At 62.4% G+C, this 56,221-nt stretch carries 51 protein-coding genes, 2 tRNA genes and 1 pseudogene (1 of these 54 only partly in view); 29 read left to right on the top strand and 25 right to left on the bottom strand.

Annotation, left to right across the window (positions count from 1 at the left end):
• Window positions 1–257: 257 nt before the first annotated feature.
• Window positions 258–590, bottom strand: coding sequence for a YnfA family protein (locus IDM28_RS03605; protein ID WP_188035424.1), 333 nt, complete (start codon window positions 588–590; stop codon window positions 258–260).
• Between the two features lie 50 nt (window positions 591–640).
• Entirely contained in the window at window positions 641–1,447 is an 807-nt protein-coding gene (locus IDM28_RS03610; RefSeq protein WP_188035381.1) for an SDR family oxidoreductase, read from the bottom strand.
• A gap of 197 nt (window positions 1,448–1,644) precedes the next feature.
• Between IDM28_RS03610 and IDM28_RS03615 the strand changes: the two genes are divergently transcribed.
• Window positions 1,645–1,803, top strand: a complete 159-nt coding sequence (locus IDM28_RS03615; protein WP_178080836.1) for a DUF3309 family protein — start codon at window positions 1,645–1,647, stop codon at window positions 1,801–1,803.
• Between the two features lie 81 nt (window positions 1,804–1,884).
• Here IDM28_RS03615 and IDM28_RS03620 read toward each other — a convergent pair whose 3' ends face one another.
• From IDM28_RS03620 to IDM28_RS03630, 3 genes are all read right to left on the bottom strand, one after another.
• Window positions 1,885–3,549 (bottom strand): cation acetate symporter, encoded by a 1,665-nt coding sequence (locus tag IDM28_RS03620; protein ID WP_101321678.1) that lies wholly within the window; start codon window positions 3,547–3,549, stop codon window positions 1,885–1,887.
• A complete protein-coding gene (locus IDM28_RS03625) occupies window positions 3,546–3,857 on the bottom strand; it encodes a DUF485 domain-containing protein (protein ID WP_101321679.1) in 312 nt (103 codons plus the stop codon). Before IDM28_RS03625 ends, IDM28_RS03620 begins: the two co-directional genes overlap by 4 nt.
• A 215-nt stretch (window positions 3,858–4,072) precedes the next feature.
• Complete coding sequence (locus tag IDM28_RS03630; RefSeq protein WP_150572549.1) at window positions 4,073–4,921, bottom strand: glycine betaine ABC transporter substrate-binding protein; 849 nt, start codon at window positions 4,919–4,921, stop codon at window positions 4,073–4,075.
• 206 nt (window positions 4,922–5,127) lie between these two features.
• On the opposite strand from IDM28_RS03630, the gene IDM28_RS03635 reads away from it, so the two are divergent.
• Window positions 5,128–6,687, top strand: coding sequence for a beta (1-6) glucans synthase (locus tag IDM28_RS03635; RefSeq protein WP_188035382.1), 1,560 nt, complete (start codon window positions 5,128–5,130; stop codon window positions 6,685–6,687).
• Window positions 6,688–6,690: 3 nt separating this feature from the next.
• Here IDM28_RS03635 and IDM28_RS03640 read toward each other — a convergent pair whose 3' ends face one another.
• Entirely contained in the window at window positions 6,691–7,068 is a 378-nt protein-coding gene (locus IDM28_RS03640) for a hypothetical protein (protein WP_103438834.1), read from the bottom strand.
• Window positions 7,069–7,298: 230 nt separating this feature from the next.
• Between IDM28_RS03640 and IDM28_RS03645 the strand changes: the two genes are divergently transcribed.
• Both IDM28_RS03645 and IDM28_RS03650 read left to right on the top strand, forming a co-directional pair.
• Window positions 7,299–8,597, top strand: coding sequence for a serine/threonine protein kinase (locus tag IDM28_RS03645; protein ID WP_188035383.1), 1,299 nt, complete (start codon window positions 7,299–7,301; stop codon window positions 8,595–8,597).
• Window positions 8,590–9,405 (top strand): VacJ family lipoprotein, encoded by an 816-nt coding sequence (locus IDM28_RS03650; protein WP_101321683.1) that lies wholly within the window; start codon window positions 8,590–8,592, stop codon window positions 9,403–9,405. Before IDM28_RS03645 ends, IDM28_RS03650 begins: the two co-directional genes overlap by 8 nt.
• Window positions 9,406–9,440: 35 nt before the next feature.
• Here IDM28_RS03650 and IDM28_RS03655 read toward each other — a convergent pair whose 3' ends face one another.
• The gene (locus IDM28_RS03655) at window positions 9,441–10,583 is read right to left on the bottom strand and encodes a patatin-like phospholipase family protein (RefSeq protein ID WP_101321684.1); all 1,143 of its coding nucleotides are present in this window, start codon (window positions 10,581–10,583) and stop codon (window positions 9,441–9,443) included.
• Between the two features lie 25 nt (window positions 10,584–10,608).
• Window positions 10,609–11,544, bottom strand: coding sequence for a lipid A biosynthesis lauroyl acyltransferase (locus tag IDM28_RS03660; protein WP_101321685.1), 936 nt, complete (start codon window positions 11,542–11,544; stop codon window positions 10,609–10,611).
• A 111-nt stretch (window positions 11,545–11,655) separates the two neighbouring features.
• On the opposite strand from IDM28_RS03660, the gene minC reads away from it, so the two are divergent.
• From minC to IDM28_RS03695, 7 genes are all read left to right on the top strand, one after another.
• A complete protein-coding gene (gene minC / locus IDM28_RS03665) occupies window positions 11,656–12,414 on the top strand; it encodes a septum site-determining protein MinC (protein WP_150572547.1) in 759 nt (252 codons plus the stop codon).
• 100 nt (window positions 12,415–12,514) lie between these two features.
• Window positions 12,515–13,327, top strand: coding sequence for a septum site-determining protein MinD (gene minD / locus IDM28_RS03670; protein WP_101321687.1), 813 nt, complete (start codon window positions 12,515–12,517; stop codon window positions 13,325–13,327).
• 3 nt (window positions 13,328–13,330) lie between these two features.
• Window positions 13,331–13,585 carry a cell division topological specificity factor MinE gene (gene minE / locus IDM28_RS03675; protein ID WP_101321688.1) on the top strand — a complete coding sequence of 85 codons (255 nt, stop codon included), beginning with the start codon at window positions 13,331–13,333 and terminating at the stop codon, window positions 13,583–13,585.
• 138 nt (window positions 13,586–13,723) lie between these two features.
• The gene (locus IDM28_RS03680; RefSeq protein ID WP_101321689.1) at window positions 13,724–14,359 is read left to right on the top strand and encodes an RluA family pseudouridine synthase; all 636 of its coding nucleotides are present in this window, start codon (window positions 13,724–13,726) and stop codon (window positions 14,357–14,359) included.
• Between the two features lie 71 nt (window positions 14,360–14,430).
• Entirely contained in the window at window positions 14,431–15,720 is a 1,290-nt protein-coding gene (locus IDM28_RS03685) for a M18 family aminopeptidase (RefSeq protein WP_101321690.1), read from the top strand.
• A 95-nt stretch (window positions 15,721–15,815) separates the two neighbouring features.
• On the top strand, window positions 15,816–15,983 hold the full coding sequence (locus IDM28_RS03690; RefSeq protein WP_178080787.1) for a hypothetical protein: 168 nt from the start codon (window positions 15,816–15,818) through the stop codon (window positions 15,981–15,983).
• A gap of 44 nt (window positions 15,984–16,027) precedes the next feature.
• A complete protein-coding gene (locus IDM28_RS03695) occupies window positions 16,028–18,205 on the top strand; it encodes a mechanosensitive ion channel family protein (RefSeq protein WP_188035384.1) in 2,178 nt (725 codons plus the stop codon).
• A gap of 9 nt (window positions 18,206–18,214) precedes the next feature.
• On the opposite strand, the gene IDM28_RS03700 is transcribed toward IDM28_RS03695, so the two are convergent.
• The gene (locus tag IDM28_RS03700) at window positions 18,215–18,928 is read right to left on the bottom strand and encodes a UTRA domain-containing protein (RefSeq protein WP_101321692.1); all 714 of its coding nucleotides are present in this window, start codon (window positions 18,926–18,928) and stop codon (window positions 18,215–18,217) included.
• Window positions 18,929–19,257: 329 nt separating this feature from the next.
• On the opposite strand from IDM28_RS03700, the gene IDM28_RS03705 reads away from it, so the two are divergent.
• The 6 genes from IDM28_RS03705 (at window position 19,258) to IDM28_RS03730 (ending at window position 24,507) form a co-directional block, all read left to right on the top strand.
• Window positions 19,258–20,319: an ABC transporter substrate-binding protein gene (locus IDM28_RS03705; RefSeq protein ID WP_101321693.1), complete on the top strand. Its 1,062-nt coding sequence runs from the start codon at window positions 19,258–19,260 to the stop codon at window positions 20,317–20,319.
• Window positions 20,320–20,413: 94 nt separating this feature from the next.
• Window positions 20,414–21,220: an alkaline phosphatase family protein gene (locus tag IDM28_RS03710; RefSeq protein ID WP_101321694.1), complete on the top strand. Its 807-nt coding sequence runs from the start codon at window positions 20,414–20,416 to the stop codon at window positions 21,218–21,220.
• The gene (locus IDM28_RS03715) at window positions 21,220–22,056 is read left to right on the top strand and encodes an ABC transporter permease (protein WP_188035385.1); all 837 of its coding nucleotides are present in this window, start codon (window positions 21,220–21,222) and stop codon (window positions 22,054–22,056) included. The genes IDM28_RS03710 and IDM28_RS03715 overlap by 1 nt, the downstream gene beginning before the upstream one ends.
• Window positions 22,046–22,840: an ABC transporter permease gene (locus IDM28_RS03720; RefSeq protein WP_150570918.1), complete on the top strand. Its 795-nt coding sequence runs from the start codon at window positions 22,046–22,048 to the stop codon at window positions 22,838–22,840. The genes IDM28_RS03715 and IDM28_RS03720 overlap by 11 nt, the downstream gene beginning before the upstream one ends.
• Before the next feature lies 1 nt (window position 22,841).
• Complete coding sequence (locus tag IDM28_RS03725; RefSeq protein ID WP_188035386.1) at window positions 22,842–23,831, top strand: ABC transporter ATP-binding protein; 990 nt, start codon at window positions 22,842–22,844, stop codon at window positions 23,829–23,831.
• 22 nt (window positions 23,832–23,853) lie between these two features.
• The gene (locus IDM28_RS03730) at window positions 23,854–24,507 is read left to right on the top strand and encodes an HAD family hydrolase (RefSeq protein WP_188035387.1); all 654 of its coding nucleotides are present in this window, start codon (window positions 23,854–23,856) and stop codon (window positions 24,505–24,507) included.
• A 33-nt stretch (window positions 24,508–24,540) separates the two neighbouring features.
• Here the strand turns inward: IDM28_RS03730 and IDM28_RS03735 are convergent, their stop codons facing one another.
• On the bottom strand, window positions 24,541–25,503 hold the full coding sequence (locus IDM28_RS03735) for an NAD(P)H-quinone oxidoreductase (RefSeq protein ID WP_150572543.1): 963 nt from the start codon (window positions 25,501–25,503) through the stop codon (window positions 24,541–24,543).
• A gap of 141 nt (window positions 25,504–25,644) precedes the next feature.
• Between IDM28_RS03735 and IDM28_RS03740 the strand changes: the two genes are divergently transcribed.
• A complete protein-coding gene (locus tag IDM28_RS03740) occupies window positions 25,645–27,726 on the top strand; it encodes a carboxy terminal-processing peptidase (RefSeq protein WP_178080788.1) in 2,082 nt (693 codons plus the stop codon).
• Window positions 27,727–27,823: 97 nt separating this feature from the next.
• On the opposite strand, the gene IDM28_RS03745 is transcribed toward IDM28_RS03740, so the two are convergent.
• The 7 genes from IDM28_RS03745 to nirB all read right to left on the bottom strand — a co-directional run bounded on the left by IDM28_RS03745 (window position 27,824) and on the right by nirB (window position 34,213).
• Complete coding sequence (locus tag IDM28_RS03745; RefSeq protein WP_150572542.1) at window positions 27,824–28,192, bottom strand: hypothetical protein; 369 nt, start codon at window positions 28,190–28,192, stop codon at window positions 27,824–27,826.
• A complete protein-coding gene (locus tag IDM28_RS03750; protein WP_103438248.1) occupies window positions 28,189–28,539 on the bottom strand; it encodes a helix-turn-helix domain-containing protein in 351 nt (116 codons plus the stop codon). Before IDM28_RS03750 ends, IDM28_RS03745 begins: the two co-directional genes overlap by 4 nt.
• 100 nt (window positions 28,540–28,639) lie before the next feature.
• The gene (locus tag IDM28_RS03755; RefSeq protein ID WP_101321703.1) at window positions 28,640–29,080 is read right to left on the bottom strand and encodes a YkvA family protein; all 441 of its coding nucleotides are present in this window, start codon (window positions 29,078–29,080) and stop codon (window positions 28,640–28,642) included.
• Between the two features lie 272 nt (window positions 29,081–29,352).
• Window positions 29,353–30,093 carry an FKBP-type peptidyl-prolyl cis-trans isomerase gene (locus IDM28_RS03760; protein WP_101321704.1) on the bottom strand — a complete coding sequence of 247 codons (741 nt, stop codon included), beginning with the start codon at window positions 30,091–30,093 and terminating at the stop codon, window positions 29,353–29,355.
• A gap of 229 nt (window positions 30,094–30,322) precedes the next feature.
• The gene (pcaQ, locus tag IDM28_RS03765; protein ID WP_101321705.1) at window positions 30,323–31,255 is read right to left on the bottom strand and encodes a pca operon transcription factor PcaQ; all 933 of its coding nucleotides are present in this window, start codon (window positions 31,253–31,255) and stop codon (window positions 30,323–30,325) included.
• 43 nt (window positions 31,256–31,298) lie between these two features.
• The gene (nirD, locus tag IDM28_RS03770; RefSeq protein WP_188035388.1) at window positions 31,299–31,661 is read right to left on the bottom strand and encodes a nitrite reductase small subunit NirD; all 363 of its coding nucleotides are present in this window, start codon (window positions 31,659–31,661) and stop codon (window positions 31,299–31,301) included.
• Window positions 31,661–34,213, bottom strand: coding sequence for a nitrite reductase large subunit NirB (gene nirB / locus IDM28_RS03775; RefSeq protein WP_188035389.1), 2,553 nt, complete (start codon window positions 34,211–34,213; stop codon window positions 31,661–31,663). The genes nirD and nirB overlap by 1 nt, the downstream gene beginning before the upstream one ends.
• 427 nt (window positions 34,214–34,640) lie before the next feature.
• On the opposite strand from nirB, the gene map reads away from it, so the two are divergent.
• From map to IDM28_RS03790, 3 genes are all read left to right on the top strand, one after another.
• The gene (gene map, locus IDM28_RS03780) at window positions 34,641–35,432 is read left to right on the top strand and encodes a type I methionyl aminopeptidase (RefSeq protein WP_188035390.1); all 792 of its coding nucleotides are present in this window, start codon (window positions 34,641–34,643) and stop codon (window positions 35,430–35,432) included.
• Window positions 35,433–35,540: 108 nt separating this feature from the next.
• On the top strand, window positions 35,541–36,233 hold the full coding sequence (locus tag IDM28_RS03785; protein ID WP_101321708.1) for a DUF1266 domain-containing protein: 693 nt from the start codon (window positions 35,541–35,543) through the stop codon (window positions 36,231–36,233).
• Window positions 36,230–38,878 carry a J domain-containing protein gene (locus IDM28_RS03790; RefSeq protein WP_188035391.1) on the top strand — a complete coding sequence of 883 codons (2,649 nt, stop codon included), beginning with the start codon at window positions 36,230–36,232 and terminating at the stop codon, window positions 38,876–38,878. The genes IDM28_RS03785 and IDM28_RS03790 overlap by 4 nt, the downstream gene beginning before the upstream one ends.
• Before the next feature lie 48 nt (window positions 38,879–38,926).
• On the opposite strand, the gene IDM28_RS03795 is transcribed toward IDM28_RS03790, so the two are convergent.
• From IDM28_RS03795 to IDM28_RS03805, 3 genes are all read right to left on the bottom strand, one after another.
• Window positions 38,927–40,633 carry a molecular chaperone HscC gene (locus tag IDM28_RS03795; RefSeq protein WP_150572535.1) on the bottom strand — a complete coding sequence of 569 codons (1,707 nt, stop codon included), beginning with the start codon at window positions 40,631–40,633 and terminating at the stop codon, window positions 38,927–38,929.
• Between the two features lie 156 nt (window positions 40,634–40,789).
• Window positions 40,790–40,866 (bottom strand) — tRNA-Asp (locus tag IDM28_RS03800).
• 13 nt (window positions 40,867–40,879) lie between these two features.
• Window positions 40,880–40,955: transfer RNA gene (locus IDM28_RS03805), tRNA-Val, on the bottom strand.
• A 206-nt stretch (window positions 40,956–41,161) separates the two neighbouring features.
• Here IDM28_RS03805 and rdgC point away from each other — a divergent pair.
• The 3 genes from rdgC to sugE all read left to right on the top strand — a co-directional run bounded on the left by rdgC (window position 41,162) and on the right by sugE (window position 43,550).
• Window positions 41,162–42,079 carry a recombination-associated protein RdgC gene (gene rdgC / locus IDM28_RS03810; RefSeq protein WP_101321711.1) on the top strand — a complete coding sequence of 306 codons (918 nt, stop codon included), beginning with the start codon at window positions 41,162–41,164 and terminating at the stop codon, window positions 42,077–42,079.
• 73 nt (window positions 42,080–42,152) lie between these two features.
• Entirely contained in the window at window positions 42,153–43,118 is a 966-nt protein-coding gene (locus IDM28_RS03815) for a bile acid:sodium symporter family protein (protein WP_188035392.1), read from the top strand.
• 114 nt (window positions 43,119–43,232) lie between these two features.
• Window positions 43,233–43,550, top strand: a complete 318-nt coding sequence (gene sugE / locus IDM28_RS03820; protein ID WP_101321713.1) for a quaternary ammonium compound efflux SMR transporter SugE — start codon at window positions 43,233–43,235, stop codon at window positions 43,548–43,550.
• Window positions 43,551–44,046: 496 nt separating this feature from the next.
• Here the strand turns inward: sugE and IDM28_RS03825 are convergent, their stop codons facing one another.
• Window positions 44,047–45,921, bottom strand: a complete 1,875-nt coding sequence (locus IDM28_RS03825) for an MFS transporter (RefSeq protein ID WP_188035393.1) — start codon at window positions 45,919–45,921, stop codon at window positions 44,047–44,049.
• A 208-nt stretch (window positions 45,922–46,129) separates the two neighbouring features.
• On the opposite strand from IDM28_RS03825, the gene IDM28_RS03830 reads away from it, so the two are divergent.
• Window positions 46,130–49,606 (top strand): hybrid sensor histidine kinase/response regulator, encoded by a 3,477-nt coding sequence (locus tag IDM28_RS03830; protein ID WP_150570926.1) that lies wholly within the window; start codon window positions 46,130–46,132, stop codon window positions 49,604–49,606.
• Here IDM28_RS03830 and rmuC read toward each other — a convergent pair.
• Together rmuC and IDM28_RS03840 are read right to left on the bottom strand one after the other, a co-directional pair.
• Complete coding sequence (gene rmuC / locus IDM28_RS03835; RefSeq protein WP_188035425.1) at window positions 49,578–50,936, bottom strand: DNA recombination protein RmuC; 1,359 nt, start codon at window positions 50,934–50,936, stop codon at window positions 49,578–49,580. The two genes, IDM28_RS03830 and rmuC, sit on opposite strands and share 29 nt — an antisense overlap.
• 181 nt (window positions 50,937–51,117) lie before the next feature.
• Window positions 51,118–51,447 (bottom strand): annotated as a pseudogene (locus IDM28_RS03840) (sel1 repeat family protein); the annotation flags it as partial.
• A gap of 956 nt (window positions 51,448–52,403) precedes the next feature.
• Between IDM28_RS03840 and IDM28_RS03845 the strand changes: the two are divergent.
• The 3 genes from IDM28_RS03845 (at window position 52,404) to IDM28_RS03855 (ending at window position 54,783) form a co-directional block, all read left to right on the top strand.
• Window positions 52,404–52,628, top strand: a complete 225-nt coding sequence (locus IDM28_RS03845) for a hypothetical protein (protein ID WP_101321718.1) — start codon at window positions 52,404–52,406, stop codon at window positions 52,626–52,628.
• A gap of 248 nt (window positions 52,629–52,876) precedes the next feature.
• Window positions 52,877–53,359, top strand: coding sequence for a hypothetical protein (locus IDM28_RS03850; RefSeq protein WP_188035394.1), 483 nt, complete (start codon window positions 52,877–52,879; stop codon window positions 53,357–53,359).
• Between the two features lie 146 nt (window positions 53,360–53,505).
• Window positions 53,506–54,783: an OmpP1/FadL family transporter gene (locus tag IDM28_RS03855; RefSeq protein WP_101321720.1), complete on the top strand. Its 1,278-nt coding sequence runs from the start codon at window positions 53,506–53,508 to the stop codon at window positions 54,781–54,783.
• Window positions 54,784–54,818: 35 nt separating this feature from the next.
• Here IDM28_RS03855 and IDM28_RS03860 read toward each other — a convergent pair whose 3' ends face one another.
• Complete coding sequence (locus IDM28_RS03860; RefSeq protein ID WP_101321721.1) at window positions 54,819–55,748, bottom strand: LysR family transcriptional regulator; 930 nt, start codon at window positions 55,746–55,748, stop codon at window positions 54,819–54,821.
• Between the two features lie 122 nt (window positions 55,749–55,870).
• Here IDM28_RS03860 and IDM28_RS03865 point away from each other — a divergent pair, with 122 nt between their 5' ends.
• A complete protein-coding gene (locus IDM28_RS03865) occupies window positions 55,871–56,131 on the top strand; it encodes a DUF2798 domain-containing protein (RefSeq protein WP_150570929.1) in 261 nt (86 codons plus the stop codon).
• A 2-nt stretch (window positions 56,132–56,133) separates the two neighbouring features.
• On the opposite strand, the gene IDM28_RS03870 is transcribed toward IDM28_RS03865, so the two are convergent.
• A protein-coding gene (locus IDM28_RS03870) for a glutathione peroxidase (protein WP_101323091.1) crosses the window boundary here: on the bottom strand, window positions 56,134–56,221 show its final stretch. It continues 464 nt past the right edge of the window; 88 of the gene's 552 nt are visible here — the last part of the coding sequence; its start codon lies beyond the right edge, outside the window; its stop codon occupies window positions 56,134–56,136.

Here is a 56,221-nt window from a genome sequence, read left to right on the forward strand (position 1 = left end):
GTTTTGCGGAGGGAGGTGACGGCCATGGATGGCCGGCAAGCGCTGCGGCCCAGGAGGGGCCGTACAGCGCGGTCCTCCCGGGAGCAAGACCGAAGCGAGGGAACCCCGCAGCGCAGCGAAGGGGCCGGATGTGGAGCCAAGCCCTTTTTTGGTTACTTTTTTGGGGCGTCTGCCAAAAAAGTGACTCGCCGTAAGGGCGAAAGGGGCCAGAACTGCATACAAATCAAATGGATAAGCCCACAACCGGATAAGCCCCATCACCCCTGCTGCAACCGCGGCCCAAACACAATAATCGTGGCCCCAACCAGACACAACAGCGCCCCAAGCCAATCGCTGCCCAACGGCCGAACCCGCTCAACCAGTGCCAGCCAAAGCAGCGAAGAAACAATATAGATCCCGCCATAAGCCGCATAAGCCCGTCCCGCGTAGGCGGCCTCGACCCGGGTCAATATCAACCCAAAAACACTCAGGCTGACCAGCGCCGGCACCACCCACCAGGCACTCTTGCCCAACCGCAGCCACAGGTAAAACGCATAGCACCCGCCAATCTCGAACAACGCCGCAAGAAAGAACCAGAAGTAATTGACCACAGCCCACGCCCGTGCAGATTCAAAGCTGCCGAGCATACCTCACTCGCCGACTACTGCCGCGCCTTGGCCCGCATCTTCACCGCCATCCCCGCCATCTCGGCATACAACAATTCCGGCGTCTGGCACTTGAGTTTCCAGGCAGCACGCCCCGCCTCATGCGGCAGGATCAAAAACTCATCAGCAGCAATCCGCTCATGCATGTAGTCGGCAATTTCGGCAGCACTGATTGGCGAGCCTTCGAGCAACTTGCTCACCTGAGCTTTCATCACTGGGTCCGGCCCGCGGAAAGAATCCAGCAGGTTGGTCTGGAAGAACGACGGGCACACCACATGCACCGCTACCTGCACCTGACGCAGCTCGACCAGCAGGCTCTCCGACAACGCCAACACCCCAGCCTTGGCCACGTTGTAGTTGCTCATGCCCGGCCCCTGCATCAATGCTGCCATCGAGGCGATGTTGACGATTCGTCCCTGGCTGCGCTCGAGCAATGGCAAAAACGCCTTGCAGCCTTTGACCACGCCCATCAGGTTGACCGCCAGTTGCCAGTCCCAGTCCTCCAGCGACAACTCGGCAAAAAACCCGCCTGAAGCAACCCCGGCATTGTTGACGATCATGTCGATGCCGGCAAAGCGTTCCTCGCAGGCCTGGGCCAGCGCCGTCAGCTGGCTGTAGTCGCGCACGTCACAACGTTGCACAAAACCTTCGCCACCAGCCGCCTGCACCAGCTCAAGAGTCTCGCGCAGACCGGCCTCGTTGACATCGGCCAGCGCCAGGCGCCAACCCTCGCGCGCCCAACGCAGGGCAATTTCACGGCCGAGGCCAGACCCGGCGCCGGTAATCATCATTCGCTTGTGCATGCTGCAGGCCTTGTTTGGTGGGCAATAGCGCGAGTCTAGCCAACGCCGGCCAGGGCCTGGTGCGCTATCGAAATGCTGAATGAGCGAACATGCCGACGAGGCAGATAATCAATTGAATTTTCTTGTAACAGCCGCGGTCGGAAATGTAAGCGGCCAGGATTGCCCGGCCCCTTCCCCCACGAAAACACGCAAGGATTCTGCCCATGACCACGATCCTCATCATCATCCTGATTCTGCTGCTGGTTGGCGGCTTGCCAGTCTTCCCTCACTCGCGCAGCTGGGGCTATGGCCCGTCCGGCATCATTGGTGCGGTCCTGGTGGTTCTGTTGGTGCTGTTGCTGCTTGGCATGATATGACCCGGCGCTGGCAGCTTGACCTGCCAGCCGCACAATAAAAAACGCCCCGCAATGCGGGGCGTTTTTTATTGGGTCAAGCGGTTAGTGAGAAACCGCACCACTGGCGCCCAGGCCGGTTTGCGAACGGACGAACTGTGGGAAGAACAGCGCACGCTCGTTGACCGCTTCCTTGGACTTGTCGGTGACCGAGAAGAACCAGATTCCGACGAAGGCAATCAGCATCGAGAACAGTGCTGGGTATTCGTACGGGTAGATGGCCTTTTCATGACCGAGGATCTGCACCCAGATGGTCGGGCCAAGGATCATCAGGCCAACGGCACTGATCAGGCCCAGCCAGCCGCCAATCATCGCGCCGCGGGTGGTCAGCTTCTTCCAGTACATCGAGAGCAGGAGTACCGGGAAGTTACAGCTGGCGGCAATGGAGAACGCCAGGCCAACCATGAAGGCAATGTTCTGCTTCTCGAACAGAATGCCCAGCCCGATCGCCAGCACGCCGAGGAAGATCGTGGTGATCTTCGACACCCGGATCTCATCCTTGTCGTTGGCCTTGCCTTTGCGCCAGACGCTGGCATACAGGTCATGCGACACCGCCGAGGCACCGGCCAGGGTCAGGCCGGCAACCACTGCCAGGATGGTGGCGAAAGCGACTGCCGAGATGAAGCCGAGGAAGATACTGCCACCCACAGCGTCAGCCAGGTGCACCGCAGCCATGTTGTTGCCACCCAGCAGTGCGCCGGCGGCGTCCTTGAAGTCCGGGTTGGTGCTGACCAACAGGATCGCGCCGAAGCCGATGATGAAGGTCAGGATGTAGAAGTAACCAATGAAGCCGGTGGCGTACAGCACGCTCTTGCGCGCTTCCTTGGCATCGCTGACGGTGAAGAAGCGCATCAGGATGTGCGGCAGGCCGGCGGTACCGAACATCAGTGCCAGGCCCAGCGAGAACGCCGAAATCGGGTCTTTGACCAGGCCACCCGGGCTCATGATCGCTTCACCCTTGGCGTGTACCTTGATCGCTTCGGAGAACAGCGTGTTGAAGTCGAAGTTGACGTGTTTCATCACCATCAGCGCCATGAAGCTGGCACCGGACAGCAGCAGCACGGCCTTGATGATCTGCACCCAGGTGGTCGCCAGCATGCCGCCGAACAGCACGTACATGCACATCAGGATGCCGACCAGAATCACCGCAACGTGGTAGTCCAGGCCGAACAGCAGCTCGATCAGCTTGCCGGCACCGACCATCTGCGCGATCAGGTAGAACGCTACCACCACCAGCGAACCGGAGGCCGACAGGGTGCGGATCTGTTTTTGCCCGAGGCGATAGGACGCCACGTCGGCAAAGGTGTACTTGCCCAGGTTACGCAGGCGCTCGGCGATCAGGAACAGAATGATCGGCCAGCCGACCAGGAAGCCGATCGAGTAGATCAGGCCGTCGTAACCGGAGGTGAACACCAGCGCAGAAATACCCAGAAAGGACGCCGCAGACATGTAGTCACCGGCAATCGCCAGGCCGTTCTGGAAACCGGTGATCTTGCCGCCGGCTGCGTAGTAGTCCGAGGCTGACTTGTTGCGCTTCGAAGCCCAGTAGGTAATCCCCAGGGTGAACAACACAAAGGCCAGGAACATCAGAATGGCAGCCATGTTCAGGGGCTGTTTCTGCACCTCGCCAGTGAGCGCGTCAGCCGCCCACACAGCGGGTGCGAAGACACCGCAGGCCAATATGGCCAAAGTTTTGGTAGGTCGCATCATTGCTTGGCCTCCGCCAGAATTGCCTTGTTCAGTTCGTCGAACTCGCCGTTGGCGCGACGCACATAGATGGCGGTCAGCACAAAGGCTGAAAGGATCAGGCCGACGCCCAGGGGGATGCCCCAGGTGATGGACGACTCTGGGCTGATCTTGGCGCCGAGCAGGTGCGGGCCATAGGCGATGAGCAAGATGAATCCGCAATAGAGGCCGAGCATGATTGCCGAAAGAATCCAGGCGAATCGCTCGCGTTTGCTGACCAGTTCCTTGAAGCGCGGACTGTTCTGTATCGAGAGGTAAATGCTGTCGTTCATTGTTTTTGTCCTAGCAGCACAGATTATGGATAACCCACCTGTAACTTTATGCTGCTGTTGGACGCCAACCAGACGACCTTAGTCTTAGATGCAAGAGTGTTTTGCGGTTTTGGTAACAAACCTCAGGCAGCGCAGCGCTTTTTCAGCTGAAAACAGCGCGCCCAAGGTGACGACTCAACCTTGGGCGGCGATGCTGCTATGGCTCGTTCAACGCGTTACTTGGCAGTCCACTCCGCCACGCGCTCAGGGTGTTTGGCGACCCAATCCTTGGCCGCTTGTTCTGGCTTGGCGCCATCCTGAATGGCCAGCATGACTTCGCCGATCTCATCCTTGGACTGCCACTGGAACTTCTTCAGGAACGCTGCAACTTCCGGGGCCTTTTTCTCCAGGTCCTTGCTGCCGATGCTGTTGACGGTTTCAGCCGCGCCAAACACGCCTTTCGGGTCTTCGAGGAACTTCAACTTCCACTTGGCGAACATCCAGTGCGGCACCCAACCGGTAACAGCAATCGACTCCTGCTTTTTCTCGGCGCGGCCCAGTTCGGCGGTCATGCCGGCGCCGGAACTGGCCTGCAGCTTGTAACCGGTCAGGTCGTAATCCTTGATCGCCTGCTCGGTCTTGATCATCACGCCCGAACCTGCGTCGATGCCGACGATCTTCTGTTTGAAGCTGGTGTCGGTCTTGAGGTCTGCGATGCTGTTGGCCTTGACGTACTCAGGCACGATCAAGCCGATCTTGGCGTCTTTGAAGTTAGGCCCGAAGTCGACCACCTTGTCTTTGTTCTTGGCCCAGTATTCACCATGGGTCACCGGCAGCCAGGCCGAGAGGATCGCATCGAGTTTGCCGGTGGCAACCCCTTGCCACATGATCCCGGCTGCTACCGCCTGCAGCTTGACGTCATAGCCGAGCTTTTCCTTGATAACCTCGGCGGCGACGTTGGTGGTCGCAACACTGTCGGCCCAGCCATCGACATAACCGATGCTTACTTCTTTAGCCATGGCCTGCCCAGCGCTCATGGCCAACAACAGGGCGGACCCCACCCCCAGCATACGTCGCATGTTCATCAATGCATCCCCTCGTCAGGTCTCGGAGATAGCATCATCAACCTGCAACAAAGCGCGACCTGCTCCAGCCGCGACCTCTACCTTAACCAGATGCGACAGCACTTGGCCATTAGCGCCATCGGCCGACATTGGCCTGCGCGATCCTTGCATGCCAATGCGTTGGCGCCGGCGATTTGCGGCTATCATCTAGCGCTTTGCGCCTGACGATGGACCGCCCGATGCCCCGCTCCGCCCGCAATCTGCTGCCACTCTTTGTATTCGCCTGCCTGCTCGCCCTCGCCGGGCTGGGCGCGCTCTGGTATGGGCTGGGCAAGCCGGTGCTGCTGCCCGACGCCGCCAGCCCGACGCATAAACTGCAGTGCGCCTCGTACACCCCGTTCGACAAGGACCAATCGCCGTTCGACCAGCCGTTTCGCCTGCGCCCGGCGCGGATGGACGCCGACCTGGCCCTGCTGGCCGAACGTTTTCAGTGCATCCGCACTTATTCGATGACCGGTCTTGAGGCGATCCCGGCGCTGGCGCGCAAGCATGGCCTGAAAGTCATGCTCGGCGCTTGGGTGAATGCCAATCCGGTCGACAGTGACAAGGAAGTCGCATTGCTTATTGCCGCCGCCAATGCCAACCCCGATGTGGTCAGTGCAGTGATCGTCGGCAACGAGACCCTGCTGCGCAAGGAAGTCACCGGCGAGCGCCTGGCCGAGCTGATCAAGCGGGTCAAGGCCCAGGTCACGGTGCCAGTGACCTACGCCGATGTCTGGGAATTCTGGCTGCAGCATCCACAGATCGCGCCGGCAGTAGACTTCCTGACCATTCACCTGCTGCCGTACTGGGAAGATGACCCACGCAGCATCGACCAGGCATTGGCCCATGTCGCCGAGGTGCGCCAGGTATTCGGCGCCCGTTTTGCGCCCAAGCAGATCATGATCGGCGAGACCGGCTGGCCCAGCGAAGGCCGCCAGCGTGAAACCGCGCTGCCCAGCCGGGTCAACGAGGCACGCTTCATTCGGGGTTTTGTAGGGATGGCAGAGCAGAACGACTGGAGCTACAACCTGATCGAAGCCTTCGACCAGCCCTGGAAGCGTGCCAGCGAAGGTGCGGTGGGCGGTTACTGGGGGTTGTACGACGCCGACCGGCAGGATAAAGGCATTCTCGAAGGGCCGGTCAGCAACCTGGCTCTGTGGCCACAGTGGTTGGCGGCGAGTGCGCTGTTGCTGCTGGCGGCACTGCTGTTTGCCGGGCGCCCGGTCAATGCCCGGGCCGCACTGCTGCTGCCGTTGCTTGCAGCGATTGGTGCTGCCAGCCTTGGCCTATGGGGCGAATTGATGCGGACCAACGCACGCTTTGCCGGCGAATGGCTGTGGGCAGTGTTGCTGGCAGGCCTGAACCTGCTGGTGCTGGCCCACGCCCTGCTGGCCTTGGCGCAGCGCCAGGGTTGGCGTGAGCGGCTGTTTGCCTGGTTTGAAGCGCGCGCCGGCTGGCTGCTGCTGGCGGCGGGTTTCGCCGCTGCAGTGAGCATGCTGGCGATGGTCTTCGAGCCGCGCTATCGCAGCTTCCCGACTGCCTCGTTGCTGTTGCCGGCGCTGGTGTACTTGCTGCGACCAGTCGTGGCGCGTCGGGCCGAGGCGGCCTTGCTGGCATTCATCATCGGCGCCGGGGTGCTGCCACAGCTGTACCGTGAAGGGCTGGCCAACCAGCAAGCCTGGGCCTGGGCAGTAGTCAGCGTACTGATGGTCGGCGCGTTGTGGCGCAGTTTGCGTAAGCGCTGACCTTCATGCCAGCCTGGCGACTTGTGCCTGACGCACCAGGCGCAAGCCGGCCAGGACCACCGCGAACACGGCGATACTGGCGGTATACAGCACCAGCGCGCTGAGCCCGAACAGCAAGCCGACTGCGGCCAGATACCAGCCGGCGCGGCCCTTGAGCAGTTGCGCGAGCACGCTCAGGGCCACAGCCAGCCAGGCAATCAGCTGAAAATGGATCGCCAGGCCCAGCAGCGAGCGCACCTGGCATTGCCAATATTGCGCAGGCACGCCGCACAGGCCAACCCACTGGCCGTCCTCCATCAGCCCGTAGCGCACGCCATAGCTGGCCGCCAGCCACAACGGCAGACACAGCAGCAGGACGATGACGGGCAATGAACGAGGCATGAAGATCTCCGGGCAAATGTAAACAAACGCCAGCATAATCACTGGCGACATCTGTGCAAGGCAAGATTTCCCGGCAGCCGCTATGTTGCACAGAGCGATTGTTACCGCACTATTCACTGGCGCGGTAAAAACTGGCATAACAAATGGCCATACACCCGGCAACTTTGCCTGCTGGGCCGTGGTCAGAGCCTGCGTACCGTCATGCCTTGCCGAATATTCTGGGGGATTCAATGCTTCGATCACTGCGCCTCGCTGCCCTTCTGGGTGGCTTGCTTATGGCTGCGGCCGCCTCGGCGCGGGATATCGACGCCGCCAGCTATGGCTTTCCCTTGACCAACCCGTTCGAGGCGACGATTGCCACCACCCCGCCTGAACTGCGGCCAACGCTGCCCAGTGATGATGACATCACCCAGGCCGACTACAGCCTCACCCTGCGTCCGGAGCGTGAGTTCACCCTGCCGGACAACTTCTGGCCGGTAAAAAAGCTCAAGTACCGCATTGCCCGTCAGGACCACGAAGCGCCGCTGATCTTCATCATTGCCGGCACCGGCGCGCCCTACAGCAGCTCGACCAACGAATACCTGAAAAAGCTCTACTACCAGGCTGGCTTCCATGTCGTGCAGCTGTCGTCGCCGACCAGTTGGGACTTCATGAGCGCCGCCTCGCGCTTCGCCACCCCCGGCGTGACCAAAGAAGATGCCGAGGACCTGTACCGGGTCATGCAGGCGGTGCGCGCGCAGCACCCGCGCCTGCCGATCAAGGACTTTTACCTCACCGGCTACAGCCTCGGCGCCCTCGATGCGGCGTTTGTCAGCCATCTGGACGAAACCCGGCGCAGCTTCAACTTCAAGCGCGTGCTGCTGCTCAACCCGCCGGTCAACCTCTACACCTCGGTGAGCAACCTCGACAAGCTGGTGCAGACCCAGGTCAAGGGCATCGACCGCAGCACCACGTTCTACGAACTGATGCTGGAAAAGCTCACCCGTTACTTCCAGGACAAGGGCTACATCGACCTCAACGACGCGCTGCTGTATGACTTCCAGCGCTCGCGCGAGCACCTGTCCAACGAGCAAATGGCGATGCTGATCGGCACTTCGTTCCGCTTCTCGGCGGCCGACATTGCCTTTACCTCCGACCTGATCAACCGCCGCGGCCTGATTACCCCGCCAAAGCAGCCGATCACCGAAGGCACCAGCTTGACCCCGGCGTTCAAGCGCGCCCTGCAGTGCGACTTCGAGTGCTACCTGACCGAGCAGGTGATCCCGATGTGGCGCGTGCGCACCGACGGTGGCAGCGTGCTGCAACTGGTCGATCAAGCCAGCCTGTACGCCCTTGAAGGCTACCTGAGCAAAAGCCCGAAGATTGCCGTCATGCACAATGCCGACGACCTGATCCTCGGCCCTGGGGATATCGGTTTTCTGCGTAAAGTATTTGGCGATCGGCTGACCCTGTACCCGCACGGCGGCCATTGCGGCAACCTCAATTACCGCGTCAACAGCGACGCCATGCTGGAGTTCTTCCGTGGTTAAACGACTGCTGCTCGTCACCGCTTTGCTCGCCGCCGGGTATGCCCAGGCCGAGGAGATCGCGCCGCGTACCAGCGTGATCGATGCCAACGTGGCCGATGCGCCGGTCGAGCAAAGCGATGGCTTTCTCGACCCGTTGCGCTCGCTCAAATTCAACCCTGGGCTGGACCAGCGTGAGTTCGAACGCTCGACCCTGACCGCGCTGAATGTCTACGATCCGCTGGAGTCGGTGAACCGGCGCATCTACCACTTCAACTATCGCTTCGATCAGTGGGTGCTGCTGCCTGCCGTCGACGGTTATACCGCGATCACGCCGCGCTTCGTGCGTACCGGGGTGAGCAACTTCTTCAGCAACCTTGGCGATGTGCCTAACCTGTTCAACAGCGTGTTGCAGCTCAAGGCCGAGCGGTCGGCGAAGATCACTGCAAGGCTGATGTTCAACACCATCATCGGTGTCGGCGGCCTTTGGGACCCGGCGACCAAGATGGGCCTGCCGCGCCAGAGTGAAGACTTCGGCCAGACCCTGGGCTTCTATGGTGTACCCGACGGGCCGTACATCATGCTGCCGATCCTCGGCCCATCGAACCTGCGCGACACCACCGGGGTGGTGGTGGACTACGCCGGCGAACAGTCGATCAACTACCTGGACATGGCCAATTTCACCAGCGATCACCCGGAGATTCTGTTCCTACGGGCTGTGGACAAGCGCTACACCACTGCCTTCCGTTATGGCCAGCTGAATTCGCCGTTCGAATACGAGAAGGTGCGCTACGTCTACACCCAGGCGCGCAAACTGCAGATCGCCGAGTAATCAGCATATTTGGGGCCGCTTTGCGGCCCCAAAACTCACAAGCCGAGAAAACGACTCAGCGCCCCACGCTTGGCCAGGGCATCGCGCCGGCCAAGCTCGATCAGCTCGCTGCAATAACTCGCCTCGAACAGCAAATAGCTCAACACCCCTGCCCCACTGGTACGAGTCGCCCCCGGCCCACGCAGGAACATGCGCAAGGCCGCCGGCAGCTGGCGTCGATGACGCGCGGCGATTTCATCCAGCGGCTGGCTCGGCGCAACCACCAGTACCTCGATCGGTGCCAGGCCCAGCGCCCGCGCATTCAAATGCGCCGGCAGCAGGTGGCTGAGGTGATTGAGCCGTTGCAGTAGCTCAATGTCGTCTTCCAGGCTGTCGATGAAGGTGCTGTTGAGCATGTGCCCGCCGATCTGCGCCAGGCTTGGCTGGCGACCGCTGAACAGACGCTGGCTGGGCAACGGCGGCGCCGGTCGTTGCGGGTTGCCGCTGACGCCGACCACCAGCACCCGGCTTGCGCCCAGGTGCAACGCTGGGCTGATCGGCGCCGACTGGCGCACCGCACCATCGCCAAAGTATTCGTCGCCAAGCTTGACCGGGGCAAACAGCAAGGGGATCGCCGAGCTGGCCAGCAAGTGCTCGATGCTGAGCGCGGTTGGCACACCAATACGCCGATGGCGCAGCCATGGCTGAATGGTCTCGCCGCCTTGATAGAAGGTCACTGCCTGGCCCGAGTCGTAGCCAAAGGCGGTGACGGCCACGGCCCGCAATTGCTCGCTGGCCAGCGCCTCGCCAATGCCGTCCAGATGCAGGTGCGCTTGCAACAGGCCACGCAGCGGGCTGCTATCGAGCAACGCCACCGGCACGTCGCCGCCAACACCCAGCAAGCTGTGGCTGACGAAGCGACTGGCCTGGCGAATCACCCCGGGCCAGTCGCTGCGCAGCACCAGATGGCTGCTGAAGTTCTGCCAGAAGGCGGTCAGGCGCTGCACCGATTCGGCAAAACGAGTGGCACCGCTGGCCAGCGTCACCGCATTGATGGCCCCGGCCGAGGTGCCGACGATCACCGGGAACGGGTTGGCAGCGCCAGGCGGGAGCAACTCGGCAATACCTGCCAGCACCCCCACCTGATAAGCCGCGCGGGCACCGCCGCCAGAGAGAATCAGGCCCGTGGTTGCAGTCATGTGATCCTCCCTGGATGCGCTGGCGTCAGCGCTGCTTCTTGTCGTACAGCCGTGGCGCGCCTTCAGGGCGGGACTTGAAGCGGCGATGCGCCCACAGGTACTGCTCCGGGCATTCACGCAGCACGCTCTCGACCCACTGGTTGATGCGCAGGCAGTCGGCCTCCTCGGTCTCGCCCGGGAAGTCCTGCAGCGGTGGATGCACAACCAAACGGTAACCGCTGCCATCCTCAAGCCGGCGCTGAGTGAACGGAATCACCCGCGCCTTGCCCAGACGGGCAAACTTGGTGGTGGCGGTAACCGTTGCCGCCGGGATACCGAACAGCGGCACGAACACACTCTGCTTGGCGCCGTAGTCCTGATCCGGTGCGTACCAGATCGCGCGGCCGCTGCGCAGCAGCTTGAGCATGCCGCGCACGTCCTCGCGCTCGATCGCCAGCGAATCGAGGTTATGCCGCTCGCGGCCACTGCGCTGGATGAAGTCGAACAGCGGATTGCCATGCTCGCGGTACATGCCGTCGATGGTGTGCACCTGGCCGAGCAGTGCGGCGCCGATTTCCAGGGTGGTGAAGTGCACCGCCATCAGAATCGCGCCCTGGCCATCGCGCTGGGCGGCCTGCAGGTGCTCGATGCCTTCGATATGCGCAAGCTGCGCCAGCCGGGCCTTTGGCCACCACCAGCTCATGGCCATTTCGAAGAAGGCGATGCCGGTGGAGGCGAAGTTTTCTTTGAGCAACCGCAGCCGTTGGTCGGCGGAAAGCTCAGGGAAGCACAGCTCGAGGTTGCGCGCAGCGATGCGCCGACGCTCGCCGGCAAAGCGATACATCACCGCGCCAAGCGCACGGCCGAGCGCCAGCAGTGCCCGATACGGTAGTTGCACAGTCAGCCACAGCAGCCCCAGGCCCAACCACAGGCCCCAGAATCGCGGGTGGAGAAAATAACGACGAAAACGCGGGCGTTCCATTCAAGCTTCCGGAAAGACAAAGGCCGCGCATTCTACAACGGATCGCCGCCGGTTGCGGGCAACCCGCGTTCTCGTTATAAGTCAGGGCACTTTTTCCGTTACAAGCCGTCTATGCAGACCATGAGCCCAAACCACACCCCCGAACACGCCCCCGCGTTCCAGCTCAAGGGCAGCATGCTTGCCATTACCGTTCTGGAACTGGCGCGCAACGACCTTGAATCGCTGGACCGCCAGCTGGCGGCAAAAGTCGCCCTGGCACCGAATTTCTTCAGCAATACACCACTGGTGCTGGCGCTGGACAAACTGCCGGCCGGCGAAGGCGCCATAGATTTGCCCGGGCTGATGCGCATCTGCCGCCACCATGGCCTGCGCACTTTGGCGATCCGCGCCAACCGTATCGAAGACATCGCTGCGGCGATTGCCATCGACCTGCCCGTGCTGCCGCCGTCCGGTGCCCGCGAGCGGCCATTGGAGCCTGAGCCGGAAGTCAAGAAGCCCGAGCCAGAACCGGCGCCCGTGGTACCCGCCGAGCCGGAAGTGCGGCCGACCCGGATCATCACCACGCCGGTGCGCGGTGGCCAGCAGATCTACGCCCAGGGCGGTGACCTGGTGGTGACCACATCGGTCAGCCCGGGTGCGGAACTTCTTGCCGATGGCAACATCCATGTCTACGGCGCAATGCGTGGTCGGGCCCTGGCGGGGATCAAGGGCAACACCAAGGCGCGCATCTTCTGCCAGCAGATGACCGCAGAGCTGGTCTCGATTGCCGGTCAGTACCGGGTCTGCGAAGACCTGCGCCGCGACCCACTATGGGGTTCGGGGGTACAGGTCAGCCTGTCTGGCGATGTGTTGAACATCACCCGGCTTTAACGGATACTTGCGGCATTTTTAGAGCAACTTTTTCATCGTTGCCGTTTTGTGCTTTTTCAGGGACTGCTGTCCCGACTATTTTATTTAGGGGTGAAACACCTTGGCCAAGATTCTCGTGGTTACTTCCGGCAAAGGGGGTGTGGGCAAGACCACCACCAGCGCCGCCATCGGTACCGGCCTGGCCCTGCGCGGGCACAAGACTGTCATCGTCGACTTCGACGTCGGCCTGCGTAACCTCGACCTGATCATGGGCTGCGAGCGTCGCGTGGTGTATGACTTCGTCAACGTGGTCAATGGCGAAGCCAACCTGCAGCAAGCACTGATCAAGGACAAGCGCCTTGAGAACCTGTTCGTGCTGGCTGCCAGCCAGACCCGCGACAAGGACGCGCTGACTCAGGAAGGCGTCGAGAAGGTCCTGATGGACTTGAAGAAAGACTTCGAATATGTGGTCTGCGACTCCCCTGCCGGTATCGAAAAGGGCGCCCACCTGGCCATGTACTTCGCTGACGAAGCGATCATTGTGACCAACCCGGAAGTGTCTTCGGTACGTGACTCGGATCGTATGCTCGGTCTGCTGGCGAGCAAGTCGCGCCGCGCCGAGCGTAATGAAGACCCGATCAAGGAACACTTGCTGATCACCCGCTACCACCCAGAGCGCGTAAGCAAAGGCGAGATGCTCGGGGTCGACGACGTCAAGGACATCCTTTCGGTAGATCTGATCGGCGTGATTCCGGAGTCCGAAGCCGTACTCAAAGCCTCGAACCAAGGCGTGCCGGTCATCCTCGACGATCAGAGCGATGCAGGCCAGGCCTACAGCGACACCATCGACCGCCTGCTCGGGAAAAACCTTCCGTTGCGGTTCATCGAAATGCCGAAGCAAGGATTCTTCGCGCGCCTGTTTGGAGGCAAGTAAACCATGAACCTTTTTGACTTCTTTCGTGGCAGACAGAAACAGAGCAGTGCGTCGGTAGCGAAAGAGCGTCTACAGATCATCGTGGCGCACGAGCGCGGTCAGCGCACCACGCCGGACTACCTGCCGGCGCTGCAGAAAGAGCTGGTCGAGGTGATCCGCAAGTACGTCAATATCGGCAACGATGACGTGGTGGTTGCCCTGGAGAACCAAGGCAGCTGCTCGATCCTCGAGCTGAACATCACCCTGCCCGAGCGTTAATCAACGCTGCAGGCACACCTGCAGGAGCGGCCCTGGACCGCGAAGCAGCCACTGACGCAACCAGAACATCTGGTGCCGCCCGTGGCTGTTTTGCGGTTCAGGGCCGCTTTTGTCAGTTTTTCCAGAGAAGACGCAACAATGCCCCTGTCGAACGTGCACATCCTTCATCAGGACGACGCTGTCCTGGTCATCAACAAGCCGACCCTGCTGCTTTCGGTGCCGGGCCGCGCCGACGACAACAAGGACTGCCTGATCACCCGCCTGCAGGAAAACGGCTACCCGGAAGCGCTGATCGTGCATCGCCTCGATTGGGAAACCTCGGGGATCATCCTGCTCGCTCGGGATGCCGACAGTCATCGAGAACTGTCGCGCCAGTTTCATGATCGCGAAACCGAAAAGGCCTACACCGCACTGTGCTGGGGCCAGCCGGCGTTGGACAGCGGCAGCATCGACCTGCCACTGCGCTATGACCCGCCGACCAAACCGCGGCATGTGGTCGACCATGAGCAAGGCAAGCATGCACTGACCTTCTGGCGCATCGTCGAGCGCTGTGGCGACTATTGCCGGGTCGAGCTGACGCCGATCACCGGCCGCTCGCATCAACTGCGCGTGCACATGCTGTCGATCGGCCATCCGCTGCTCGGCGACCGGCTGTACGCCAACCCGGAGGCGCTGGCCGCCCATGAGCGGCTATGCTTGCACGCGAGCATGCTCAGCTTTACCCATCCGGTCAGCGGTGAGCGCTTGAAGTTCGAGTGCCCGGCTCCGTTCTGAAGTCGCTGTGCGCCGACACAAAACGTCGCAGAACTGCGTTAAACTCGCGCCATTGCTGTCTGGAGTGAACTATGCGCGATGTTTTGAACCAGGGCCTGATCGAATTCCTCAAGGCCTCCCCGACGCCCTTCCACGCCACGGCAAGCCTGGTCCAGCGCCTCGAAGCCGCTGGATTTCAGCGCCTCGACGAGCGTGACAGCTGGGCCACCGTGCCTGGCGGGCGTTACTACCTGACCCGCAACGACTCGTCGCTGATCGCGATCAAGCTCGGTTCGCTATCACCGCTGCTGAGCGGTATCCGCATGGTTGGCGCGCACACCGACAGCCCGTGCCTGCGAGTCAAGCCGCAGCCTGAACTGCAGCGCCACGGCTTTTTGCAGCTGGGCGTCGAAGTCTACGGCGGCGCGCTGCTGGCGCCGTGGTTCGACCGCGACCTGTCGCTGGCCGGGCGGGTGACCTTCCGCCGTGATGGCAAGGTCGAAAGCCAGTTGGTCGACTTCAAGCTGCCGATCGCGGTGATCCCCAACCTGGCGATCCATCTCAATCGCACCGCCAACGAAGGCTGGCCGATCAATGCCCAGCTCGAACTGCCGCCAATCATCGCCCAGGTGGCCGGTGACGAGCGGGTCGATTTCCGCGCTGTGCTCACCGAGCAGTTGGCCCGCGAACACGAACTGAATGCCGACGTCGTGCTCGACTACGAGCTGAGCTTCTACGACACCCAGGACGCGGCCCTGATCGGCCTCAATGGTGACTTCATCGCCGGCGCCCGCCTCGACAACCTGCTGTCGTGCTATGCCGGCCTGCAGGCGATGCTGGCAACCGACAGCGACGAGACCTGCGTGCTGGTCTGCACCGACCATGAAGAAGTCGGGTCCAGCTCGGCCTGCGGCGCCGACGGCCCAATGCTCGAACAAACCCTGCAGCGCCTGCTGCCGGATGGCGACGAGTACGTTCGCGTGATCCAGCGTTCGCTGATGATCTCGGCCGACAACGCCCACGGCGTGCACCCCAACTATGCCGACAAGCACGACGGTAATCATGGGCCCAAGCTCAATGCCGGGCCGGTGATCAAGGTCAACAACAATCAGCGCTACGCCACCAACAGCGAAACCGCCGGGTTCTTCCGCCACCTGTGCATGGCTGAAGAAGTACCAGTGCAGAGCTTTGTCGTGCGCAGCGACATGGGTTGTGGTTCGACCATTGGCCCGATCACCGCCAGCCACCTGGGTGTGCGCACGGTCGACATCGGCTTGCCGACCTTTGCCATGCACTCGATCCGCGAGCTGTGCGGCAGCCATGACCTGGCTCACCTGGTCAAGGTTCTGAGCGCGTTCTACCGCACCCGCGAACTGCCTTGAAGGCAACCTGCCGAGGGTCAATGGCCACCCTCGGCGCAGCCGCTATGCTGGATGCATAGTGGCTATCCAGTTACCCCGCAGAAGGATTCTGTCGCATGTCGCCCTTTCTCTCGTTGTTCGTTCCGGTATTTCTGTTCCTGATGCTGCTGACCATCGGCTTCAGCCTGCGCGAGCGCAACGCCGGGGTGCTGATGATGTGGATCGGCACCTTGGGCATTTTCGGCATCATGTGCTGGAAGATCCTCGAGAAACTGCCCACATAAACCTCTACACTCGGTCGATCGATTGTCCTGAGGTAGTTTTTCCGGTGCCTGTCTTCCTGCGTTGCCTGACCCTGCTGCTGTTGCTGTTCATCACGCCGAGCTATGCCGCCGGCATTCCCGGCCTGCTCGGCTCGAGCGCGCCGGCACAACCGCAAGCCAGCGAGCCGCTGGCCAAGTCGCTGGACGAGGTGATCAAGAACCTCGAAAACGACCAGCAACGCAGCAAGCTGCTGGCCGACCTGAAAAAACTCCGTGATGCCAGCAAACAGACCCAGGCCAACCCGGAACAAGGCGTGCTCGGGCTCATCAGCGGCGCCCTGCATGACATTGAAAAGCAGTTCAGCGGCGATGAAAGCCCGTTTCGGCGCTGGTCGCTGGAAATCAATCAGGCCCAGGATGAGCTCAGCGCGCTGATCGTGCCGGTGCAGCAGTGGCCGGCGATTCTGTTCGGCTTCGCGGCTGTGATTGCGGTGTGGAGCTTGCTGGCCATGCTGTTCAACTGGATCGGTCAGCGCGTGCGCCTGCGCTTCGGTCTCAAGGCTGAGCTGCCGCAACACCCGCGCACCGGTGACCTGGTGTTGTTTGCCTTGCGCAAACTGGGGCCGTGGCTGGTGGCACTGATCATCACCGTCTACCTGAGCTTCGCCCTGCCCCCCTCGCTGGGCAAATCGATGGCGATGGTGCTGGCTTACGCGTTGGTAGTGGGCACCTGCTTCTCGGCGATCTGCGTGATTGCCTTCTCCCTGCTCGATGGCCCGCACCGCCACCGCGCCCTGCATATTCTGCGGCATCAGGCGTTTCGCCCGCTGTGGCTGATCGGCAGTTTCGCGGCGTTTGGCGAAGCGATGAACGACCCGCGCCTGACCGTAGCGCTGGGCACCCATCTGGCCCACGCTCTGGCGACCCTGGCCAACGTGCTGGCGGCGCTGTGCACCGGATTGTTCGTGCTGCGCTTCCGCCGCCCGATTGCCCACCTGATTCGCAACCAGCCACTGTCGCGTCGGCTGAACCGGCGCACCCTGAGTGACACCATCGAGATTCTCGGCAGCTTCTGGTTCATTCCAGCGATGATTCTGGTGGCGATCTCGCTGGTGGCCACCTTCGTTTCCGCTGGCGATACCAGCACAGCCCTGCGCCAGTCGCTGATGTGTACCGTGCTGGTGGTGGTGTGCATGGTGGTCAATGGCCTGGTGCGCCGCCACGCGGCCAACCCGAAGCGGATCAATCGCCGTCAGGCGGTGTATGCCGAGCGCTTGCGCAACTTTGGCTACGCCCTGCTGCATGTGCTGATCTGGCTGGTGTTCATCGAGCTTGGCCTGCGCGTCTGGGGCCTGTCGATGATCGGCTTTGCCGAGGGCGAAGGGCATGACGTCAGCCTGCGTCTGCTCGGCCTGGCCGGTACCCTGATCGCCGCCTGGCTGGTGTGGATCCTCGCCGACACGGCGGTGCATCATGCGCTGGTGCGCTCGCGCCGTGGCCTGGCCAACGCCCGCGCGCAGACCATGATGCCGCTGATCCGCAACGTCATGTTCGTGGCTATCTTCATCATTGCGGTGATTGTCGCCCTGGCCAACATGGGCATGAACGTCACGCCGCTGCTGGCCGGTGCCGGTGTCATCGGCCTGGCCATCGGCTTTGGTGCGCAGTCGCTGGTCGCCGACCTGATCACCGGGCTATTCATCATCATCGAAGACTCACTGGCCATCGACGATTATGTCGAAGTCGGCGGCCACCTGGGCACCGTCGAGGGCCTGACCATCCGCACCGTGCGCCTGCGCGATATCGATGGCATCGTGCATACCATCCCGTTCAGCGAAATCAAGAGCATCAAGAACTACTCGCGTGAGTTCGGCTACGCCATCTTCCGCGTGGCCGTGCCACACGGCATGAGCATCGACAAGGCCATCACCCTGATCCGTGAGGTCGGCCAGACCCTGCGCAGCGACCCGCTGATGCGCCGCAACATCTGGTCGCCACTGGAGTTGCAAGGGGTGGAAAGCTTCGAGGCCGGCCAAGCGATCCTGCGGGCGCGCTTCAAGACTGCGCCGATCAAGCAGTGGGAAGTGTCGCGGGCGTTCAACCTGGCGCTCAAACGCCAACTTGACGCAGCCGGCCTCGACCTGGCGATGCCGCGGCTGTCGGTGCAGGTGGTCACGGCCGGTGGCGGCGGGCTGAGCGAAGCGGTTGCCAAGGATGCACCCACAGCGCCGCCGACCCGTTGACTGTTCAGGCTAGCCCGCCTCGGCTCTGATCCGCACGGCATCATGGCGCCAATACTCCAGGTCACAGTCGATCAGATGACCCTGCTGATCGCAGTTGACCCGGGTCACCTGCAGGCCCGGACTGCCCGCTGAGATCTTCAGCGCACTGGCGGCGGCCAGAGGCAACGCGGTGGGCAGGATCTCGAAGCAGACCCGGCCATATTCAATCTGATACTCGCGAGCGTAGATCTCGGTCAGCGACTGACTGAGGTCCTGCTCGAGAATCTGCGGGAAGTACGCTGGCGCCAGGTAGTGCTCGGTATACAGCACCGCGCGCCCGTCAATCCGCCGGACCCGGCAGATCTGCACCACGCTGGACAACCCCGGCAGGCGCAAGCGCGCGCAGATCGCCGCCGAGGCCGGCTGCAGGCGCGCCGACAACAGCTCGGTGGCCGGCACCCGCCCCTGCTCGCGGACCATCGCGTGGAAGTGGCTACGGGCAATCAGGTCATAGCTTAACCGCTGCGGCGCAACGAACCAGCCACGGCGCTCTTCGCGATAGATCAAGCCCTGTGCCTCCAGCTGCAGCAGTGCCTCGCGCAGGGTGATGCGCGTGGTGGCGAAGACTTCACTGAGCTTGCGCTCGGCCGGCAGTTTGCCGCCCGGCGCCAGCAGGCCGTGTTCGATCTGCTCCTGCAGGGCATGACAGATGACTGTTACCGCGCGCGCTGGCGTCGCTTGCATCAAAGGTTACCTATCTGGACTAGTCCAGCCCCACAACAGGGCAACTGGAGAATAGTGCAAGCCTAGGCACAGGCCATGAACATCCGGTTACAGAAGCCCCTCAAGGGTGACATTGAAAATGCATCAGGCCAGGCGAATCAAGGCACGGGATCTGGTCTACGCTGTATTTTCAGGCATCCCGGTAGGCCGGCCAAGGCGCTGACCTACATCAAACTGTCACGCTGGCGGCCTACCTTGGCGCAAGGTTTGCTGACCTAGACCACTTACGTCACGCGCACGGTTTGCATCCTCATATCGCCTGCAAGGCATTCCCACCCAAGGAGCTTCGGATGAAACAGTTTTTCATGGCGTCATTGCTCGGTTCGGCCATCGCCCTGTGCACCTCGGCAATGGCCGCCGACGACCTCAAGACACTGGAAGATGCAGCCCGCAAGGAAGGCGCGGTGAATAGCGTGGGTATGCCCGATGCGTGGGCCAACTGGAAAGCTACCTGGGATGACCTGGCCAGCAAGTACGGCCTCAAGCACATGGACACCGACATGAGCTCGGCGCAGGAAATCGCCAAGTTCGAGTCGGAAAAGGACAACGCCAGCGCCGACATCGGTGACGTCGGTGCCGCCTTTGGCCCGATCGCCGTGGCCAAGGGCGTGAGCCAGCCGTACAAGCCAAGCACCTGGGATCAGGTACCGACCTGGGCCAAGGACCAGGACGGCCACTGGGCGCTGGCCTACACCGGCACCATTGCTTTCATCATCAACAAGCAGCTGGTCAAGGAAGGCGAGCGGCCGAAAACCTGGCACGACCTCGAGAAGGGCAAGTACAAGGTCGCCATCGGTGACGTCGGCACCGCAGCCCAAGCGGCCAACGGCGTGCTCGCCGCGGCCATCGCCTACAAGGGTGATGAACGCAACATCGAGCCAGGCCTGCAGCTGTTCACCAAACTGGCTCAGCAGAAACGCCTGTCGCTGGCCAACCCGACCATCCAGACCCTGGAGAAAGGCGAAGTGGAAGTCGGCGTGGTCTGGGACTTCAATGGCCTGAGCTACCGCCAGCAGATCGACCCTGAGCGCTTCGAGGTGTTGATTCCGGCTGACGGCTCGATTACCTCGGGCTACACCACCATCATCAACAAGTACGCCAAAAACCCCAACGCGGCCAAGCTGGCTCGCGAATACATCTTCAGCGACGCCGGCCAGATCAACCTGGCCAACGGCCACGCGCGGCCGATCCGTGCCGAGCACCTGAAGCTGCCGGCTGATGTACAGGCCAAGCTGCTGCCCAATGAGCAGTACGCGCCGGCCCAGCCAATCAAGGACGCCACAGCCTGGGAGACCACCTCCAAGGCGCTGCCGCAAAAATGGCAGGAGCAGGTCATCATCGAGATGGAATGACGCTTGCTCGGGTAATGCTCTGAACAGCTCTCTGCACCGTAACAGCGGGGCAGAGGGCAACCCCACCGTGTGATCCACCTGCCGTGGAGTCTCCATGCAACACAACGTCATTCTGGTCCTGCTCGACGGTCTCAACCACGAGGTCGCCCACCATGCGATGGGCCACCTGCACGCTTACGTCGAGGCTGACCGCGCTGCGCTGTACCGGGTCCAGTGCGAGCTGCCGTCGCTGTCGCGGCCGCTTTACGAGTGTATTCTCACCGGCGTACCACCGCTGGAAAGCGGCATCGTCCACAACAACGTCAACCGCCTGTCCAACCAGCGCAGCGTGTTTCACTACGCCCGCGAGGCAGGCCTGGGCACTGCCGCTGCGGCCTATCACTGGATGAGCGAGCTGTACAATCGCTCGCCGTTCGACCCGCTGCGCGATCGCCATACCCATGCGCCAAAGCTGCCGATCCAGCACGGGCTGTTCTACTACGCCGATCACTACCCCGACTCGCACCTGCTGGCTGACGCCGAGTACCTGCGCCGCCGCCACGCCCCGAATTTCCTGCTGGTGCACCCGATGAACATCGACGATGCCGGCCATCGTCATGGCCTCGACAGCAGCCAGTACCGCAATGCCGCGCGCGGTGCCGACATCCTCTTGGCCGACTACCTGCCGCGCTGGCTCGAAGAGGGTTACCAGGTGCTGGTGACCGCCGACCATGGCATGAACAACGACCGCTCGCACAATGGCCTGCTGGCCGAGGAGCGCGAGGTGCCGCTGTTCGTCTTCGGCAGCGCCTTCAGCCTCGACCAGAATGCCAAGCCGCTGCAGACCGAGCTGTGCGGAACGATCTGCGAGCTGCTCGGCGCCGCCCATGACAAAAGCGTTTGCCGCGAGCTGCTGTCGTGATGGCCGGCACCCGCGGGCGCTACCTGGCCATGCTCTGCCTGCTGCCGTTCGCGCTGTTCTTTCTGGTGTTCCAGATCGCGCCGCTGGGCTGGGTGGCGATTCACAGCGTGCAGGCCGAGGGCGGCTGGAGCCTGGACAACTTCAGCAAGGTGTTCGCCTCCAAGTTTTATCTGCAGGCGCTGCAGCGCAGCCTGGAGATCAGCTTCTGGTCGAGCCTGTTCGGCATCATCATCGCCACCCTTGGCGCCTATTCGCTGCGCCAGGTCGACTCGAAGCTGCGCGACTTCGTCAGTGCCTTCGCCAACATGACCAGCAACTTCGCCGGAGTGCCGCTGGCCTTCGCCTTCATCATTCTGCTCGGCTTCAACGGCGCACTGACCTTGCTGCTGAAGCAGATCGGCCTGCTCGAAGACTTCAGCATCTATTCCAAGACCGGCTTGATCCTGGTGTACACCTACTTCCAGATCCCGCTCGGCGTGTTGCTGCTGTACCCGGCGTTCGACGCCCTGCGTGAAGACTGGCGCGAATCTGCTGCGCTGCTCGGCGCCAGCCACTGGCAATTCTGGCGGCACATCGGCCTGCCGGTGCTGACCCCGGCGCTGCTCGGCACCTTCGTGATTCTGCTGGCCAATGCCTTGGGTGCCTACGCCACGGTCTATGCACTGACTACGGGCAATTTCAACGTGCTGCCAATCCGCATCGCGGCGCTGGTGGCGGGCGACATCAGCCTCGACCCGAACCTGGCCAGCGCCCTGGCGATGGTGCTGGTGGGGCTGATGACGCTGGTCACGGTGGTTCATCAATGGCTGTTGAAGAGGAGCTACCATGCGCGCTGAATCCCGCCCTGGCGGCTGGTACCACCGCGCCGTGGTCTACCTGCTGTTTCTGATCCTGCTGCTGCCGCTGGCCGGCACCCTGCTCTACTCGCTGTCGACCAGCTGGTCGGCGAGCCTGTTGCCTAGCGGCCTGACTTTCAAATGGTACGCGGCGCTGTGGAGCGAGCCGCGCTTTCTGGCCGCCTTCGGCCAGTCGCTACTGGTGTGTGTCGGCGCGCTGCTGTTGTCGGTGGTGCTGATCCTGCCATTGCTGTTTGTGGTGCATTACCACTTCCCGCGGCTGGATGCGCTGATGAACATCCTCATCCTGCTGCCGTTTGCGGTACCGCCGGTGGTGTCGTCGGTGGGCTTGCTGCAGCTGTATGGCAGCGGGCCGATGGCGATGGTCGGCACGCCGTGGATTCTGATCGGCTGCTACTTCACCGTAGCGCTGCCGTTCATGTACCGGGCCATCACCAACAACCTGCAGGCGATCAACCTGCGCGACCTGATGGACGCTGCCCAACTGCTCGGTGCCAGCACCTGGCAGGCGGCGTTTCTGGTGGTGCTGCCAAACCTGCGCAAGGGCCTGATGGTGGCGCTGTTGCTGTCATTCTCGTTTTTGTTCGGCGAATTCGTGTTCGCCAACCTGCTGGTCGGCACCCGCTACGAAACGCTGCAGGTGTACCTGAACAACATGCGCAACAGCAGCGGCCACTTCAACAGCGCGCTGGTGATTTCCTATTTCGCCTTCGTCCTGGTGTTGACCTGGGTGGCCAATCGCTTGAACAAGGACAAACCCTGAGATGAGCTTCGTCAGCGTAGAGAAACTGCAAAAGAGTTACGCCGGCAGCCCGGTGTTCGACGATATCGACTGCCAGATCCAGCGCGGCGAATTCGTCACCCTGCTCGGCCCGTCCGGTTGCGGCAAGTCGACCTTGCTGCGCTGCATTGCCGGGCTGACCCCGGTCGACAGCGGCCGGATCCTCCTCGACGGCCACGACCTGGTGCCGCTGAGCCCGCAAAAACGCGGCATCGGCATGGTCTTTCAGAGCTATGCACTGTTCCCCAACATGACCGTCGAGCAAAACGTCGCCTTCGGTTTGCGCATACAGAAAACCCCTGCTGCAGAAAGCCGCACGCGGGTGCGCGAAGTGCTCGAGCTGGTCGAGCTGGGCAGCTTTGCCGGGCGCTATCCGCATCAGTTGTCGGGCGGCCAGTGCCAGCGGGTGGCGCTGGCCCGCTCGCTGGTGACCAGGCCGCGCCTGTTGCTGCTGGATGAGCCACTGTCGGCACTGGATGCACGTATTCGCAAGCACCTGCGCGAGCAGATTCGGGCAATTCAGCGCGAGCTGGGGCTGACCACGATCTTCGTCACCCACGACCAGGAAGAGGCGCTGACCATGTCCGACCGCATCTTCCTGATGAACCAGGGCCGGATCGTCCAGAGTGGCGACGCCGAAACCCTCTACACCGCGCCGGTGGACCTGTTTGCCGCAGGCTTTATCGGCAACTACAACCTGCTCGATGCCGACAGCGCCAGCCGCCTGTTGCAACGCCCGGTCAGCAGCCGCCTGGCGATCCGCCCCGAGTCGATCAGCCTGAGCCTCACCGGCGAACTGGACGGCCAGGTGCGCAGCCATAGCCTGCTCGGCAACGTCATCCGCTATCGGGTCGAGGTGCGCGGTGTCGAACTGGTGGTTGACGTGCTCAATCGCTCGTCAGAGGATCTGCATGCGGACGGTCAACGGGTATCCTTGGCTATCGACCCAACGGCGCTACGCGAAGTGGCATAGAAGTAGCTCAGGAGAAGTACCGATGGCTTTGGCAATTTTCGATCTGGATGAAACCTTGATCCATGGCGACTGCGCGTCGCTGTGGGGCGAGCACATGGTGCGGCTGGGCTGGGTCGATGGCGAGTCGTTTCTGCGCCGTGACCGCGAGCTGATGGAGGCGTACAGCAAGGGTGAGATGGCCATGGAAGACTACATGGCCTTCAGCCTCGAGCCGGTTGCCGGGCGCACACTGGAGGAGTTGGCGCACCTGGTCGAGCCATGGGTGGAAGACGTGATCGAGCCGATCATCTACGGCGACGCCTGCCGCTGCATTGCCGAGCACCGCAAGCAAGGTGATCGGGTGCTGATCATCTCGGCTTCTGGCACCCACCTGGTCGGGCCGATTGCAGCCCGCTTGGGTGTAGACGAGTACCTGGCGATCGAACTGGAAGCGGTCAATGGCGTGTACACCGGCAACACTCATGGCGTGCTGACCTACCGCGAGGGCAAGATCACCCGGCTGCTGGAGTGGCTGGATCAGGAACAGGAAAACCTCGAGGGCGCGAGTTTCTATTCTGACTCGCGCAATGACCTGCCGCTGCTGCTCAAGGTCGATTATCCCAAGGCAGTCAACCCTGACCCGGTCCTGCGCGCCCATGCCGAGCAGCAGGGCTGGCCGATCCTCGCCTGGAAGTGAAACTGCCGGGGCCTGAGCCCCGGCATGGCTGACTCAGGCCAGCGTCTGGTCGATCACCAGCACCAGCTTGCCGGAGACCTGATTGGTCGCAAGCTCGGCGTAGGCGGCCTCGGCGAACGCGACCGGATAGGTGTCCACCAGTTGCGCCTTGAGCCGGCCATCGGTGAACAACGGCCAGACCTGCTGGCCGAGCTCCTTGAGCAGTTCGGCCTTGAAGTCATCATCGCGATTGCGCAAGGTCGAGCCGGTCAGCTGCAGGCGCTTGCCGAGAATCTGCGCCAGGTCCAGTTCGACCTTGCGCCCGCCCATCAAGCCGATCATCACCCAGCGCCCGTCGCGGGCCAGCAGCTCGACATTGAGCGGGCCGTAGCTGGCGCCAACCGGGTCAAGGATCACGTCGAACGGGCCCAGTTGCTTGAGGTCATCGAGGTTGGCATTGCGCACCACCCCACCGGCAGCGCCCAGCGCCTCGCAGTAGGCCAGCCGCTCTGGCGAGCCGACGCTGACCCAGACCGGATTACCCAGCGCCTTGCACAGTTGAATCGCCGCCGAGCCGACGCCACTGGCGCCGGCATGTACCAGCAGCTTTTCCCCAGGCTTGAGCCCGCCGAGCTGGAAGATATTCAGCCAGGCCGTGGCATACACCTCGGGGATCGCCGCCGCTTCGTGCAGGCTCAGGCCCTCGGGCACCGGCAGCACGTGGCGAGCATCGACCACCACTTCCTCGGCCATGCCACCGCCCGCCAGCAGCGCACAGACGCGCTCGCCGACGCGCCAGTCGGTGCCGGGGCCGACTTCACTGATGATCCCGGAACATTCCAGCCCCAGGTACGGGCTGGCGCCCGGCGGCGGTGGGTAATTGCCCGCGATCTGGAGCATATCCGCCCGATTCAGGCCTGCCGCGGCTACGCGAATGCGTACCTGGCCGGCATCACAGGTCGGGCGCTCGGCCTCGACCCACTCCACATGTCCGTCAACGCCTTGCAATGCCTTCACAGTGCCTCCATAGTTGAGTCATGACTGAGCCCGGGATCGCCTTGTCCCGGGCTTTTTGCAGTATTTGCCCGGCTCCATGGAACCGGCGAACGGAATAGACGGCCTACTATGCGTGATCAATTGCCTTTACGTCGAATCAGCATGAAGCATTTTCTGCCCAGCACCGCCCTCGCCCTGCTCATTGGCGTTGGCAGCCTGACGCTTGGCGGCAATGCGGCCGCCGCCAACAAGTGGGAAAGCCTGCAGCCAGACCGGGATGAGGTGGTTGCCAGTCTCAATGTGGTCGAGCTGCTCAAGCGCCACCACTACAGCAAGCCGCCACTGGATGACGCCCGTTCGGTGATCATCTACGACAGCTACATCAAGCTGCTCGATCCATCGCGCAGTTACTTCACGGCCTCGGACATCGCCGAGTTCGACAAGTGGAAGACCCAGTTCGACGATTTCCTCAAGAGCGGCAATCTCGATCCGGGCTTCACCATCTACAAGCGTTACTTGAACCGCGTCAAAGCCCGCCTGGACTTTGCCCTGGCCGAACTCAACAAGGGCGTCGACAAGATCGACTTCACCGTTGACGAGTCGCTGCTGGTCGATCGCAAAGACGCGCCATGGCTGAAAAACGACGCCGAGCTGGACGACCTCTGGCGCAAACGGGTCAAGGATGAAGTGCTGCGCCAGAAGATCGCCGGCAAGGACTTCAAGCAGATCCAGGAAACCCTGATCAAGCGCTACAAGAACCAACTTGCGCGGCTTGACCAGACCCGTGCCGAAGACATCTTCCAGGCCTACATCAACACCTTCGCCCAGTCCTACGACCCGCACACCAATTACCTGTCGCCGGACAACGCCGAAAACTTCGACATCAACATGAGCCTGTCGCTCGAAGGCATCGGTGCGGTGCTGCAGAATGACAACGATCAGGTCAAGATCGTCCGTTTGGTACCGGCCGGCCCTGCCGCCAAGACCAAACAGGTCGCCCCGGCCGACAAGATCATCGGTGTGGCCCAGGGCAACAAGGAAATGGTCGACGTGGTCGGCTGGCGTCTGGACGAAGTGGTCAAGCTGATCCGCGGCCCGAAAGGTTCGGTGGTGCGTCTTGAAGTCATCCCGGCCAGCAATGCGCCGAGCGACCAGACCAGCAAAATCGTTTCGATCACCCGCGAAGCAGTCAAGCTTGAAGAGCAGGCGGCGAAAAAGTCGGTGCTCAAGCTCAAGCAGGATGGCCGTGACTACAAGCTGGGGATCATCGAGATCCCGGCCTTCTACCTCGATTTCAAGGCCTACCGTGCCGGCGATCCTGAGTACAAGAGCACCACGCGCGACGTCAAGAAACTGCTCACCGAACTGCAGAACGAGAAAGTCGACGGCGTGGTCATCGACCTGCGCAACAACGGCGGCGGCTCGTTGCAGGAAGCCACCGAGCTGACCAGCCTGTTCATCGACAAAGGCCCGACCGTGCTGGTACGCAACAGCGACGGACGCGTCGATGTGCTTGAAGATGAAAACCGCGGCGCCTTCTACAAAGGCCCGCTGACGCTACTGGTCAACCGTCTCTCGGCCTCGGCTTCGGAGATTTTCGCCGGCGCCATGCAGGACTACCACCGCGCCTTGATCATCGGTGGCCAGACCTTCGGCAAAGGCACCGTGCAGACCATCCAGCCGCTCAACCATGGTGAGCTGAAACTGACCCTGGCCAAGTTCTACCGGGTTTCCGGGCAGAGCACCCAGCATCAGGGCGTGCTGCCGGATATCGACTACCCGTCGATCATCGACACCAAGGAAATCGGCGAGAGCGCCCTGCCCGAGGCCATGCCATGGGACACCATCAAGCCAGCGATCAAGCCTGCCGTGGACCCGTTCAAGCCGTTCCTCACCGAGCTGAAGGCCCGCCACGACGCCCGTAGCGCCAAGGATGCCGAGTTCACCTACATCCGTGACCGCCTGGCCCTGAGCCAGAAGCTGATGAGCGAGAAGAGCGTCAGCCTCAACGAGCAGACCCGTCGCGCCCGCCACGATGAGATCGAGGGCAAGCAACTGGCCCTGGAAAACATCCGCCGCAAGGCCAAGGGTGAAGAGCCGCTCAAGGAACTGAAGAAAGAAGACGAAGACGCGCTACCGGTGGAAGATGAAAACACCAAACCGGAAGACGACGCCTACCTGGCCGAAACCGGGCGTATCCTGCTTGACTACCTGAGCCTGAGCTCGTCGGTAGCCAAGAAGTGATCGCCGGCTGACGCCAGTCGCAAAAAAGGGGGTGGACGCCTAGGTGTCCACCCCTTTTCTTTGTCTGCAGTTTGCTCAGGCAAACGCCCTGCGGCGCTCAGGCTTCTTCTGAATAGGGGTGCTCGAATACCCTGGCCACTTCCGACGCGTGCCAGGAGGCTGCTTCCATGCCATCGACCGGCCCGGTAAACCTGCCCAGGCGCTCGGCACATTCGAAAAAGCCGGTACGCGGCAGGCGGCTAGCGCCCTGGCTGATCACCAGCGAGCTGCGCAGCGGCTGTTCGGCGCGTGCGTCGATAGCGGCCAGATGCTCCAGCGCCGCGGTCAGCGTCTGCATGGCCGGGGTTGGCAGCTGCAGACGCTCGAGCAGGGCACGGTAGGTCAGCAGGTGGCGCTGGCGGCGGGCCATGTCCAGCTCGCCGAGCAGCCCGTCCCAATGCTGGCGACTGATCCTGACGCCGCTCATGACGGCTCGCTCCAGCCAGCAATACCCAGGTGCCAGGCCAGGCTGCGCAGGATCGGCGCACCCGCTTCACGCTCGCCCGCTTCGATCATGGCCAGGTAGGCCGGACTGATGCCGACGCTGCGCGCCAGCGCTTCAGGGGCCAGGCCCTTGGCTTCCCGCAGGCGGGCCAGCTCGCTGATTGCCGGCAGGCTGGCAGGCGCCGCAGCAGGCTCTGCTAGCGTCTGCTCTGCCTTGGCAGGGCTGGACGCAGGCGCCTGGCCCGCAGCGACCAGCAGGGCCTGATACTGCTCCCAGGGAATGACGGCGTATTCGGGCTTATCGTCCCGGCTGATGACCTGAATTTCCATTGCAAACCCCTCACGTAGGACTACTGCATGTAGCCCTTAGGCATAACCTTTATGCCAATTATATGACCAAGCGCGAGGGTCTGCGCGGATCAGGCTGAATTCAAGGCGTACCGCGCTCCAGGCGCAGGGCCTCGGGGGTGTCTGGCAGGCGCTCTACCACGCGCAAACGCTCTGGCGTCTGAGCATCGCGCCAGGCCTTGAAACGGCCCAATTCGTCAGCCACGGTCTTCAATACCCAGCCGAGCACGGCGATGTCATCGAGAAAGCCGACGCCCAGCAGCCAGTCGGGGATCGCATCCAGCGGGCTGACGAAGTACAGCAGGCCGGCCACGATGGTCACCAGCGCCTTCGGGCTGATGGCGCGGTACTCGCCGCGCCACCAGGCCAGGCACAGGCTCTGCATCAAGCGCAGGTCTTCACGCAGTTGGCCAAGCTTGGGACCTTTGCGCGCGACCGCAAACAACAGCGCCGGCAACCGGCCACGGCTGAGCAGGCGCTCGGCGAGGGGCAGAAATCGGCTGAAATTCCAGGGTGCACTCATGGGGCCTCCGGGCGATGAGGTTATCCACATTTATTGTGGATAACCTTGTGAACAGGGCACAGTTTCCGCCGCCCCGTGCCGACAGGGCAAGGGTCGCGCTTAGATCGGGCGTTTTTTACCCAATCGTGACAGCTGCGCAAACGTTTTGCGTCATTGGGCAGACATGTACCGGCCACCCAATCTCGGACAAGCAATGCCGGCCGAGGTTCGTCTGGGTGCCCGCAAAAACGACAACGCCCCGTCGAGACGGGGCGTTGTAGACACGCTAAGGCTTACTGAGCCGGAGCTTCGGCTGGCGGCTCGGCGCCTTCGAGCTTGCTCGGATCTTTGATCGCCAGCAGTTCCAGGTCGAACACCAGTACCGAGTTGGCCGGGATCAGCGGGCTCGGGCTCTGTGCGCCGTAAGCCAGCTCAGCCGGGATGTACAGCTTGTACTTCTCACCGACGTGCATCAATTGCAGGCCTTCGACCCAACCTGGGATCACACCGCTGACCGGCAGATCGATCGGGCTGCCGCGCTCGACCGAGCTGTCGAACACCTTGCCATCGATCAGCTTGCCTTCGTAGTGAACGGTCACAACGTCAGAGGCTTTTGGCTGTGGGCCATCGGCTTTCTTCACGACTTCGTACTGCAGGCCGGAAGCGGTGGTCACAACGCCCTGCTTCTTGGCGTTTTCTTCGAGGAACTTCTTGCCAGCCGATGCGGCTTCTTCGCTGGCTTTGGTCAGACGCTCTTCGGCACGCTTTTGCAGCGCGGTGAAGGCCTCGACCAGTTCGTCATCCTTGATGCGCTGCTCTTTCTTGCTGACAGCGTCATCGATACCCATGGCGACTGCTTTCGAATCAAGGTCTTCCATGCCTTCCTGAGCCAGGCTCTTGCCCATGTTCAGGCCGATACCGTAGGAGGCTTTCTGTGCCGGGGTTTTCAGCTCGACGTCGCTGGTCTGAGCGTCGCAGCCCGCCAGAACCAAACTTACCAGGGCAACCGCAGCCGCCAAACGATGTTGTTTCATGCTAGTTCCTTGTTCATGCGCCATAAGGGCAATCAGGGTAAAGCCGCGAGCTTAGCAGGCGGTCGTTACCAATGGCTACCGGCATAGGAGCCGCTTGCGGGCAGTAAGTTCAGTAGGTGAAAGGTTGTTCATGGCAACGCTGCAGCCACTGGCCAGTATTGAGCCCAGATGCTACCTGCGGCGGGTATTGTGGCTATTTATGTCTGCCCTGCGAAACATGACAGATCCGTCAGGGATAAAGCCCTTCGCGGTACTCCCCGGCCAACTCGCGCAGCACCTCGCACACCCACTGCGCCGGAAGGCTCTGCGGCAGCGCGGCATTGCGGCAGATGCCCACCGAGCCACCCGGTTCGTAGATGCCAAGGTCCAGCTCGACCAGCTCGCCGCGGCCCAGGTCGATCAGCACCGCGTCACGCGGGGCGACCCAGACTGCATCGCTGCCCAGCAGGTAGCGCCGGCTCAGCGCCAGCGACAAGGTCTCCAGACGTTGCGCCGGCATGTGGATGCCGCACTGCACAAACAGGCTGTCGGCGTGTTGCCGGATGGTGGTGCCAAGCGGAGGCAACACCAGCGGATAGTCGCCAACCCGGCTGCGTTCGAGCGGCTGTAGCGCCAGCAGCGGATGGCCCGGACGCACCACTAGACTCATCGATTCGCTGTACAGGTGCTCGAATGACAAGCCCTGAATCTGCGGGCTGTCGGTCATGCGCCCGACTACCAACTCCAGCTCACCCAGGCGCAATTGGCCGAGCAACTGCGCACTGACCCCGGTGCTCACGCTGATCAGCAACGCCTGATGGCGCTGATGCAGGCGGCACAGCGCCTCCGGCATGAGCAGGCCTTCGACGGTCGAGAGCACGCCAATGCGCACCTGCGACGGCGCCCGCGCCTCGCCGCGCACACTACTCACGCCATCGCGCAGGGCCTGCACGCTGGGGCCAGCGTAGCGCATGAAGCGCGTTCCAGCGGTGGTCAGCTCGACGCCCAGCCGAGTGCGCTCGAACAGCCGCGTCTCGAGCAACTGCTCAAGCTCTTTGAGGGTCTTGGAAATCGCTGGCTGGCTGATCGCCAGAACGTCAGCCGCACGCGCCAGGCTGCCCTGGCGGGCGATTTCCAGAAAGCACAGCAAGTGGCGGTACTTGATTCGAGTGTCGAGATTCATGCGTAAGAGCAGCTCTGCCCGCGATCAGCGTCGGTCAGCCATCTTAGCGCATCGCCACCTCGACAGCCTCCCCTGCCAGGCGCACCGGCCAGGTCCGCAGCGCCTGCTGCGGGTCTTCCAGGCAGCGCCCGCTGCGCAGGCTGAAGTGCTGCTTGTACAACGGCGCCGCCACCGTCAGCTCGCCACCGATGCTACCGATCAGGCCGCGGCCGATGATATTGGCGCCCGAGCGCGGGTCGCGATTGGCCACGGCATAAAGCGGCTGAGCCTGGCCAGGCAGGTAGAACAGCGCCACCTGCTCGCCGTCCAGCCACACCACTACACCGGAATCGGCGACCAGATCGCCGCGCTGGCAAACCGTTTGCCAGCTGGGTTGTTGCGCTACTGCGACATTGCATGAGTTCATCAGACAGCCTCCTCGACAGTTGGGATCAGGTGCAGCGCGGCCACCGGCCGGCGTTGTTCGCGTTCACGCACAAAGTGCACGTCCGGGTCAGCGCGCTGGTCATTGACGAAGGTGCGGAACCGTTTGAGTTTTTCTGGATCGTTGAGGGCGTTGGCCCACTCGCATTCATACTGATCGACCACGTGCTGCATCTGCGCTTCGAGCTCGGCGCCAAGCAGCAGGCTGTCATCAAGGATCACCGCCTTGAGGTAATCCAGGCCACCTTCCAGGCCCTCGCGCCAGACCGAGGTGCGCTGCAGCTTGTCGGCAGTGCGGATGTAGAACATCAGCACGCGGTCGATCATGCGGATCAGGCTGTCGTCATCGAGGTCGGTGGCAAACAACTCGGCATGCCGCGGGCGCATGCCGCCGTTGCCGCAGACGTAGAGGTTCCAGCCCTTGTCGGTGGCGATCACGCCGATGTCCTTGCTCTGCGCCTCGGCGCACTCGCGGGTGCAGCCGGATACGGCAAACTTGAGTTTGTGCGGCGAGCGCAGGCCCTTGTAGCGGTCTTCCAGGCGCAGGGCCATGGCCACGCTGTCCTGCACGCCGTAGCGGCACCAGGTGCTGCCGACGCAGGATTTGACCGTACGCGTCGACTTGCCATAGGCATGACCGGTCTCGAAGCCCGCAGCGATCAGCTCGCCCCAGATCAGCGGCAGTTCGTGCAACTGCGCGCCGAACAGGTCGATGCGCTGACCGCCGGTGATCTTGGTATAGAGGTCGTATTTTTTCGCCACCTGGCCGATCACGATCAGCTTGTCCGGGGTTATCTCGCCACCGGGAATGCGCGGCACCACCGAGTAGGTGCCGTTTTTCTGCATGTTGGCCATGAAGGTGTCGTTGGTGTCCTGCAGCGGCACCAGCGCGGCGTCCATGATCGGCTGGTTCCAGCACGAGGCCAGGATCGAACCCACCGCCGGTTTGCAGATGTCACAGCCGACATGGCCTTTGCCGTGACGCTCGAGCAGCTCATTGAAAGTGCGGATGCCCTCGACCCGGACTAGCCCATAAAGCTCCTGGCGGGTATAGCCGAAGTGCTCGCACAGGCTCTTGTCGACGGTGACCCCACGGGCAGTCAACTCGTGCTCGAAGACCTGCTTGAGCAGCGCCGCGCAACCGCCGCAACCGCTGGCCGCCTTGGTGCAACTCTTGACCGCGGCGAGGTCGCTGCAGCCGCTGTCGATGGCCGCACAGACCGCGCCCTTGCTGACGTTGTGGCAGGAGCAGATGGTCGCCGTATCGGGCAAGGCATCGGCACCCAGCGCCGGCGCGCCGCCGCCCTGCGGCAGGATCAGCGTGGCCGGATCAGCTGGCAGGGCAATGCCGTTCTGGCAGTACTGCAGCAGGGTGTCGTAGTAGCTGTTGTCACCGACCAGCACCGCGCCGAGCACGTGCTTGCCGCTGGCATCGACCACCAGCCGGCGATAGGCCGCGTTGGCCTCGTCGATGAAGCGGTAACTGCGCGCGCCGGGAGTCGCGCCGTGGGCGTCGCCGATCGAGCCGACATCGACTCCAAGCAGCTTGAGTTTGGTTGACATGTCGGCGCCGGTGAACGGGGTGGACGTTTCACCAAGCAACAGCGCAGCAAGGTTGCGCGCCATGCTGTAACCGGGCGCGACGAGGCCGAACACGCTGCCATTCCACGAGGCGCACTCGCCGATGGCGAAGATCTGCGGGTCGCTGCTGCGGCAATCGTGGTCGATCGCCACCCCGCCACGCGCACCAATCTCCAGGCCGCAGGCGCGGCCGAGAGCGTCTTGTGCGCGGATACCGGCAGAGAACACGATCAGGTCGGTTTCAAGATACTCGCCACCGTCGAAATTCATTCGATAGCGGTACTCACTGCCGGAGCTGATCGACTGGGTGGCGCGTGACACATGCACCCCCACGCCCAGCGCCTCGATCTGCGCCTTCAATGCCGCGCCGCCTTCGCTGTCGAGCTGCACCGGCATCAAGCGCGGCGCGAACTCCACCACGTGTGCTTCCAGGCCCAGCGACTTCAAGGCGTTGGCCGCCTCGAGGCCCAGCAAGCCGCCACCGACCACCACACCCCGGCGGCTGCCGCTGGCGGCGGCGCGAATGGCGTCAAGGTCATCCAGAGTGCGGTAGACCAGCCGCGACGTGCCGCTGGAGCCTTCGACTGGCGGCACGAACGGATAAGAGCCGGTGGCCAGGACCAACTGGTCGTAGCCATAACGGCCCTCTGCGGTGACCACTTCACAGCGCTCGCGATCGATCTCGAGCACGCCTTCGCCGAGGTGCAGGTACACGCCGTGGCGATCGTAGAAATCCGCCTCGCACATGGCCAGCGCTTCGCTGTCGCTGCCGGCGAAGTACTCTGAGAGATGTACGCGATCGTAGGCGCGCTGACGCTCCTCGCCGAATACGCGCACCTCGAAGCGCGCCAATGCGCCGCGCTCGACCAGTTGCTCGACGCAGTGATGGCCGACCATGCCGTTGCCGACGATGACCAGTCGCTGAAGTTGTCCGCCGTTCGCTGTTGCCTGCATAGCCGATCCTCGATCACGGGTTGGCGGGGTTGGCCGCCGCAAAGACAAAAAAAAACGCCTGGAGCCGAAGCTCCAGGCGCCTTTGCCTGTTCTCATCTGGGTGAGGCCCCTGATTGATCGCCGTTGATCAGTGGGGCGTGTTGTAGATGGGTCAAAGCAGGGACTGTGCCAGTTCTGGGGTATTGAGGTGAACCATGGGTCCGCTTTGCGGCCCTTTCCGACCGGTCCGGCGCCCCGGCAAGGCCGCTACAGGGGATCAGCGCGGGTGCAGACGGTAGTGGCGAGAAAGTCGATGCGCCGCCTATCGGGGATTTTCGACTCGTCTTGGTGCACGTGTCCCCATCCTGGGGCACGGCGCTGCGGTGGCAAGGCTGGGTGCCATGGGGATATGCTGCAGCCTGACTCAAGCGAGGTCTTTGAAGCGCCAATGTCCCAAGTCATCCTCAAGACAGTCGAACAACTCGACCTGATGCGCCGCGCCGGCCAGTTGCTGGCGCAAGTGTTTGCCGAACTCGACGGTTTCATCCGCCCCGGCGTGACCACGATGCAGATCAACGACCACGCCGAGGCGTTCATCGTCCAGACCCTGCGCGCCCGGCCCGCCAGCAAGGGCCAATACGGTTTCCCCTATTCGCTGAACACTTCGGTCGATCACGTCGTCTGTCACGGCATGCCCAAGGCTGACGAAGTGCTCGCTGAAGGCTCGATCGTCAACGTCGACATCACCCTGGAACAAGGCGGTTATATCGCCGACTCGTCGAAGATGTACCGCATCGGCGCGATCAGCGCTGAAGCCGAGCGGTTGGTAGAAACCACTTATGACGCGCTCTGGCGCGGCATCGAGCAAGTTCGCCCGGGGGCCACTCTGGGCGACATCGGCCACGCCATTCAGAGCACCGCCGAAGCGGCTGGCTACAGCGTAGTACGTGAATACTGTGGCCATGGCATCGGCCAGCAGATGCACGAAAAACCGGAAATCCTCCACTTCGGCCAACGCGGCATGGGCATGAAGCTCAAGCCTGGCATGGTCTTCACCATCGAGCCGATGATCAACCAGGGCGCGCGCGGCACCCGCGAGCTGAAAGATGGCTGGACGGTGATCACCCGCGACGGCGCGCTGTCGGCGCAGTGGGAACACACCGTTGCGGTCACTGCTGACGGTTATGAAGTGCTGACCCTGCGCGAGGAAGAACGTCTGGCCGGAAAAACGGTCAGCTGAAGCGCCATCCCGAGCAGGCCATTTGCCGCCGTGCTGGCCGCTATTTACAATCGCCACCCGCAAGGCCGGCCGTCATCCCTGTTCTGCGCCGGCCCAGGAGTCCGTGTCATGGAAGAAACCGCGCAGCATTGGCTGCATGCCTTGTCCGCACCGATGGCTGCCCTCAACGGTGCCAGCTACACCGCACCGGACTATCACGAGGGCGACGACCAGAGCGACCTCGAACGCTGGTGGGGCATCAGCAACCGTGCGCAGTTGCTGGACATGCTCGGCATGGCTGACAACGGCCACGCCACCGAGCTGTCCGAAGCCTACTGGCAGTTCCAGCGCTGCTTGCCCAGCCAATGGCAAGCGCTGCTCGAGCGCCTGCCCGAACGGGACCGGATCAAGTACCAGTACGCCGCCCGCACCTACCCGGACTGCGGCCCCGGCGGCACCCGCGCTTGGGACCTGGGGCGGATGAGCTTTCTGCTGCGCGCCGGGCTGAAAAAGTCCTATATCACTGCCGAAGAAAGCCTCTACCTGCATTACCGCCTGGCCTTGCGTGCCCGCCATTACTACAACAGCTGGGACGGCTACCTGGCCGGCTACCTGTTCGGCAAGGCGCTGTGGAACGTCTCTGACAGCAGCGACCAGGCACTCGCCGCCGAACTCGAACGCCAGGGCAATGAGCACTGGAACCGCTGCATCCTGCTCAACCTGCGCCTGGGTGCCAGCGAGCTGCTGGCCAGCCTCAGCTGGGATCTGCCATTACCTGAACCGGAACGCCCGGCATCGCTGGAAGAGGACTGCTGGTCATGAGTTGCTGGATACGCCTTGGCCTGGAACCGACCCAGGACCTCAATCTGATCCGCCAGGCCTACCGCGGACTGCTGCCGGCACATCATCCGGAAACTGACCCGCAAGGTTTCCAGGCGCTGCGCGAGGCCTACGAACAAGCGCTGCGCCTGGCCCGTGAAAGCGAGGCCGACGCCGCGCCAGTGGTCGAAGCCGAAGCCAGAGCTGACGAGATGTCAGGCGCATTGCGCGGTTTTCACCGGTTGCTGGAAGACCCCACCCTGCGTTTCGATCCCGCCGCCTGGCAGGGCTACATCGCCGAGCTCGACGAACTGCCGTTGGACGAACTGGAACAACTGAGCTGGCAGCTGCTGCATGAACTGCGCAGCTGCGGGCCGATTTCGCACCGCTGCGCCGGCCTGCTGGCACAGCGCCTGGGTTGGGCTGAACAGTTGCTGCGCCTGCAAGACCCGCAGGAGGTCGAAGCATTCCTCCAGCGCCTGAGCGAACCCGATCCGTTCGATACCAGCCTGATGCGCGACTGGCCACCCGCTGCGCAGTTGGAGTCGCTGTGGTACTTCCGCAGCCTGGAATACTGCTTCAATCAGCGCCCGCTGTTCGAGTACGAGCAGTTTGTGCAGGCACACACCTGCCTCGCCTTCCCCAACGACGAGGCTCTGCTGCAACGCCTGCTGGTGCAGTTCTGCCAGGCCGGGATCGGCAGCCAGACCCTGCACGCGCAGGTGCAGCAGCAACTGCAACAGGCGCCCGACGATGTCGACCTGCTGTACCTGCTGGCGCGCCAGGCCGAGGCGCTTGGCGCTGAACAGCAGGTACTGGAATGCTGGCTGCGGCTGTGGCGCGAACATCGCCACCCGCAGGCCGAGCGCTGGCTGCTCAACCTGTGCGCACGGCACCAGCCGCAGCGCTTGCCGCTGCTGATCCAGGCGTTCGACCTGCAGACCCCGTGCGACAGCTGGCCGGCCGACCTCGCCGACCCGGCGCAGGCCTGGGGTAGCCCGTCGCAGAGCCCGCAGACCTTGTCGCGCTGGCTCGAAGCGGCGCGGCTTGAACTGGGCGACATTGCCGCGACATTCATCGATTGGCGCCTGGACGGTGACGACGAATTGCCGCTGCTGGCCTGGTTGCTGCAGGAGCAGCCGGACGCAGACTTGCAGCGCTTGTACTGGCTGGCCTGGGCCCTGCAACGCGGTGAAGCCGAGCTGCTGCGTCTGGTAGTCGCTGAGCCAGCGCGGGAAGACACTCTCGATAACCTGATCCTCGAAGGCTTGCAGGCGCAAGCGGCACAGCAACTGCGCTGGCTCGAACAGTCGCCGGTGGTGCAGGCATTGGTAGATCTCTGCGCAGCCAATGATCCACGCGCACAGTTGCCTGAAGCGCTCAGTGAAGACGCCATCCGCCCGGTCTGCCGCGAGTGGCTGCGGCGTATGCGGGTGTATCCCGAGCACGCCCTGCATGAACTCAACAGCCAGTTCGACATGCGCCGCATGTTCACCCGGCCGTTCGCCCTGCAGACGCAGGAAGCCCTGGCCGCCCATGGCGCGCCACTACCAGCGCCGGCGGCAGGCGAATCACTGTGGGCCTGGCACCGTCAGCAGCTGTTCATGCTGGCGCTGTTCGACCAGCCAAGCCGCTGGCTGGCGTTGATCGACCCGCAACTGCCCGGGCAACTGCACTACCCTGCCGAGCACCCGTTTGCCTCGCTGCACAGCGCGCTGCTGCAGGCCATCGCCGGGCCGCATGGCAGCAGCGATGTGCTGGCCGCGCTGGACTACAACGAACCGCTGCAAGGCCTGCTCGCCAGCCGCGTGCTGAGCCTGCGCACGGCCCTCGACAGCAGCCGCCTGCCCACCGCTGCGCAGTTGCTGACCTGCCTGGAAAACGAACCGGCGGTGCTCGACGATTACCCACTGGGCAAAATGCTGTTCTGCGCCGTGCTCTATCACGATCGCAGCCTCGACGAAGCCCAGCGCACCCGCCTGCGCGATCGCCTCGAGGCGCTGTACATCGAGGACTACTGGTACGAGCCGTTACGCCGTAGCCTGGTGGCCGGCAAGTGCACACATCCAAGCGGGCAGCTACTGCGTAAACAAGGGATGGCCAGCGCCCCGTTCAACGACGCTCTGGATGCCCTCGACAGCCTGCTCAATGACTGCGCACCGCCGAAAACGCGGTTGTTGCGTAGATTGCAGAAAGCCAAGGACAACGTCGACCTCGACCCCGGCCTGCGCTGCGCGATCATGGTGTTGCTGGGCTGGACCGAGCGCATGCTGCGCAACAACAGCAAGCAGGTGGCGGAGCCAATGTGGGCGGTGTGGAAGCTCAACAGCCGCCTCGACCGCAAGGGCTTCGGCCTGCATCTGTTAGCGGTGATCGCCTGCGGCAGCCTGATGACCTTGCTGCCGGCGATGGCAGCGCCGATGGTGCTGCTGATGGTCAGCGCCATGCTGCGGCGCCTGCGCGACCTTGGCCAGGGCGTGCCGGTGCTGATCCTGCTTGTGGTGCTCAGCCGGGTGCTGCCGGTGGTGCCGCTGATACTGGTGAGCCTACCGGGAGACAAACTGCCCAACCGCTATGGGCCAGTGCCGGGCAAGGCGGCCGATCTGGAGGGTGGTTTGCAGGCGGCCTTGCGCCGGATGAACGGCTAGCCATCACCCTGAGCAAGGCAACGGGCCGCAGTGCGGCCCGAGCCAAGGTCAGTAACGCAGCTCGTCCAGCGCCTGGCTCAATTGCTGGCGCTGGCGGCTGATCTCGCCGGCCTGCTGCCCGGCCAACACTCCGTTGAACGTATCCAGCCAGCTGCCGATCAGCTCGCGCTCATCGCCCAGGCTCTGCATCCAGGCCCGCTCCAGCCGCGCCAGCAAGGTGCGGTTGGGCAAGGCATCGCGTGGGTGAATCTTCAGCCGCGACAAGCGCTCATGGCTGGCCTGGCGCGCGTCCTGATCCAGCCCGGTCGGGCTGCGGTCAATGCTGTGGCTGTGTTTGAGGCCGGTTTCGATGAATGTCACATCGACTTCAAGCAAGCCGTTGATGTCGTAGCTGAAACGCACGTCCAGTGACTGAATCTGCCCGGTCGACTGCAGCGGGACCTCGAAACTGTCGACCAGAATATTGTCGCGCACCCAGGGACGCTCGCCTTGGTATACCGCGATACGCACGGTTTTTTGCTCCGGGTGGGTGCTGTAGAAGCGCTCGACCCGTGAGGTGGGGATCACCGTATTACGTTCGATGATCGGCGAAAACGCGCCGGCGCTCTGCTCGCCACGCTGCGAGGCAATGCCCAGGGTATACGGGCACACGTCAGTCAGGATCAATTCGTCTATGGCCGCATCGCGTGCCTTGCAAGCCGCCTGGCTGGCGGCGCCAAGGGCGACGATGGTGTCTGGGTCCAGGTGCCGGTACGGCAGCCGGCCAAACAGCTTGGCCACCAACTGCTGCACCTGCGGCATGCGCGTGGCGCCGCCGACCAGCACCAGGCTATCGAGCTCCTTGGGGCTCAAGCGCGCATCGCGCAGGGCCTGTTCGATCGGTGCGCGCACCCGAGCCAGCAACGGCGCCCAGATGCCCTGCAGCTTGAGCTCGTCGAGCTGCCACTCACGCGCCTGGCCGTCGCCTTGCCAGGTCAAGGTCGATTGACCCTCACCCAGCGCATGTTTGAACTGGTCGATGGCGTCGTGCAGGCTGGCCAGCGCCTGTGGCTCGAGCTGCTCGAGTTTGAGCCCCCAGTCGCGCAGGCACGCCAGCAACAATGCATCGGTAAAGTCTTCACCGCCCAGATAGTTGTCACCGGTGGAGGCATGCACTTCGATCAGCGGCAGCGCGTATTCCAGCACGGTCACATCGAAGGTGCCGCCGCCCAGGTCGAACACCAGTGTGCGCTCGAACTTTTGTTCGTGCAGGCCGTAGGCCATGGCTGCTGCGGTTGGTTCGTTGATCAGCCGCTGCACTTTGAGCCCGGCCAACTCTGCGGCAAACACCGTGCGCTTGCGCTGCTCGTCACTAAAATAGGCTGGAACCGAGATAACCGCTTCGCTGACCGGGCAGCCCAGATACGCTTCGGCATCCTGCTTCAAGGCTCCCAGCACCAGCGCCGACAGTTCTTCAGGGGTGAAGCGATGCTCGCCCAGCTCGAAGCGCTTGTCGCTGCCCATAAACCGTTTGAACGCAGCTGCGCTGCGCAGCGGATGGGTGGTCAGGCGGGCTTTGGCGGCTTTGCCGACCAGAATACTGCCATCGTCATCGACGCTAACCACCGATGGCGTCAGTACGTCGCCGAGGGCATTGGCGATCAGTTGGGCTTGGCCATCCTGCCATACGGCGATCAGGCTGTTGGTGGTGCCCAGGTCGATACCGAGCAAGGGCGCCGCAGCGGCGGGCGTTGGAGAGGTACTGGCATCCTGCATGGTCGGTCTCTTGCGTGCAATGAAGAGCCGGAGCACAGCCTGCTGGCCGCGACCGGCGGACAAGGCATTCTGACGCAATGCCAGAAACAAAAAAAGCGACCCTAAGGTCGCTTTCTCTGTCGCTTCAAGGTGTTCAGTGGGCCTTGAAGCTCAATATGGCGCAGCGGACGGGACTCGAACCCGCGACCCCCGGCGTGACAGGCCGGTATTCTAACCGACTGAACTACCGCTGCGCTATACATCGAGTGGTGGGTGATGACGGGATCGAACCGCCGACCCTCTGCTTGTAAGGCAGATGCTCTCCCGGCTGAGCTAATCACCCTTCGTCTCGGTGTGGCGCGCATTCTACGGAGGACATACCACCCTGGCAAGCACTTTTTTAAAATAATTTTGCAGGCCTTTCAAGGACCTAGCGCTATCAGGCTTTTATTGACCATTAACCGCCTGATGGCCCTCTGACAGGGTTGGCCGCATGGCCCCAGTCGGAGAATAATGCCCGCCTTATGCATTAAGGAGAGATCTACCCCCATGTGGTTCAAGAACCTGCTGACCTACCGCCTGACCCAGGAAGTCCCATTCGAGCCTGAGGCACTGGAAACTGCCCTGGCCAGCAAGCCGGCCCGTCCGTGCGCCAGCCAGGAGCTGACCACCTATGGTTTCGTCGCGCCGTTCGGCAAGGGTGAAGACGCCCCGCTGGTGCACGTCAGCGGCGAGTACCTGCTGATTGCCGCGCGCAAGGAAGAGCGCATCCTGCCCAGCAGCGTGGTCAACGACGCGGTCAAAGAAAAGATCGAAGAGATCGAGACCGAGCAGATGCGCAAGGTCTATAAAAAGGAGCGCGACCAGATCAAGGACGAGATCATCCAGGCCTTCCTGCCACGCGCCTTCATTCGTCGCTCGATGATCTTTGCCGCCATCGCCCCGCGTCAGGGCCTGATCCTGGTCAACTCGGCCAGCGCCAAGCGCGCCGAAGACCTGCTGTCGACCCTGCGTGAAGTGATGGGCTCGCTGCCAGTACGCCCGGTCACCGTGAAGGCCGCGCCTAGCGCGACCATGACCGAGTGGGTCACTTCGCAGGCGGCTGAGGACTTCCATGTCCTGGACGAGTGCGAGCTGCGTGACACCCACGAAGACGGCGGCATCGTCCGCTGCAAGCGCCAGGACCTGAAAAGCGACGAGATCCAGCTGCACCTGGGCAATGGCAAGGTCGTCACCCAGCTGGCCTTGGCCTGGCAGGACAAGCTGTCGTTCGTACTCGACGACAAGACCGTGATCAAGCGCCTGAAATTCGAAGAACTGCTGCAAGAACAGGCCGAGCAGGACGGCGGTGAAGAAGCCCAACAGCAGTTCGATGCGAGCTTCCTGCTGATGATGATGACCTTCAAGGAGTTCCTGCCGGCGCTGTTCGAAGCGCTGGGTGGTGAAGACATTCCGCAGGGCGTCTGATTGCGGCGTGGGGTTGCCCGCGCAGCCCCACCTGCATCGATTGGCTACTTAATAGAAGAACAAGGATTGCCCCATGCGTGCCCTCGCCGCCCTCAGCCGCTTCGTCGGCAACACCTTCGCCCTCTGGGTATTACTGTTTGCCTGCCTGGCGTTCCTGCAGCCGCAATGGTTCATCGGCCTGAAGGTAGCCATCGTGCCGCTGCTCGGGCTGGTGATGTTCGGCATGGGCCTGACCCTCAAGCTCGACGACTTCGCCGCCCTCGCCCGCCAGCCCTGGCGGGTTGCGCTGGGGGTGGTCGCGCACTTTGTGATCATGCCGGGCATGGCCTGGCTGCTGTGTCAGCTGTTCCAGCTTCCGGCAGAGATTGCCGTCGGTGTCATTCTGGTCGGTTGCTGCCCGAGTGGCACGGCCTCGAACGTGATGGTCTGGCTGTCCAAGGGTGACCTGGCGCTGGCGGTGGCGATCGCGGCGGTGACTACCCTGCTGGCGCCGTTGCTGACACCTGCGCTGATCTGGTTCCTGGCCTCGGCCTGGTTGCCGGTTTCGTTCATTGACATGTTCTGGTCGATCCTGCAGTTGGTGATGCTGCCGATCATTCTCGGCGTCCTCGCCCAGCGCTTGCTGGGCGCACGGGTGCAGACTGCGGTGCAGGTGCTGCCGCTGGTATCGGTGGTGAGCATCGTAATGATCGTCTGCGCGGTAGTTGCGGCCAGCCAGGCGAAGATCGCCGAGTCGGGGTTGCTGATCATGGCGGTGGTGATACTGCATAACAGCTTTGGCTATTTGCTTGGCTACCTCACCGGCAAGCTGTGCAAGTTGCCGCTGGCTCAGCGCAAGTCGCTGGCGCTGGAAGTGGGCATGCAGAACTCGGGGCTGGGCGCGGCGTTGGCGGCGGCGCATTTTTCGCCGTTGGCGGCGGTGCCGAGCGCGTTGTTCAGTGTGTGGCACAACATTTCTGGTGCGTTGCTTTCGACCTGGTTCCGGCGCATGCGGGAGCCGGGGCATACCCGGGTTGAAACCAGGCCCGAGGCTCATTGACTTGCCTTGGTAAACGCACTTGTGCAATATAGTGCACACGTGAGGACGACCTCACCACGCACTGCGTGACCAGCCTGGGGACGGCCCCATCCTTAATAAGATGGAGACTCACAGATGTCCTGGATCATTCTGTTTTTCGCCGGCCTGTTCGAAGTGGGCTGGGCGGTGGGTTTGAAATATACCGACGGGTTTACCCGGCCGTTGCCTACTGTGCTTACGGTGGGGGCGATGGTGATCAGCCTTGGCTTGCTGGGGTTGGCCATGAAGGAGTTGCCGCTGGGGACTGCTTACGCCATCTGGACCGGGGTGGGGGCGGTCGGTACGGTGATTGCCGGGATTATCCTGTTTGGGGAGTCGATGGCTTTGATTCGGCTGCTTAGTGTGGCTTTGATCATTACTGGGTTGGTGGGGTTGAAGGTTAGTGCTAGCTGATGGAGTGACTGGCGGTTTTGCGCACTATCCATTTGATTTGGCGGCTGTTCGGGCCCCTTTCGCCCTTACGGCGAGTCCCTTTTGGTCGTACTGCGTCCGCGGCAAAACGAACCAAAAGCCGTCGCTCCCACATACGGCCCCTGCGCTGCGGGGTTCCCTCTCTCCAGTATTGCTCCCGGGAGGACCGCGCTGAACGGGCCCTCCTGGCCCGCAGCGCTTGCCGGGGTCGCTTCGCGACACAAGGCCGCTCCTACAGGCAACGCGTAATTGCATCATGCGCGGTCAAAATGTAGGAGCGGCCTTGTGTCGCGAAAGGGCCGCAGAGCGGCCCCAGCTCTCGATCTGCGCCAGCGCAGCGCAGGGGCCGGATGTGGAGCCAAACGTTTTTTGTGGTTACTTTTCTGGCGCGTTTGCCAAACAAGTCACTCGCCGTAAGGGCAAAAGGAGCCCTAACAGCCACCACAAAAAACGGATAAGCCCCCAGTCCAGAAAACCCTCAACGCCGCCCCCCACGCAACCCCAAAACCCGCTCCCGCAATACCTCAGGCCCCGCCAAATCCCCAACAACAGCCTCCCCAGCCACAATGGTCACCCGCGACCACAGCCGCTTGAACAGGCCCTTGGCCGGATCGCGGCTGAAGAAACTTCCCCACAACCCTTGCAAGGCCAGCGGAATCACCGGTACCGGGGTTTCCTGCAGAATCCGCGTGACGCCACTCTTGAACTCATCGATCTCACCATCGGCCGTCAGTTTGCCCTCAGGGAAGATACACACCACCTCACCCGCCGTCAGGGCCGCAGCGATGCGCGCGAAGGCCCGCTCATAGGTGGCTTCATCCTCACTTCGCCCAGCAATCGGGATCGCCCCAGCGGTGCGGAAGATGAAGTTGAGCACTGGCAAGTTATAGATCTTGTAGTACATGACAAACCGAATCGGCCGGCGAATCGCCCCAGCGATCAACAGCGCATCGACGAACGACACATGGTTGCACACCAGCAGCGCCGCCCCCTCATCAGGAATACGCTGCAGGTCCCGATGCTCGACCCGATACATCGAGTGACTCAGCAGCCAGATCAAGAAGCGCATGGTGAATTCAGGCACGATGCTGAAGATATAAGCGTTAACGGCAATATTAAGCAGCGACACCACCAGAAACAGCTGTGGAATGGTCAGCTCGACCACGCTCAACAGCACAATGGTGACCAACGCCGACACCACCATGAACAACGCATTGAGAATGTTGTTGGCAGCAATCACCCGCGCCCGCTCACCCTCGGCAGTCCGCGCCTGGATCAGCGCATAAAGCGGGACGATATAGAACCCGCCAAACACCCCAAGGCCAACGATCGACAGCATGATCCACCAAGCCTGGTGCATGCCCAACAACGCCAGCCAGTCGTGCGCCACGTCGGTGCTCGGCACATCGCCCGAATGCCACCACCAGAGCAGGCCGAACAAGGTCAGGCCGAACGAGCCGAACGGCACCAGGCCGATTTCCACCTTGCGCCCACTGAGCCGCTCGCACAGTAGCGAACCCACCGCGATGCCTACCGAGAACAACGTCAGTACCAGCGTCACCACCGTCTCGTCGCCGTGCAGCCAGTCCTTGGCGTAGGCCGGGATCTGGGTCAGGTAGATAGCGCCGACAAACCAGAACCACGAGTTGCCGACAATCGAGCGCGACACCGCCGGCGTCTGCCCAAGCCCCAGGCGCAAGGTTACCCAGGACTGCTTGAAGATGTTCCAGTCGAGATTCATCTGCGGCGCCACCGCAGCAGCGCGCGGGATCCAGCGGCTGGCCAGATAGCCGAGCACGGCGGTGCCGACGATGCCGCCGGCGACCACCGTTGCATAGCTGCTGGACGACATCATCACGCCAGCGCCAATGGTGCCCGCCAGAATAGCCAGGAACGTGCCCATCTCGACCAGGCCATTACCACCGACCAACTCGTCCTCGCGCAGCGCCTGCGGCAGGATCGAATACTTGACCGGCCCAAACAGCGCCGAGTGGGTGCCCATGGCGAACAGCGCCAGCAGCATCAGCACCAGGTGATTGCTGACAAAACCCACCGCGCCGATCGCCATGATGACGATCTCGGCCAGCTTGATCGCCCGTATCAGCGCATCCTTGGCGAACTTCTCGCCAAACTGCCCGGCCAGTGCCGAGAACAGGAAGAACGGCAGAATGAACAGCAGCGCGCACAGGTTGACCCAGATCGAGCGGTCGCCCTCAAGGCTGAGCTTGTACAGGATCGCCAGGATCAACGACTGCTTGAACAGGTTGTCATTGAACGCGCCCAGTGACTGGGTGATGAAAAACGGCAAGAAGCGCCGCTTGCCGAGCAAGGTAAATTGCGAGGGGTGACTCATCAATCGATTCCCTGAGTGATGCCGGTGGCTGTTTGTTGATTAGAATGCACCTGAGCGTCATTGCGCCACATCCAGATGCAGGTCGCCTGCACTCAGGGCGCACTGCGACGACACGCCACTGCGACCATGGTCGACGCTGACGACGCGCAAGGCACATGCCAGACTTGTTCACCGGGCCCACGCTCTACCCTATTGCTGCGGAGTTTTCATGTCGTTGTCCAGCGGGCTGATCGCCGTGGTCGCCCTGGTCTATATGGCCATCATGTTCGCCATCGCCTTTTACGGCGACCGCCGCAGCACGCCTCTGCCGCCGCGCCTGCGCGCCTGGGTATATAGCCTGTCGCTGGCCGTGTACTGCACCAGCTGGACATTCTTTGGCGCGGTCGGCCAGGCCGCCGAACAGCTCTGGGCGTTCTTGCCGATCTACCTGGGGCCGGTGCTGCTGTTGGTGTTCGCGCCGCAGGTCGTGCAGAAGATGGTGCTGATCAGCAAGCAGCAGAACATCACCTCGATTGCCGACTTCATCGCCGCACGCTATGGCAAGTCGCAGAGCCTGGCGGTGGTGGTGGCGCTGATCTGCCTGGTCGGCGTACTGCCCTACATTGCCTTGCAGCTGAAGGGCATCGTGCTCGGCGTCAACCTGTTGATCGGCGCCAATGCCGATGCCACCGGCACCCGTGTGCAAGACACCGCACTGGTGGTGTCATTGGTGCTGGCGCTGTTCTCGATCGTGTTCGGCACGCGCAGCCTGGACGTCACCGAGCACCACCGCGGCATGGTCCTGGCGATTGCCTTCGAGGCGCTGGTCAAGCTGCTGGCGTTTCTTGCCGTGGGCGTGTTCGTGGTATTCAACCTGTATGACGGCTTCGACGACCTGTTCACCCAGGCGCGCCAGTCGGTGCAGTTGGAGAGTTACTGGCAGGAGACCATCAACTGGCCGTCGATGGTGGTCCAGACCGGGGTGGCAATGATGGCGATCATCTGTCTGCCGCGGCAATTCCACGTCACCGTGGTCGAGAACATCGAAGCGCAGGACCTGCGCACGGCGCGCTGGGTGTTCCCGATGTACCTGGTACTGGCAGCGCTGTTCGTGGTGCCGATTGCCCTGGCTGGGCAGATGCTGCTGCCGGGCACGGTGATCTCCGACTCGTTCGTGATCAGCCTGCCACTGGCCGAAGCGCATCCAAGCCTGGCCTTGCTGGCCTTTATCGGCGGCGCCTCGGCGGCTACCGGCATGGTCATCGTCGAGGCGGTGGCGCTGTCGACCATGGTCTCCAACGACATGCTGCTGCCGTGGCTGCTGCGGCGCAAAAACGCTGAACGCCCGTTCGAAGCGTTCCGCCACTGGATGCTCTCGGTGCGCCGGGTGACCATCGTGGTAATCCTGTTGCTGGCGTATGTCAGTTACCGCCTGCTCGGCTCCACCGCGAGCCTGGCGACCATTGGCCAGATCGCCTTCGCTGCGGTCACCCAGCTGACCCCGGCGATGCTCGGCGCGCTGTACTGGAAGCAGGCCAACCGCCGTGGCGTATTCGCCGGACTGGCGGCGGGGATCTTCCTCTGGTTCTACACCCTGGTGCTGCCGATTACCGCGCACAGCCTGGGCTGGTCGCTGCAACTGTTCCCAGGCCTGACCTGGCTCGACAGCAACCCACTGAACCTGCCGATCACGCCACTGACCCAAGGTGTGGTGCTGTCGCTGGCGGGCAACTTCATCCTGTTTGCCTGGGTCTCGATCCTGTCGCGCACGCGCGTGTCCGAGCACTGGCAGGCGGGCCGGTTCATCGGCCAGCAAACCAGTGAGCGGCCCAACAGCCGTTCGCTGCTGGCGGTGCAGATCGACGACCTGCTCAACCTCGCCGCCCGCTTTGTCGGCGAAGAACGCGCCCGGCAGAGCTTCATTCGCTTCGCCTACCGCCAGGGCAAGGGCTTCAACCCCAACCAGAACGCCGATGGCGACTGGATCGAACACACCGAACGGCTACTCGCCGGCGTACTCGGCACCTCCTCGACCCGCGCCGTGGTCAAGGCTGCCATCGAAGGCCGCGACATGCAGCTGGAAGACGTGGTGCGCATCGCCGACGAGGCCAGCGAGGTGCTGCAGTTCAACCGTGCGTTGCTTCAGGGTGCCATCGAGAACATCAACCAGGGCATCAGCGTGGTTGACCAGAACCTGCACCTGGTGGCCTGGAACCGGCGTTATCTGGAGCTGTTCAACTACCCTGAGGGGCTGATCAGCGTGGGTCGGCCGATCGCCGATATCATCCGCTACAACGCCGACCGCGGCCTGTGCGGCCCGGGCGAGGCGCAGGTGCATGTGGCGCGCCGGCTGCACTGGATGCGCCAGGGCCGGGCGCACACCTCCGAGCGGCTGTTCCCCAATGGTCGGGTGATCGAGCTGATCGGCAACCCGATGCCGGGTGGTGGTTTTGTCATGAGCTTTACCGACATCACCCCGTTCCGCGAGGCCGAGCAGGCCCTCAAAGAGGCCAACGAAGGCCTCGAACAACGGGTCGCCGAACGCACCCATGAGTTGTCCCAGCTCAACCAGGCGCTGACCGAGGCGAAGAGCCGGGCCGAGGCCGTAAGCCAGTCGAAAACCCGATTCCTCGCCGCGGTCAGTCATGACTTGATGCAGCCGCTCAACGCTGCACGCTTGTTCTCGGCAGCGCTGTCGCAGCAAGCCGAGGGCATGAGCAGCGAGTCCCAGCAACTGGTGCAGCACATGGATAGCTCACTGCGTTCGGCTGAAGAGCTGATCAGCGACCTGCTGGACATCTCGCGCCTGGAAAACGGCAAGATCACTCCCGACGTGAAAGCCTTTGCCCTTAGCGATCTGTTCGACGCGCTGGGCGCCGAGTTCAAAGTGCTGGCGGCAGAAAAGGGCCTGGAGTTCCGTGTCCGTGGCAGCCGCCTGCGGGTGAACAGCGACATCAAGCTGCTGCGCCGGGTGCTGCAGAACTTCCTGACCAATGCCCTGCGTTACGGCAAAAGCCCGATCCTGTTTGGCGTGCGCCGCCAGGGCGGCCGGCTATGGCTGGAAGTGTGGGACCGCGGCCCGGGCATCACCGACGACAAACTGCAGGTGATCTTCCAGGAGTTCAAGCGCCTGGACAGCCACCAGACCCGCGCCGAAAAAGGTCTGGGCCTGGGCCTGGCGATCGCCGATGGCCTGTGCCGGGTACTCGGCCATGCCCTGGAAGTGCGCTCGTGGCCGGGCAAGGGCAGCGTGTTCCGCGTCAGTGTGCCGATTGCCAGCGGCAGCGTCGCGCCGGCTGCAGCCGTTGAACAGCAGCCGGGGCAACCGCTGGCGGGCCTGCAGGTGCTGTGTGTCGACAACGAAGACAGCATCCTGCTCGGCATGAACAGCCTGCTCAGCCGCTGGGGCTGTCAGGTCTGGACTGCGCGCAATCGTCAGGAATGCGAAGCGCTGCTGGCCAATGGCATGCGCCCGCACCTTGCGCTGGTCGACTTTCACCTGGATGAAGGCGACACCGGCACCGAGCTGATGGCCTGGCTACGCACGCGCCTCGGTGAGCCGGTGCCGGGTGTGGTGATCAGCGCCGATGGCCGCAGCGAAACCATTGCCATGGTCCACGCCGCCGGCCTCGATTACCTGGCCAAGCCGGTCAAGCCAGCCGCCTTGCGCGCTCTGCTCAACCGCCATCTGAGCCTGGTTCAGTAAGCGCTTCGTCACTCAAGGCGCGCTCCAGCAAGTCCGCCGGCAGGCTCTTGCTGGCCCGCGCGCCGAGCAACTTGAGCTGCTCACTGCGGCTGATCAGGTTGCCACGCCCTTCACAGAGCTTGTTGCGCGCAGCGGAGTAAGCCTTGTCGACCTGCTGCAAGCGACTGCCGAGCTCGTCCAGATCCTGGATGAACAGGACGAACTTGTCGTACAGCCAGCCGGCCCGCTCGGCGATTTCCCGCGCGTTCTGGCCCTGGCGCTCCTGCTTCCAGAGGCTGTCGATCACGCGCAGGGTGGCCAGCAAGGTGGTAGGGCTGACAATCACGATCTGCCGATCGAAGGCCTCCTGGAACAGGTTCGGCTCGGCCTGCAATGCCGCGGAGAAAGCCGCTTCGATTGGCACGAACAGCAGCACGAAATCGAGGCTATGCAGCCCCTCGAGGCGGCTGTAGTCCTTGCCGGACAAGCCTTTGACGTGGCTGCGCAGCGATTGCACATGCTGCTTGAGCGCCGCTTCGTCATTGCCGCTGACCCACTGCTGATAGGCCGTCAGGCTGACTTTGGCGTCGACCACCACCTGCTTGTCGCCGGGCAGCATGATCAGCACGTCTGGCTGAAAGCGCTCACCGTCGGCGCTTTTCAGGCTGACCTGGGTTTGGTACTCGCGGCCCTTCTCCAGCCCTGCGTGTTCGAGGACCCGCTCAAGAATCAGCTCGCCCCAGTTGCCTTGGGTCTTTTGCCCTTTGAGCGCCTGGGTGAGGTTGGTGGCTTCATCCGAAAGGCGCAGGTTGAGCTGCTGCAGACGCTCCAGCTCCTTGCTCAGCGAGAAGCGCTCACGGGCCTCCTGCTGGTAGGTTTCGTCGACGCGCTTCTCGAAGGCATGGATACGTTCCTTGAGCGGATCAAGTAACTGTCCGAGTTGCTGCTGGCTGGTCTGGGTGAAGCGCTGCTCGCGCTCGTCGAAGATCTTTGTAGCCATTTCGGCGAACTGCGCGCGCAGCGTGTCGCGGGCCTCTTGCAGGTCTTCCAGGCGCTGCTGATGGCTCTCCTGCTGCTCGCGCAGCTCGGCTTGCAAGCCGGCGGCATGGGCTTCCAGACAGCGCAGCTCGGACTCGCGGTTGCTGCGTTCGAGTTGCCAGGCATGGGCGGCGTCGCGGGCATTGTCACGCTCGACCTGCAGCAGTTCGACTTCGCGGCCCTGGGCGGCCAGGCTGGCCTGCTTGGCGCTATTGGCCTCGGCCAGGTCGCTGATTTCGTCACGGCTGGCGTCAAGCTGGGCCTGCAGCCCTTGCTGGGCGAGCAATGCCGTGCTCAGGCGCTCTTCGAGCAAGGCCCATTGGCGCTGCTGGGCAGCATGGCGCTGCTGTAGGTGCCAGACCCAGCCTAGGCAAGGAATTGCCGCTGCTACAAGGCCCAGCACGATGCTGAGCAGATCGACCGCCATAGCTACCTCAATTGCGTCTATCCAGAGGCAGGCAGCTTAACAGGCCGGCGCAGCGGCTTCAGGAAGGATTGTGCTCGCTGGCCGGATTCAACCGGGCGTACTCGGCCTGAGCCTGCGGATCGCCGGCACGTGCGGCCTGGCGCAGCAGCTCGTGGCCGATACGCCGGTCGCGGGCATTGCCGCAATCGCGACAGAGCATCTGCCCCAGACGGCTCTGGGCGACCACCACCCCTTGCCGCGCAGGCTGCTTGAGCAGGCGTCCAGCCAGGTGTTTCACGCTGTGCTTCTCGCCCAGGCGCGGACTATCGAGCAGCCACAAGGCGACCTTCAAGGAAAAACGCTTGGGTGCAGGCGCAGATACAGACGATGGAGCGAGGTTTTTACCGCGAAAATTCATAACCGACAGCGATGGCAATTCGTGAGGCGCGCCACTCTACCGGATTTTTCAACGAAAGGGCTGCGCCTCTGTTGATGAAATTTTCACAAAATCTGCCGTTCCTTTATTGACCTTTTCAAACGGGCCACACCGCCCCGACTATTTCGACAGGATTGTCCGACAGCAATCGAAAGTGCTGGCACGCCCGTGCTAGAGCGAACGCGCGGGACAATCCACAGAACCTGTGGATAACTCGGTGGACAACCACTTCATGATGTCTTCAAACCCTTGTGAAATGGGGGCTGCAGTCAAGTTGACGATTTTTTCACCAGCTCAAATAAGTGTTTTTTTTCATTGACTTAAGGACGCGGCCCAGGCATTGCCCGAGCTATCCGAACGAATGGCGCAGCCTGACAATGGCTGCGCTGAATGTGTACAAGTGCACCGCAATGCTGCAACCAAATGAACCAAAGTGGCCCATCCCGACTAATGAAGGCTACACAATTGCCCCTTCACAGGTGTGTGCATAAGCGCCATAATGTTCGGCTTCGCGGGTCATTCTCTAAATAAATTTGCCAGCCTTGGATTAATCCTGTAGGGTGGCCCTCGTTAGTACCCAGCTGAAAGTCAATTCTGGCCAGTAAGGTCCCTGCAGTGCCCGGCTCCCCCCAAGAGCACGAACTGCTGAAACAGGACCGGCCCTTTCGATGATTCACTCGGCAGCCAAAGCTGCTCAAGCGCGAATCACCCTTGCAGATTGATCGGGATCTTCACCCAGAGGCCATGAACCTTTGCCTCGGTGTGCCTGCCCGCCTTTTGACGTACCTACCAGTCAGCCAAGCGCCTACCTAATTTGATGCGCCACCTCTGGCTGCCCTGTTCCAGTCAGGTTCAGCGCCACTTTAATAAAGGCGTCACTGGAACGTTTATAAGATGCACGGATCGAATCCCGTGTCCAAAGCAGGAACCTCCACATAATGACAAATCATCATCAGTTTCACAGTGCCGTTGGCACGCTTTCCCAGGCCTTCGCTCCATTGAAGTGCCTCATCGTTGCCCCGCGTAAGGGCAGCTTCAGCTTCACCCTGGTTGACGAGCATGGCATTGCTTGCCACAGCGAACGTCTGTATCCAGAGCAGTACAACCGCGCCGGCCCACTGCAAGCAGTGATCGACCGCACGCGTCAGTCGCTGGTCGCGTAAGGGCTGAATATCAGCCCATTCGCGCGCTGAATTTGCCATCGAAACTACTGCCGGTTGGCTCTTGGCTTAATTGCTGCAAAGCATATGGCCCCCAACCTCTGGCAGTAATCGATTTAAAAACAGGCCTTTACACCGTGATTATCACACTACACTTCAACTCGAGCGGTGCGATCCGCTTCCGACGGGCCTGACCCTTCCCCAGCTGCCAAGCTCCAGCGCCCGTCGGCCCTTAATTGAATGAGGGCATCATGGGTATCGCTGCCAGTGAATTGTGTCGTTATGTAATCAAACCCACCCTGGTTTACCTCGGCCGGCATTGCGCCAGCGCCGAAGCTTTGCTGCTGGGCGTTGCAGCCAGCCAGTCGGCTTTGGGCTCTGCCCTGCACGACCGCCGCGGGCACGGCCTCTACCGAATCGGCGAAAGCCGCCACCAGGCGCTCTGGGACGATTTTCTTGCCCACGACCCGGAACTAGCCAGCCTGATCCGCGGCCTGGCCAGCCAGCATGCCTTCCTGCGCGGGCCGCACCTGGAGCTGGCCGTCAACCTGCGCTACTCCACCGCCATCGCCTGGATGCTGATCGAACAGCGTGCGTTGCCCTTACCGGCGGCAGACGACCTGCTCGGGCACGCGCGAATATGGCGGCAGATTTTCCATCCGCAGGGGCGTCTACGTGACTTCACCCATGCTTGGCATACCTGCATCGAGCCAGTGATGGCGCCGGAGTCGTAGGACTGCTCCTACAGAAATCGAGAAAAAGTACGATTTTGGTCGGATTGTCCTACAAAACCGCTCTATCTCCTGCGTTTGAGCCTATAGCGCGACGCGCGATTTGTTGGTAGCTTTTCGCCCCGGAGATCCCAAGGAGTTTCACAATAATGAAAAAATCAATGCTCAAAACCTCCCTCGGCGTTGCTGTTGCCCTCGCTTCCAGCCAATTGCTGGCCAGCGGCTTTGCGCTCAACGAGCAGAGCATCAGCGGTATGGGGACAGGTTTCGCGGGTCGTTCTTCTTCTGCCGAAGACGCCAGCACCGTGTTCGGCAACCCTGCCGGCATGTCGCGGCTCAAGCGCGAACAAGTCACCGTCGGTGGTGCAGCCGTGATTGCCAAGTCCAAGATCAGCGGTCAAGGCAGCTATGGCGGTGAAACCGATGGCGATATGGTGCCGGTCGTCGGCGTACCCATGGGTTACTACGTCAAGCCGATCGATGATCACTGGAGCGTCGGTTTTGGTGTCTATGTGCCGTTTGGTCTGGTTACCGACTACGGTAGCGACGACGCTGCGCGCTACTGGGGCAAGAAAAGCCACGTAGAAGTGGTCACCTTCCAGCCGACTGTCAGCTATGCCTTCAACGACAAGGTATCGATTGGTTTCGGCCCGACCATCAACCGTATCGAGGGTGAGCTGGGTTCCAACCTCAACCAGCGGTTCATCGGTCAGGGCGATGGCGAAGTGAAAATCAAGGGCGACGACGTTGCCATCGGTTACAACGTCGGCGTCATGGTCCAGGCAACTGATCGCACCCGCCTCGGCCTGACCTATCACTCGATGGTCGACTACAAGCTGGAAGGCAAAACCCGCGTCAGCACAGCACTGATCGGCCCGTACAACGGTGACAAATTCGACGCCAAGTTGAATATCAAGACGCCGGAATCGGTGGACTTCTCGGTCACTCACGAACTCGACGACCAGTGGACGCTGTACGCCGGCAGCACCTGGACCCGCTGGAGCCGCCTGAAGGACATCACTGTCGAGAACGACGTTCCGGCAGCGCTGCGCGGTTCGGCGTTCCAGACCATCAGCGAAGAGCAGAACTGGCATGACACCTGGGCGCATGCCATCGGCGCATCGTACAAGGTCAACAAACAATGGACGCTGCGTACTGGCTTCTCGGTCGATCAGTCGCCGACCAACAACGAAAACCGCTCGCCACGAATCCCGACTGGTGACCGCAAGATCTTCAGCCTTGGCGCAGGCTGGAGCCCGAACGAAGACATGACCATCGACGTGGCTTACTCCTACCTGTGGGAAGAAGACACCAAGGTCAACAACCAGCCGGGCACGGCGCAGGAAGGCCTGTTGAAAGGCTCGTACCAGGCCAAGTACGAAAACAGCGCTCATGGCGTAGGTGCATCGCTGACCTATCGCTTCTGAGGTTGAGGTACGGGGGCCGCTCTGCGGCCCCCAATTCACCCTGGCACAGGCCAGACATCACCTAGACACTCCTGCAGATAATCCATGAACGCACGCACCTTGGCGGTCATGGCAGAGCGGTCCGCCACGCATACAAACACATCCATCGGCTCGGTCTGCGCGTAGGCCTGACCTGCATCGCGGTTTTCAAACAACGCCACCAGCGCTCCCGACTGCAAATGCGGCCTGACGATAAACTCGGCCAGGCGAGTGATACCCCCGTCGTTCAAGGCCATTTGCGCCAATGCATCGACGTCATCGCTGACCAGCACCTGGCCAAACTCGGCGTCAAAGCGCAAGCCGTCACGGACGAACCCCCAGCGCAGGTAACGGCCATCCACCGGATACCGGAACACCAGGCAACGGTGCGTGCGTAGCGACTCGGGCGCAGGCGGCATGCCCATCTTGGCCAGATAACCGGGCGATGCGCAGCAGACGAAAGGAATCTGCGCCAGATGGCGGGCGACCAGATTGTCTTCCAGCTGGGCGTTGATACGCAGGCTTACATCGACCCCTTCCTTGGCGTGATCGACGCGTCGATCATTCGTTACCAACTCTATTGAAAGCTGCGGGTATCGCGCGCTGAACGCCGGGATCAGCGGCGCCAGCACATGCCGGCCAAATGCTGACGTCGAGGCAACGCACAGCCGCCCCTGGGGCTCGCTGTCAGGCGTGGTCACCGCCAGTTCGGCCAACGCCAGATCATGCTCGATTTGCCTGACTCGCTCGTAATAAAGGCTGCCCGCCGGCGTCAGGCTCATGCTGCGCGTGGTTCGAGCCAACAGGCGCACCTGCAGGTGCGCTTCAAGCCGGGCCAGATTCTGGCTGACCGCGGCAGGCGACAGGCCCAGCGTGCGGGCGCCAGCGGCAATGCTGCCGGTCTCGACCACCTTGATGAAGCTGCGAATGGTATTGAGCAGATCCACAGGACAGATCCCGATATTCGTAAGATTCTCTTTATAAAGAACTCAACGAATCCGGTCTACAAGGCCAACCGAGCACTTGCTAACCTGCAAGCCTGAATCGGCTAACCAGGGAGAGCTCTCTCATGCAAGAACTGCCTCAAACCCGCTCTAACCGTAAGTTGCGCCCCGCCGCCACGCCTTATGTATTCGCTCTGTATATGTCGGCGATCATGGCGTGCCTGATGTGCTTCGTCATCACCGCTGCCAACTCCGGCATCAATGACGATTACCTGCGCAACGTGTTCAAAGCCTACCAGCTGGCCATGCCGGTAGCCTTCTTATGTGTGTTGATGGTACGGCCAGTGGTAGTGCGCCTGGTTGCACTTACCGTGCACCCGCACTGACATCACGGCTTGGACGCGATGGCCTTGGCGATCGCGGCCTTGAATTCCGGATCGTCCGGTTTGGTCAGGCTGGAGAAGTTACCAATCACC

The sequence above is a fragment of the Pseudomonas sp. EZ-C24 genome (genome assembly GCF_014525325.1).
Lineage (GTDB): Bacteria > Pseudomonadota > Gammaproteobacteria > Pseudomonadales > Pseudomonadaceae > Aquipseudomonas > Aquipseudomonas shirazensis.

Bases quoted from the DNA above. Each gene is read 5' to 3' on its own strand.
- IDM28_RS03610 (WP_188035381.1), bottom strand. From the start codon at position 1,447: ATGCACAAGCGAATGATGATTACCGGCGCCGGGTCTGGCCTCGGCCGT.
- IDM28_RS03620 (WP_101321678.1), bottom strand. From the start codon at position 3,549: ATGATGCGACCTACCAAAACTTTGGCCATATTGGCCTGCGGTGTCTTC.
- IDM28_RS03625 (WP_101321679.1), bottom strand. From the start codon at position 3,857: ATGAACGACAGCATTTACCTCTCGATACAGAACAGTCCGCGCTTCAAG.
- IDM28_RS03630 (WP_150572549.1), bottom strand. From the start codon at position 4,921: ATGAACATGCGACGTATGCTGGGGGTGGGGTCCGCCCTGTTGTTGGCC.
- IDM28_RS03635 (WP_188035382.1), top strand. From the start codon at position 5,128: ATGGACCGCCCGATGCCCCGCTCCGCCCGCAATCTGCTGCCACTCTTT.
- IDM28_RS03640 (WP_103438834.1), bottom strand. From the start codon at position 7,068: ATGCCTCGTTCATTGCCCGTCATCGTCCTGCTGCTGTGTCTGCCGTTG.
- IDM28_RS03645 (WP_188035383.1), top strand. From the start codon at position 7,299: ATGCTTCGATCACTGCGCCTCGCTGCCCTTCTGGGTGGCTTGCTTATG.
- IDM28_RS03655 (WP_101321684.1), bottom strand. From the start codon at position 10,583: ATGACTGCAACCACGGGCCTGATTCTCTCTGGCGGCGGTGCCCGCGCG.
- IDM28_RS03660 (WP_101321685.1), bottom strand. From the start codon at position 11,544: ATGGAACGCCCGCGTTTTCGTCGTTATTTTCTCCACCCGCGATTCTGG.
- minC (WP_150572547.1), top strand. From the start codon at position 11,656: ATGCAGACCATGAGCCCAAACCACACCCCCGAACACGCCCCCGCGTTC.
- minE (WP_101321688.1), top strand. From the start codon at position 13,331: ATGAACCTTTTTGACTTCTTTCGTGGCAGACAGAAACAGAGCAGTGCG.
- IDM28_RS03680 (WP_101321689.1), top strand. From the start codon at position 13,724: ATGCCCCTGTCGAACGTGCACATCCTTCATCAGGACGACGCTGTCCTG.
- IDM28_RS03685 (WP_101321690.1), top strand. From the start codon at position 14,431: ATGCGCGATGTTTTGAACCAGGGCCTGATCGAATTCCTCAAGGCCTCC.
- IDM28_RS03690 (WP_178080787.1), top strand. From the start codon at position 15,816: ATGTCGCCCTTTCTCTCGTTGTTCGTTCCGGTATTTCTGTTCCTGATG.
- IDM28_RS03700 (WP_101321692.1), bottom strand. From the start codon at position 18,928: ATGCAAGCGACGCCAGCGCGCGCGGTAACAGTCATCTGTCATGCCCTG.
- IDM28_RS03705 (WP_101321693.1), top strand. From the start codon at position 19,258: ATGAAACAGTTTTTCATGGCGTCATTGCTCGGTTCGGCCATCGCCCTG.
- IDM28_RS03710 (WP_101321694.1), top strand. From the start codon at position 20,414: ATGCAACACAACGTCATTCTGGTCCTGCTCGACGGTCTCAACCACGAG.
- IDM28_RS03715 (WP_188035385.1), top strand. From the start codon at position 21,220: ATGGCCGGCACCCGCGGGCGCTACCTGGCCATGCTCTGCCTGCTGCCG.
- IDM28_RS03720 (WP_150570918.1), top strand. From the start codon at position 22,046: ATGCGCGCTGAATCCCGCCCTGGCGGCTGGTACCACCGCGCCGTGGTC.
- IDM28_RS03725 (WP_188035386.1), top strand. From the start codon at position 22,842: ATGAGCTTCGTCAGCGTAGAGAAACTGCAAAAGAGTTACGCCGGCAGC.
- IDM28_RS03730 (WP_188035387.1), top strand. From the start codon at position 23,854: ATGGCTTTGGCAATTTTCGATCTGGATGAAACCTTGATCCATGGCGAC.
- IDM28_RS03740 (WP_178080788.1), top strand. From the start codon at position 25,645: ATGAAGCATTTTCTGCCCAGCACCGCCCTCGCCCTGCTCATTGGCGTT.
- IDM28_RS03745 (WP_150572542.1), bottom strand. From the start codon at position 28,192: ATGAGCGGCGTCAGGATCAGTCGCCAGCATTGGGACGGGCTGCTCGGC.
- IDM28_RS03750 (WP_103438248.1), bottom strand. From the start codon at position 28,539: ATGGAAATTCAGGTCATCAGCCGGGACGATAAGCCCGAATACGCCGTC.
- IDM28_RS03755 (WP_101321703.1), bottom strand. From the start codon at position 29,080: ATGAGTGCACCCTGGAATTTCAGCCGATTTCTGCCCCTCGCCGAGCGC.
- IDM28_RS03760 (WP_101321704.1), bottom strand. From the start codon at position 30,093: ATGAAACAACATCGTTTGGCGGCTGCGGTTGCCCTGGTAAGTTTGGTT.
- pcaQ (WP_101321705.1), bottom strand. From the start codon at position 31,255: ATGAATCTCGACACTCGAATCAAGTACCGCCACTTGCTGTGCTTTCTG.
- nirD (WP_188035388.1), bottom strand. From the start codon at position 31,661: ATGAACTCATGCAATGTCGCAGTAGCGCAACAACCCAGCTGGCAAACG.
- nirB (WP_188035389.1), bottom strand. From the start codon at position 34,213: ATGCAGGCAACAGCGAACGGCGGACAACTTCAGCGACTGGTCATCGTC.
- map (WP_188035390.1), top strand. From the start codon at position 34,641: ATGTCCCAAGTCATCCTCAAGACAGTCGAACAACTCGACCTGATGCGC.
- IDM28_RS03785 (WP_101321708.1), top strand. From the start codon at position 35,541: ATGGAAGAAACCGCGCAGCATTGGCTGCATGCCTTGTCCGCACCGATG.
- IDM28_RS03790 (WP_188035391.1), top strand. From the start codon at position 36,230: ATGAGTTGCTGGATACGCCTTGGCCTGGAACCGACCCAGGACCTCAAT.
- IDM28_RS03795 (WP_150572535.1), bottom strand. From the start codon at position 40,633: ATGCAGGATGCCAGTACCTCTCCAACGCCCGCCGCTGCGGCGCCCTTG.
- rdgC (WP_101321711.1), top strand. From the start codon at position 41,162: ATGTGGTTCAAGAACCTGCTGACCTACCGCCTGACCCAGGAAGTCCCA.
- IDM28_RS03815 (WP_188035392.1), top strand. From the start codon at position 42,153: ATGCGTGCCCTCGCCGCCCTCAGCCGCTTCGTCGGCAACACCTTCGCC.
- sugE (WP_101321713.1), top strand. From the start codon at position 43,233: ATGTCCTGGATCATTCTGTTTTTCGCCGGCCTGTTCGAAGTGGGCTGG.
- IDM28_RS03825 (WP_188035393.1), bottom strand. From the start codon at position 45,921: ATGAGTCACCCCTCGCAATTTACCTTGCTCGGCAAGCGGCGCTTCTTG.
- IDM28_RS03830 (WP_150570926.1), top strand. From the start codon at position 46,130: ATGTCGTTGTCCAGCGGGCTGATCGCCGTGGTCGCCCTGGTCTATATG.
- IDM28_RS03845 (WP_101321718.1), top strand. From the start codon at position 52,404: ATGACAAATCATCATCAGTTTCACAGTGCCGTTGGCACGCTTTCCCAG.
- IDM28_RS03850 (WP_188035394.1), top strand. From the start codon at position 52,877: ATGGGTATCGCTGCCAGTGAATTGTGTCGTTATGTAATCAAACCCACC.
- IDM28_RS03855 (WP_101321720.1), top strand. From the start codon at position 53,506: ATGAAAAAATCAATGCTCAAAACCTCCCTCGGCGTTGCTGTTGCCCTC.
- IDM28_RS03865 (WP_150570929.1), top strand. From the start codon at position 55,871: ATGCAAGAACTGCCTCAAACCCGCTCTAACCGTAAGTTGCGCCCCGCC.